The 51,560-nt window shown below is 35.4% G+C and carries 52 protein-coding genes and 1 pseudogene (1 of these 53 only partly in view); 14 read left to right on the top strand and 39 right to left on the bottom strand.

The genetic code is table 11. The annotated features are described in order from the left end of the window. Positions 1-230 precede the first annotated feature (230 nt). The 7 genes from parC to FH036_RS23000 form a co-directional block, all read right to left on the bottom strand. Positions 231-2,654: a DNA topoisomerase IV subunit A gene (gene parC / locus FH036_RS23030; protein ID WP_044793397.1), complete on the bottom strand. Its 2,424-nt coding sequence runs from the start codon at positions 2,652-2,654 to the stop codon at positions 231-233. 1 nt (position 2,655) lies between these two features. Next, positions 2,656-4,620, bottom strand: coding sequence for a DNA topoisomerase IV subunit B (gene parE, locus FH036_RS23025; RefSeq protein ID WP_001062205.1), 1,965 nt, complete (start codon positions 4,618-4,620; stop codon positions 2,656-2,658). 375 nt (positions 4,621-4,995) lie between these two features. After that, the gene (locus tag FH036_RS23020; RefSeq protein WP_000151382.1) at positions 4,996-5,409 is read right to left on the bottom strand and encodes a CoA-binding protein; all 414 of its coding nucleotides are present in this window, start codon (positions 5,407-5,409) and stop codon (positions 4,996-4,998) included. Between the two features lie 79 nt (positions 5,410-5,488). Continuing rightward, positions 5,489-6,730 (bottom strand): S1C family serine protease, encoded by a 1,242-nt coding sequence (locus FH036_RS23015; protein ID WP_044793400.1) that lies wholly within the window; start codon positions 6,728-6,730, stop codon positions 5,489-5,491. Between the two features lie 202 nt (positions 6,731-6,932). After that, positions 6,933-7,610: a response regulator transcription factor gene (locus FH036_RS23010; RefSeq protein WP_001044683.1), complete on the bottom strand. Its 678-nt coding sequence runs from the start codon at positions 7,608-7,610 to the stop codon at positions 6,933-6,935. Positions 7,611-7,629: 19 nt separating this feature from the next. Next, entirely contained in the window at positions 7,630-8,082 is a 453-nt protein-coding gene (gene nrdG, locus FH036_RS23005) for an anaerobic ribonucleoside-triphosphate reductase activating protein (RefSeq protein WP_000867063.1), read from the bottom strand. Continuing rightward, positions 8,079-9,935: an anaerobic ribonucleoside triphosphate reductase gene (locus FH036_RS23000; protein WP_139896257.1), complete on the bottom strand. Its 1,857-nt coding sequence runs from the start codon at positions 9,933-9,935 to the stop codon at positions 8,079-8,081. The genes nrdG and FH036_RS23000 overlap by 4 nt, the downstream gene beginning before the upstream one ends. A gap of 225 nt (positions 9,936-10,160) precedes the next feature. On the opposite strand from FH036_RS23000, the gene plsY reads away from it, so the two are divergent. Further along, a complete protein-coding gene (gene plsY, locus FH036_RS22995; RefSeq protein ID WP_139896256.1) occupies positions 10,161-10,757 on the top strand; it encodes a glycerol-3-phosphate 1-O-acyltransferase PlsY in 597 nt (198 codons plus the stop codon). A 108-nt stretch (positions 10,758-10,865) separates the two neighbouring features. Further along, complete coding sequence (locus FH036_RS22990) at positions 10,866-11,156, top strand: HesB/YadR/YfhF family protein (protein WP_001054442.1); 291 nt, start codon at positions 10,866-10,868, stop codon at positions 11,154-11,156. A gap of 26 nt (positions 11,157-11,182) precedes the next feature. On the opposite strand, the gene FH036_RS22985 is transcribed toward FH036_RS22990, so the two are convergent. After that, entirely contained in the window at positions 11,183-11,602 is a 420-nt protein-coding gene (locus FH036_RS22985) for an acyl-CoA thioesterase (protein ID WP_000495810.1), read from the bottom strand. Between the two features lie 108 nt (positions 11,603-11,710). Between FH036_RS22985 and FH036_RS22980 the strand changes: the two genes are divergently transcribed. Beyond that, complete coding sequence (locus tag FH036_RS22980; RefSeq protein ID WP_000614837.1) at positions 11,711-13,003, top strand: glycoside hydrolase family 18 protein; 1,293 nt, start codon at positions 11,711-11,713, stop codon at positions 13,001-13,003. A 57-nt stretch (positions 13,004-13,060) separates the two neighbouring features. Here FH036_RS22980 and sspN read toward each other — a convergent pair whose 3' ends face one another. From sspN to FH036_RS22955, 4 genes are all read right to left on the bottom strand, one after another. Further along, positions 13,061-13,195, bottom strand: coding sequence for an acid-soluble spore protein SspN (gene sspN, locus FH036_RS22975; RefSeq protein ID WP_000527989.1), 135 nt, complete (start codon positions 13,193-13,195; stop codon positions 13,061-13,063). A gap of 43 nt (positions 13,196-13,238) precedes the next feature. Continuing rightward, positions 13,239-13,382, bottom strand: coding sequence for an FbpB family small basic protein (locus FH036_RS22970; protein ID WP_001254697.1), 144 nt, complete (start codon positions 13,380-13,382; stop codon positions 13,239-13,241). A gap of 141 nt (positions 13,383-13,523) precedes the next feature. Then, positions 13,524-14,471, bottom strand: a complete 948-nt coding sequence (locus tag FH036_RS22965; RefSeq protein WP_000526916.1) for a 3'-5' exonuclease — start codon at positions 14,469-14,471, stop codon at positions 13,524-13,526. 117 nt (positions 14,472-14,588) lie between these two features. Then, positions 14,589-15,164 carry a TlpA family protein disulfide reductase gene (locus FH036_RS22955; RefSeq protein WP_000269071.1) on the bottom strand — a complete coding sequence of 192 codons (576 nt, stop codon included), beginning with the start codon at positions 15,162-15,164 and terminating at the stop codon, positions 14,589-14,591. 251 nt (positions 15,165-15,415) lie between these two features. Between FH036_RS22955 and FH036_RS22950 the strand changes: the two genes are divergently transcribed. Then, positions 15,416-15,673: a hypothetical protein gene (locus FH036_RS22950; protein ID WP_044793406.1), complete on the top strand. Its 258-nt coding sequence runs from the start codon at positions 15,416-15,418 to the stop codon at positions 15,671-15,673. Between the two features lie 17 nt (positions 15,674-15,690). Here FH036_RS22950 and FH036_RS22945 read toward each other — a convergent pair whose 3' ends face one another. Both FH036_RS22945 and acnA read right to left on the bottom strand, forming a co-directional pair. Continuing rightward, positions 15,691-17,412: an ABC transporter ATP-binding protein gene (locus tag FH036_RS22945; protein ID WP_139896255.1), complete on the bottom strand. Its 1,722-nt coding sequence runs from the start codon at positions 17,410-17,412 to the stop codon at positions 15,691-15,693. Between the two features lie 51 nt (positions 17,413-17,463). After that, complete coding sequence (gene acnA / locus FH036_RS22940) at positions 17,464-20,187, bottom strand: aconitate hydratase AcnA (RefSeq protein WP_044793409.1); 2,724 nt, start codon at positions 20,185-20,187, stop codon at positions 17,464-17,466. Between the two features lie 290 nt (positions 20,188-20,477). Here acnA and sspO point away from each other — a divergent pair, with 290 nt between their 5' ends. Then, positions 20,478-20,627, top strand: a complete 150-nt coding sequence (gene sspO, locus FH036_RS22935; protein WP_000518051.1) for an acid-soluble spore protein SspO — start codon at positions 20,478-20,480, stop codon at positions 20,625-20,627. Between the two features lie 41 nt (positions 20,628-20,668). Here the strand turns inward: sspO and pdaB are convergent, their stop codons facing one another. Together pdaB and FH036_RS22925 are read right to left on the bottom strand one after the other, a co-directional pair. Then, entirely contained in the window at positions 20,669-21,394 is a 726-nt protein-coding gene (gene pdaB / locus FH036_RS22930) for a polysaccharide deacetylase family sporulation protein PdaB (RefSeq protein WP_002022108.1), read from the bottom strand. A gap of 45 nt (positions 21,395-21,439) precedes the next feature. Beyond that, positions 21,440-21,703, bottom strand: coding sequence for a hypothetical protein (locus tag FH036_RS22925; protein WP_001146294.1), 264 nt, complete (start codon positions 21,701-21,703; stop codon positions 21,440-21,442). Between the two features lie 121 nt (positions 21,704-21,824). On the opposite strand from FH036_RS22925, the gene FH036_RS22920 reads away from it, so the two are divergent. Together FH036_RS22920 and FH036_RS22915 are read left to right on the top strand one after the other, a co-directional pair. After that, positions 21,825-21,947, top strand: coding sequence for a small acid-soluble spore protein P (locus FH036_RS22920; RefSeq protein ID WP_000517649.1), 123 nt, complete (start codon positions 21,825-21,827; stop codon positions 21,945-21,947). A 124-nt stretch (positions 21,948-22,071) separates the two neighbouring features. Further along, the gene (locus FH036_RS22915; protein ID WP_000516732.1) at positions 22,072-22,458 is read left to right on the top strand and encodes an Hsp20/alpha crystallin family protein; all 387 of its coding nucleotides are present in this window, start codon (positions 22,072-22,074) and stop codon (positions 22,456-22,458) included. Between the two features lie 93 nt (positions 22,459-22,551). Here FH036_RS22915 and FH036_RS22910 read toward each other — a convergent pair whose 3' ends face one another. Both FH036_RS22910 and FH036_RS22905 read right to left on the bottom strand, forming a co-directional pair. Continuing rightward, entirely contained in the window at positions 22,552-23,790 is a 1,239-nt protein-coding gene (locus tag FH036_RS22910; protein WP_139896254.1) for an MDR family MFS transporter, read from the bottom strand. A gap of 68 nt (positions 23,791-23,858) precedes the next feature. Continuing rightward, positions 23,859-24,266: a hypothetical protein gene (locus FH036_RS22905; protein ID WP_000965137.1), complete on the bottom strand. Its 408-nt coding sequence runs from the start codon at positions 24,264-24,266 to the stop codon at positions 23,859-23,861. 137 nt (positions 24,267-24,403) lie between these two features. Between FH036_RS22905 and FH036_RS22900 the strand changes: the two genes are divergently transcribed. Further along, entirely contained in the window at positions 24,404-25,606 is a 1,203-nt protein-coding gene (locus tag FH036_RS22900) for an alanyl-tRNA editing protein (protein WP_180358394.1), read from the top strand. A 44-nt stretch (positions 25,607-25,650) separates the two neighbouring features. On the opposite strand, the gene FH036_RS22895 is transcribed toward FH036_RS22900, so the two are convergent. Then, the gene (locus FH036_RS22895; protein WP_139896252.1) at positions 25,651-26,094 is read right to left on the bottom strand and encodes an NUDIX hydrolase; all 444 of its coding nucleotides are present in this window, start codon (positions 26,092-26,094) and stop codon (positions 25,651-25,653) included. Positions 26,095-26,198: 104 nt separating this feature from the next. On the opposite strand from FH036_RS22895, the pseudogene FH036_RS22890 reads away from it, so the two are divergent. Further along, positions 26,199-26,780: pseudogene (locus tag FH036_RS22890) on the top strand (DUF6434 domain-containing protein). A 7-nt stretch (positions 26,781-26,787) separates the two neighbouring features. On the opposite strand, the gene FH036_RS22885 reads toward FH036_RS22890, so the two are convergent. The 8 genes from FH036_RS22885 to FH036_RS22845 form a co-directional block, all read right to left on the bottom strand. Further along, positions 26,788-27,879, bottom strand: coding sequence for an acetyl-CoA C-acyltransferase (locus FH036_RS22885; protein ID WP_139896251.1), 1,092 nt, complete (start codon positions 27,877-27,879; stop codon positions 26,788-26,790). Next, complete coding sequence (locus FH036_RS22880) at positions 27,872-29,335, bottom strand: acyl-CoA synthetase (RefSeq protein ID WP_139896250.1); 1,464 nt, start codon at positions 29,333-29,335, stop codon at positions 27,872-27,874. The genes FH036_RS22885 and FH036_RS22880 overlap by 8 nt, the downstream gene beginning before the upstream one ends. Positions 29,336-29,400: 65 nt before the next feature. After that, positions 29,401-29,976 carry a biotin transporter BioY gene (locus FH036_RS22875; protein ID WP_001093328.1) on the bottom strand — a complete coding sequence of 192 codons (576 nt, stop codon included), beginning with the start codon at positions 29,974-29,976 and terminating at the stop codon, positions 29,401-29,403. A 123-nt stretch (positions 29,977-30,099) separates the two neighbouring features. Further along, the gene (locus FH036_RS22870; protein WP_138321329.1) at positions 30,100-31,713 is read right to left on the bottom strand and encodes a long-chain fatty acid--CoA ligase; all 1,614 of its coding nucleotides are present in this window, start codon (positions 31,711-31,713) and stop codon (positions 30,100-30,102) included. Positions 31,714-31,849: 136 nt separating this feature from the next. Beyond that, on the bottom strand, positions 31,850-32,500 hold the full coding sequence (locus tag FH036_RS22865) for an ABC-2 transporter permease (protein WP_139896249.1): 651 nt from the start codon (positions 32,498-32,500) through the stop codon (positions 31,850-31,852). Further along, complete coding sequence (locus FH036_RS22860; protein ID WP_139896248.1) at positions 32,501-33,352, bottom strand: ABC transporter ATP-binding protein; 852 nt, start codon at positions 33,350-33,352, stop codon at positions 32,501-32,503. Positions 33,353-33,398: 46 nt separating this feature from the next. Beyond that, positions 33,399-34,187 (bottom strand): helix-turn-helix domain-containing protein, encoded by a 789-nt coding sequence (locus FH036_RS22855; protein WP_000505633.1) that lies wholly within the window; start codon positions 34,185-34,187, stop codon positions 33,399-33,401. A gap of 452 nt (positions 34,188-34,639) precedes the next feature. Next, on the bottom strand, positions 34,640-34,843 hold the full coding sequence (locus tag FH036_RS22845) for a hypothetical protein (RefSeq protein ID WP_000810212.1): 204 nt from the start codon (positions 34,841-34,843) through the stop codon (positions 34,640-34,642). Between the two features lie 152 nt (positions 34,844-34,995). On the opposite strand from FH036_RS22845, the gene FH036_RS22840 reads away from it, so the two are divergent. Then, positions 34,996-35,808 carry a GNAT family N-acetyltransferase gene (locus tag FH036_RS22840; protein ID WP_139896247.1) on the top strand — a complete coding sequence of 271 codons (813 nt, stop codon included), beginning with the start codon at positions 34,996-34,998 and terminating at the stop codon, positions 35,806-35,808. Between the two features lie 171 nt (positions 35,809-35,979). Continuing rightward, positions 35,980-36,192 (top strand): CsbD family protein, encoded by a 213-nt coding sequence (locus FH036_RS22835; protein WP_000160409.1) that lies wholly within the window; start codon positions 35,980-35,982, stop codon positions 36,190-36,192. 204 nt (positions 36,193-36,396) lie between these two features. On the opposite strand, the gene FH036_RS22830 is transcribed toward FH036_RS22835, so the two are convergent. Then, entirely contained in the window at positions 36,397-37,875 is a 1,479-nt protein-coding gene (locus FH036_RS22830; protein ID WP_044793424.1) for a DUF4822 domain-containing protein, read from the bottom strand. A gap of 395 nt (positions 37,876-38,270) precedes the next feature. On the opposite strand from FH036_RS22830, the gene FH036_RS22825 reads away from it, so the two are divergent. Then, positions 38,271-38,699: a cytidine deaminase gene (locus FH036_RS22825; protein WP_001019674.1), complete on the top strand. Its 429-nt coding sequence runs from the start codon at positions 38,271-38,273 to the stop codon at positions 38,697-38,699. Between the two features lie 112 nt (positions 38,700-38,811). Here the strand turns inward: FH036_RS22825 and FH036_RS22820 are convergent, their stop codons facing one another. From FH036_RS22820 to FH036_RS22810, 3 genes are read right to left on the bottom strand one after another with little or no spacing between them, the layout of a single operon-like run. Continuing rightward, positions 38,812-39,063 (bottom strand): DUF2164 domain-containing protein, encoded by a 252-nt coding sequence (locus tag FH036_RS22820; RefSeq protein WP_001983516.1) that lies wholly within the window; start codon positions 39,061-39,063, stop codon positions 38,812-38,814. Positions 39,064-39,080: 17 nt separating this feature from the next. Beyond that, positions 39,081-39,533, bottom strand: a complete 453-nt coding sequence (locus FH036_RS22815; RefSeq protein WP_044793425.1) for a peptidoglycan recognition protein family protein — start codon at positions 39,531-39,533, stop codon at positions 39,081-39,083. Between the two features lie 14 nt (positions 39,534-39,547). Further along, entirely contained in the window at positions 39,548-40,351 is an 804-nt protein-coding gene (locus FH036_RS22810) for a protein phosphatase 2C domain-containing protein (RefSeq protein WP_044793427.1), read from the bottom strand. Between the two features lie 144 nt (positions 40,352-40,495). Between FH036_RS22810 and FH036_RS22805 the strand changes: the two genes are divergently transcribed. After that, entirely contained in the window at positions 40,496-41,305 is an 810-nt protein-coding gene (locus tag FH036_RS22805; RefSeq protein ID WP_000251333.1) for a YitT family protein, read from the top strand. 20 nt (positions 41,306-41,325) lie between these two features. Here the strand turns inward: FH036_RS22805 and FH036_RS22800 are convergent, their stop codons facing one another. Next, the gene (locus FH036_RS22800) at positions 41,326-41,697 is read right to left on the bottom strand and encodes a VOC family protein (protein ID WP_001246942.1); all 372 of its coding nucleotides are present in this window, start codon (positions 41,695-41,697) and stop codon (positions 41,326-41,328) included. 235 nt (positions 41,698-41,932) lie between these two features. Here FH036_RS22800 and FH036_RS22790 point away from each other — a divergent pair, with 235 nt between their 5' ends. Continuing rightward, on the top strand, positions 41,933-43,465 hold the full coding sequence (locus tag FH036_RS22790) for a BA3702 family sensor histidine kinase (protein WP_139896246.1): 1,533 nt from the start codon (positions 41,933-41,935) through the stop codon (positions 43,463-43,465). A 55-nt stretch (positions 43,466-43,520) separates the two neighbouring features. Here FH036_RS22790 and FH036_RS22785 read toward each other — a convergent pair whose 3' ends face one another. The 7 genes from FH036_RS22785 to hutG all read right to left on the bottom strand — a co-directional run. After that, positions 43,521-44,132, bottom strand: a complete 612-nt coding sequence (locus FH036_RS22785; RefSeq protein ID WP_000975439.1) for an alpha/beta hydrolase — start codon at positions 44,130-44,132, stop codon at positions 43,521-43,523. A gap of 24 nt (positions 44,133-44,156) precedes the next feature. Continuing rightward, positions 44,157-45,095, bottom strand: a complete 939-nt coding sequence (locus FH036_RS22780; RefSeq protein ID WP_138321321.1) for a ring-cleaving dioxygenase — start codon at positions 45,093-45,095, stop codon at positions 44,157-44,159. A 382-nt stretch (positions 45,096-45,477) separates the two neighbouring features. Then, a complete protein-coding gene (gene putP / locus FH036_RS22775) occupies positions 45,478-46,956 on the bottom strand; it encodes a sodium/proline symporter PutP (RefSeq protein WP_000687613.1) in 1,479 nt (492 codons plus the stop codon). Positions 46,957-47,246: 290 nt separating this feature from the next. Then, positions 47,247-48,815: an FMN-binding glutamate synthase family protein gene (locus tag FH036_RS22770; protein WP_000005198.1), complete on the bottom strand. Its 1,569-nt coding sequence runs from the start codon at positions 48,813-48,815 to the stop codon at positions 47,247-47,249. Between the two features lie 67 nt (positions 48,816-48,882). Then, complete coding sequence (locus FH036_RS22765) at positions 48,883-50,010, bottom strand: alkene reductase (RefSeq protein WP_044793432.1); 1,128 nt, start codon at positions 50,008-50,010, stop codon at positions 48,883-48,885. A 565-nt stretch (positions 50,011-50,575) separates the two neighbouring features. Beyond that, entirely contained in the window at positions 50,576-51,037 is a 462-nt protein-coding gene (locus FH036_RS22760; protein ID WP_172801695.1) for a CarD family transcriptional regulator, read from the bottom strand. Between the two features lie 260 nt (positions 51,038-51,297). Continuing rightward, on the bottom strand, positions 51,298-51,560 hold the 3' end of the coding sequence (gene hutG, locus FH036_RS22755; protein ID WP_044793433.1) for a formimidoylglutamase. Its footprint extends 709 nt past the window's final position; the window shows 263 of its 972 coding nt (coding positions 710-972); its start codon lies off the right edge, out of view; it ends in the stop codon at positions 51,298-51,300.

Raw genomic sequence — 51,560 nt, 5'->3', positions numbered from 1 at the left:
AGGTTGAATTCTGTAAAATATAAAACCTGTAATTGTAAATTTTTATAGTTTTTTATAGATTCTTATTTACTGTTATTACCTCCATTTGTCCCGCTATTTGTGGGCAACAAGACCCCCACTGATTAAACTTTCACTATATGAGAACGATTTCATTCAGTTATTATAACAAGATTCATACTAAATTGCCTAGAAAAAAGCATCTTGCCATTATTCATGGCAAGATGCTTTTTTTATTCCGGTCTTTTTTTCGTCCACGTTTCAATAACTTCACCAGTATCGTTAACATCTAGCACTAAACTACCGTTACTATACCGGTCTTTATTTCGATACGCTTTCGGATCAATTTCTTCTACGATATGTTTCTCTGTCTTCATATAAACTAGTTCATCGTCTCGAACGATTTCAATACCGACAATGCGGTATGGATTACGTTTTAATTCTTTGAAAATAACAAGACCTCGCTTCGCCCTCGTTGATTTCTCAATTTCTGATGCTTTTAGACGTTTTACAGCACCGCGCTGCGTTACGAGAATAAGTTGATCTTTATCAGCATTTAATGGTTTACCAGAAGCGACATAGTCATCTTCTTTTAAATTAATTGCTTTCACACCAGCGGCTCTTACACCGACTGGACTTACTTCATCTTCATGGAAAATAAGTGCATATGCACCGTGTGTAGCAAGAACGATATCACTCGTTCCATCTGTCGCAAATATATCAACAACTTCATCATCTTTTTTCAAGTTTACAGCAACGAATGCTCTAGAGTAACGCTGTACTTTATATTGGTTTAATTCTGTCTTCTTAATCATACCGTTCTTTGTTACAAATATGATAAATCGCTTTTCTTCCTCAAAGTTCGGTACGACAGTTGCCCAAATAATCGTTTCATCCCGATCAAGTGAAACGATATTAGCAACGTGCTGTCCCAAATCTTTCCAACGAATATCTGGCATTTCGTATACTGGCAGATATATATAGTTTCCTTTATTCGTAAATAAGAGGACTGTCTCTGTCGTATTCGTATCGAATCGTTCAAGTAAGATGTCACCCTCTTTCATACCGAAGTCTTTGCCATTTGAGGCATTATGTGAGCGCCATCCAGTACGTTTCACATATCCTTCTTTCGTTACAGTAACGATGACATCTTCTTGTGGGATCATCACTTCTACATCGATTTTAATTTCCTCGATTTGATCTTCAATAATCGCGCGTCGATCATCACTATATGTTTTCTTAACTCTCTTTAAATCTGTTTTAATTACTTGAAGTAATCTTTTTTCACTTTGTAAAATTGCCTGTAGCTCAATAATTTTCTTATTAAGCTCATCTGCCTCTTGTTGTAGCGCTGTAATATCTGTATTCGTTAAACGATATAATTGCAAGGATACAATTGCTTCCGCTTGCGCTTCTGTAAAACCAAATTTCGCACTTAAATTATCTTTTGCATTACGCTTATCTTTTGAAGCACGAATCGTTTCAATAACTTGGTCTAAAATCGATAATGCTTTCTTTAAACCTTCTACAATATGTTGACGATTTTCTGCCTTTCGTAATTCATATTGTGAACGTCTCGTAACAACTTCTTTTTGATGGCCAATATATGCATCTAAAATTTTCGGTAATGTCATAAGCGTTGGACGACGATTATTAATCGCTACCATATTAAAGTTATATGGAATTTGTAAATCTGTATTTTTATATAAATAATTTAAAATACCTTCAGAATTTGCTTCTTTTTTTAACTCTACGACAATGCGAAGACCTGTACGATCTGTCTCATCACGTACTTCAGCAATGCCATCTAATTTTTTATCTAGACGTAACTCATCCATTTTCTTAACAAGGTTTGCTTTATTTACTTCGTATGGAATTTCAGTAATTACGATTTGCTGTTTCCCGCCACGAACCGTTTCAACCTCTGCTTTTCCGCGAATAATAATTTTACCTTTACCTGTTTCATACGCCTTTTTAATACCATCAATCCCCTGAATAATACCGCCTGTTGGGAAATCTGGTCCTTTCATAACTGTTAATAAATCGTCAACAGTACTATTTGGCTTATCGATACGCATCATTGTAGCATCAATAACTTCTCCAAGATGATGCGGTGGAATTTCTGTTGCATAACCAGCGGAAATCCCTGTAGATCCGTTCACTAATAAGTTCGGAAACGCTGCTGGTAAAACAACTGGTTCTTCACTCGTATCATCAAAGTTTGATACGAATTCTACTGTTTCTTTATCAAGATCACGTAATAACTCAGATGCAATTGGTGATAATCGGGCTTCCGTATAACGCATTGCTGCTGCTGGATCCCCGTCAACACTACCATTATTACCATGCATCTCAACTAAAACATTACGTACTTTCCAAGTTTGGCTTAAACGTACCATCGCCTCATATACAGAGGAATCACCATGCGGATGATAATTACCAATAACGTTACCGACTGTTTTAGCTGACTTACGGAACGCTTTATCGTGTACGTTTCCTTCTACATACATAGAATATAAAATACGTCTTTGTACTGGTTTTAAGCCGTCACGCGCATCTGGAAGCGCGCGATCTTGAATAATATATTTACTATAACGTGCAAAGCGATCACCTAACACGTCTTCAAGCGGGAGGTCATGAAACTTCTCTGCTTGCATGTTATTCCACCTCCGTCTCCATAATCATTTCATTTTCTAAAATATTTCCTTCTTCTTGCATACCAAACTGTACATTACGCTCAATCCATTTACGGCGCGGTTCTACTTTATCACCCATTAATGTTGTAACGCGGCGCTCTGCTCTTGCTGCATCATCAATTTTCACGCGAATTAATGTACGTGTTTCAGGATTCATCGTTGTTTCCCATAATTGATCCGCATTCATTTCGCCAAGTCCTTTATAACGCTGTAACATGTAACCTTTTCCAACTTTTTTCGTTACTTCATCTAATTCATCATCTGACCATGCGTATTCAATTACTTCACTTTTTCCTTTTCCTTTACTTACTTTGTATAAAGGAGGAAGTGCGATAAACACTTTACCAGCTTCGATAAGTGGTTTCATATATCTGTAGAAGAATGTTAATAACAAGACTTGAATATGCGCCCCGTCTGTATCTGCATCGGTCATGATTACAACTTTATCGTAGTTAATGTCTTCCACATCGAATTCATTGCCTACACCGCCGCCAATCGCATAAATAATTGTATTAATCTCTTCATTTTTAAAGATATCAGCAAGCTTTGCTTTTTCTGTATTAATTACTTTACCACGTAACGGTAATACCGCTTGGAAGCGTCGATCTCGCCCTTGTTTGGCAGAACCACCGGCAGAGTCACCCTCTACTAGGTATAGTTCATTTTTCTGCGGGTTACGTGATTGTGCAGGTGTTAACTTACCACTTAATGTACCTTCTGATTTCTTTTTCTTTTTACCAGTACGCGCTTCCTCTCTCGCTTTACGAGCGGCTTCACGTGCTTGCGCTGCTTTAATTGCTTTTCTCACAAGAAGTGTGGCTACGTCCGGGTTTTCTTCTAAAAAGTAAGCTAAATGCTCTGATACAATGGCATCAATTGAAGAACGAGCTTCACTTGTACCTAGTTTCCCTTTTGTTTGTCCTTCAAACTGAAGTACTTCTTCTGGTACACGTACAGAAACGATAGCCGCTACACCTTCACGAATATCTGTACCTTCTAAGTTTTTATCTTTTTCTTTTAATAGTGAAACTTTGCGAGCATACTCATTGAACACACGCGTCATCGCTGTCTTAAATCCAGCTTCATGTGTTCCACCATCTTTTGTACGTACATTATTTACAAACGAAAGAATATTTTCTGAGTAGCCATCGTTAAATTGAAATGCTAGTTCTGCTTCAATCCCATTTTGTTCACCAGTGAAGTATACAACTGGGTGAATTGAATCTTTTTCTTCGTTTAAATAGGAAACGAAGGCTTCAATTCCTGTTTCATAATGAAAGACATCTTCTAAATCATTTCTTTCATCTTTTATTGAGATTTTCATCCCTTTTAATAAGAATGCAGATTCACGTAATCTCTCACATAATGTTTCATAATTGTAATTTGTTGTGCTGAAAATCGTTGTATCTGGTTTGAAATGCATTGTCGTACCAGATTCTTTCGTCTTTCCGATTTTCTCAAGCGTCGTTACAGGAACACCGCCATTTTCAAAGCGTTGTTCATAAATATTTCCGTCACGCTTAATCGTTACGACTAACCATTCAGATAAGGCGTTTACAACTGATGCCCCAACACCGTGTAAACCACCACTCGTTTTGTAACCACCTTGACCAAACTTACCACCGGCATGAAGTACAGTTAAAATAACTTCTGGTGTAGGTTTTCCAAGCTTATGCATTCCCGTAGGCATTCCTCGCCCTTTATCTATAACGCTAATACTATTATCTTTATGTATTACGACAGAAATTTCGTCGCCAAATCCCGCTAACGCTTCATCAACGGAGTTATCTACTATTTCGTATACTAAATGATGCAATCCACGGCTGTCCGTGCTCCCGATATACATACCCGGGCGTTTTCGAACGGCTTCAAGTCCTTCTAACACTTGAATCGCATCTTCATTATATTGGAACTGATGCTTCGCCAAACTCCTTGCCCCTTTCCTAATCCAAAATCAGAACATATGTTTCTATTATAGAATAACGCCTCGACTATAGTTTTGGCAAGTTATCTTATCTCTTTTATATACCATTTTCAATAGAAAAATCCTTGTTTTTTCACAAGGATTCCTCTAGGCTACTATTTCAGAAAAATAATCGTTTGTCAACGAGAAATGGATATGTATTCCAAGATTACACATTCCAAACCTTTATTATGATCCAAATGATCAAGATCCAAAACGGGATTACAAGTAACAATCCCCAAAAACAGCCTTTAAAAAATCTCATGATGAACACCTCGTTCATCGGCCCCACTTATTATCATGAGGGCTGAAGCAATCTTCCTACCTTTACAATCTATACTATTTTGTCATCGCATGTTCTACTTTTATACAACGATCCATTATTACAGTATAGTCTTTTTCTTTTAAAAGTTTGTATGTATCTTCATCTTGTACTCCTAATTGTGCCCAAAAAACATCTGCATCAATCTCTACAAATTCTTTTGCAACATCCATTAAAAACTCTGAGCGACGAAATACATTTACAATGTCAACGTGTTCCTTAATATCCTTTAGTGAAGCAACTGCCTTTTCTCCAAGCACCTCATCTACTGTTGGGTTAACTGGAATAATGCGGTATCCAGCATCTTGCATTGCTTTTGAAACCATATACGATGTACGTTCTGGCTTATCCGATAAACCAACAACTGCAATCGTTTTGCTTTTCTTTAATACTTCACCAATTTCCGTACGAGTTGGGTTTTCAATTGTCATAAATTATCCCTCCTATTCCTTTAGTATAGCCGATAAAGAAAGTCTCTTTCAATATGAAAGAGACTTTCTTTTATTCCGATTATTGATTCTTTGTAGCTGAGTTATCTGCTAAAGTAGCTGTTTTCGTCATTTTTTGACCGTTACGATAGAATGTAACTTCTACTTTCTCGCCTACTTTTTTCTTTTCATATAAATATTTACGGAATTGAAGTGAATTTTCTACTTTTTGATTATCTAATGCTACTACAATATCATATTGTTCTAAACCAGCTTTTTCAGCAGGTGATATTGGGTAAATTTTACCTAATACAACGCCGTTTGTTACGTCTTTCGGTACTTTCAATTGATTTACTGCATAAGCTTGCACATCTTCTAATGAAACAACACCTACTCCAAGCGCTGGACGTTTTACTACTCCGTCTTTTTCAAGTGACTCAATAACTGGCTTTGCGATGTTAATTGGAATAGCAAATCCAATTCCTTCAACTTCTTGTTGTGCAATTTTACTTGAATTAATTCCAATTATTTCACCGTTTTGATTAAATAACGCTCCACCACTATTACCAGGGTTAATCGCTGCATCTGTTTGAATAACTTGAGCATTCCAATCTGCACGCTTATCACCATCGATATCTACTGGAATTTCACGTTCTTTACTACTAATAATACCTTCCGTTACACTTCCATCAAATCCTAGTGGGTTACCGATTGCAATTGCTTTTTCACCCGCACGGATTTTACTAGAATCACCTAAAGTGGCAACTTTATTTACATTAGCACCATCAATTTCAACAACAGCTAAATCTAGCCAAGGGTCTTTCCCTACAAGCTTCGCATCTACCTTCTTGCCATCACTCAGTTTTACAGCAAGTTTATTTGCACCATCTACTACATGATTGTTCGTTACAATATATGCTTTATTTCCTGCCTTTTTATAAATAACACCTGATCCTGAACCAGCTTGTTGTTCTTGACCCGTCGGTTGCATTGCAAATGGATCAATACTTTGTTGCATATTAATAACACCTACAACAACATCTTTCGCGCCTTCAATCATACCAGGTAAGTCCGTTTCATTTTTTGCTTTATTGACAACAGGAACTACAGTACCTTCTACTTTTGAATCCGAGCTGAATGATGATACTGGCGCTCCATTATTTTGAGCCCATGGCATATACGGTGCTGCAAAACTAATTGAAACAGCCCCAACTACAGCTCCGACTAAACCTGTGAAAAAATAACCTTTTTTACTGCTTGATTTTCTCACTTCTCTCGTTTCACTATGCTCTTCATTTAAATTTGGTCCGTCGTAATATCCCATGTTTACTTCCCCTCTCTGGTGAATTCGTATTTTTAGTATAGTCACGTTTTGTGTCCTTCTTGTGAACTCATCGTGAAATCCAATTAAAAAAATACACTTATCTAACATTGTAGACAAAAAAAGTATTTTTTGTACATTCTACCTGCAAAAGAGGATATAAAATTGTTATTTTCCTAGAGTGAAGCACACAATACGTTCCGAGTTATTCTTCAAATTTATAACCAACACGAATAACAGTACCGATATGCTTCGCCTTATCTCCTAGCTTATTCCGTAGTTTTTTAATATGAGTATCAACCGTTCGGTCATCGCCGTAATAGTCATATCCCCATAACTGATCTAATAAATGTTGACGTGACAACACAATTCCTTTGTTCTCCATTAAATAAACGAGAAGTTCAAATTCTTTATGTGTTAATATAATTTCTTCTCCATCTACTAAAACAGTTCTAGATAGACGATTCACTTCTATTCCAGCTAAAGACATAGCATTTTCTTCAGCTACTCCTACCACGCCATCCGCACGTTTCAGTAACGTCTTCGCGCGAGCTACTAACACTTTCGGGCTGAAAGGTTTCGTTACATATTCATCTGCACCTAATTCAAATCCTAGTAATGTATCATCCTCATCCGAACGTGCTGTTAGCATAATAATTGGTACTGCTGATTCTTTTCTAATTCGTCTACAAACAGACCATCCATCTATTTCTGGTAACATAATATCTAACATAATTAAATCAATTTCATGCTCTGCAAATAATTCTAACGCTTTTTTTCCGTCTTCTGCTTCGATTACTTCAAAGCCTTCATTGCGAAAATAATCGCTAACAATTTCACGTAATCTTCTTTCATCTTCAACAAGCAATACTGTTTTATTCATAATAATCTATCCCGCCTTTTTACTCTTTCAATCGAATAATACGTTGATTGGAGCTTCCGCGAAATGGAAGTGTTAAATCTTTTTTCTCGATTTCAAATCTTCCATCGACTAAAACATCCCCATAATGTAACAACTCTATCATATCATTATTTTGAGAACTCTGTATCTCTTCTAACGTATAACCTGTATACATCCATAGATTTTTTTTCAAATCTTTCACGATTTTTGCTACTTTTTTCACTTCAGCAGCTTGGAAAAATGGATCTCCACCTGAAAATGTTACATCAGTTAATGGATTACTTGCAATCTCTTTCACAATTTCTTCTACTGTCATTTCAGTTCCATTACAAATATTCCACGATTTCGGATTATGGCAACCGAAACAACGATGCGGACAGCCCGCAAAAAACACGACTGTCCGCAACCCTTCTCCATCTACTACACTATCATGAATAATGTTCATCACTTTCATTTATGTTTCACCCGATCCATCTCTTCACTACGTTTCGCACTATTCCACTTCGACATATCTCCTACAAGATAACCTGTTATACGGCGAATTCTTTCTATATTAGCCTCATCTTCATTTCCGCAGCTCGGACATTCATTTCCAATAACCCCGTGATAACTACAGCACTTACAACGGTCAACAGGATGATTAATAGAACCGTATCCAACGCCATGTTCTGCCATCGCTTGCACTATTTGTTTTAATGCCAGTTTATTATGCATTGCTGCTCCGTCTAGTTCAATATACGTAATATGTCCCCCGTTACATAGAGCGTGGAAAGGTCCTTCTAAACGAATTTTATTTATCGCTTGCATGTTATAATAAACTGGGATATGGAATGAATTCGTATAATAATTATGGTTTGTTATACCGCTAATCACGCCAAATTCTTCCCTATCTTTTTTCACAAACTTTCCTGATAACCCTTCTGCAGGAGTTGCAATGACTGAGAAATTCAGTTCATGTTCTTCTGTCGCTTTATCCATTCTATCTCTCATAAAGGAAATAATTTCATACCCGAGTTTCCATGATTCTTCATCTTCTCCGTGATGCTTTCCTGTTAAAGCTACTAAACACTCCGCAAGACCGATAAAACCAAGACTTAATGTCCCTTGCTTTAAAATGGCTGCTACAGAATCTTCAGGCTGTAACTTTTCTCCACCGCGCCATACACCTTGTGAATATAAAAATCGGAAATCTCTTGCTCGCTTCGTACATTGATACTCAAATCGCTCTAATAATTGCTGGATTCCTACATCTAAATAATAATTTAACGCTTCAAAAAACGCTTCTTTTGAACCACTAATTAACGCTAATTTCACTAAATTAATAGATGTAAATGATAAATTCCCTCTTCCAATCGCCGTTTCTTCTCCATGTATGTTCGACATAACACGAGTACGACATCCCATGTAACATACTTCACTTTCCGGTCTTCCATCATAATGCACAGCATTAAATGGCGCATCTAAAAATGAAAAGTTAGGGAATAATCGTTCAGCCGTTGTCTCTAACGCTAATTCAAATAAATCATAGTTCGGATCACTTTCTTCAAAGTTCACACCTTTTTTCATTTTAAAAATTTGAATAGGAAAAATTGGTGTTTCTCCTTTACCAAGACCAGCTTGTGTCGCTTTTAAAAGCTTTCTAACTAATAACCGTCCTTCTTTTGATGTGTCTGTTCCATAATTAATAGAAATAAACGGGACTTGCCCGCCGCCCCTACTATGCATACTATTTGAATTATGAATGAAAGCCTCACAAGCCTGATACGTATCATTTTCTGTTTCTTTCCACGCAAATTCTTCTATTTGTTCTTTCGTAAGCGGATATGACTGTAATCGTTTCTTATGTCTCTCTACTGTTTTTCTCACATATGGAGCTAAATCAACATCAAAGAGTGCAAACGATTGACCACCGTGCTGCATATTTTGATTCGCTTGAAAAATAATAGATGAAAGAGCTAATGCACTTTTAATGTCTTGCGGTTGTCTCATATGTCCATGTCCGGTATGAAAACCGTTCGCAAGCATTTGCGCTAACGGAATTTGTGAACAAGTCGTCGTTCCTGTCGCATAAAAATCTAAATCATGTGGATATAATATATTTTCATTTATCGCTTTTTTCACTTGATCTGACAATAAATTTTCAACAGCATAATATTTTGCACTCTCAGATGCGAACGTTCCCATTACTCCCATCGGAGAGCGGCCGTCTACATTTGCATTTTCTTGCATTAAATCTTGTTCATTGCCGTGGACTATTGTCTCAAATATTCTCATTAATTCTTCTCCACGTGTATTTTTTTGTAACATTTATAACCCTCCACCAATATGTTGTTGTCTTTTGATTAAAATGTTACTACATATAGTCTTATTGTTTCTGTGAGAAATGTAACATTCCTGTGAAATTTTTTGCACGAAATAATGAATTTTTCATTTACAAAAAAGAAATGTGCTCTTTACAAATGTATGGTACAATATACGGGAAAAACTCTTTTTACCCTTTATCAACACATTTGAATAAAGGAGACTGAACTTATGGTTACTACATATCTTTTATTTATCGTTGCCTACTTACTTGGCTCGATTCCATTTGCACTAGTCGTTGGAAAGATTGGTTATGGAATTGACATTCGTGAGCACGGAAGCGGTAATTTAGGCGGAACAAATACATTCCGCACACTAGGGAAAAAAGCAGGTTTTATCGTTACAATTGCTGACATTTTAAAAGGTACATTAGCAACAAGTCTACCGATGATTTTCGGGTTAGATGTTCATCCACTATGGTTCGGATTAGCAGCTGTTCTTGGACATGTATATCCGATTTTCGCGAAATTCCGTGGTGGTAAAGCCGTTGCAACTTCTGCTGGCGTGCTATTATGCTACTCACCAGTTGTTTTTGCAATATTAGCTGTTGTCTTTTTCAGCCTTTTATTCACAACAAGATACGTATCACTTTCTTCTATGATAACAGCTGTCGTTGCTGTTATCGCATCAATTGTTAACGGGGATAAAATCTTCATTATTGCGATGTGTTTATTAGCAGGTATCGTTATTTATAAACACCGTGCAAATATTGGACGAATTATAAATAAAACTGAGCCGAAAGCAAACTTTTCAAAAAAGCAAAAATAAGATCGTAACCCACATAACGCAAAAAGAAAACGTGAAGCATATTAATAGCGTCTTTTTGCGTTATTTTTTATACTAAAGAAAAAGCAACATAATTTGGAGGAACTATACATGAATCTTTCCGTAACAAAAGAAGCAGCACAATGGTATAAAAACGAATTAAACTTACAATCAGGTGAAACACTACGCTTTTTCGTACAATACGGTGGTTGCAGTACTGTGCAAAAAGGACTTTCTTTAGGTATTCGTAAAGATGATCCTGCACATCCTGCTGTGCAAATTCAAGAAGAAGATATTAACTTCTTTATTGAAAGCGATGATGAGTGGTTCTTCGATGGACATAATTTAGTTGTTACATTTAACGACGGTGATGATTTCCCGCAATTTAATTATGAAAAATAAAAAAACGTGGCTTCCGCCACGTTTTTTTATTTTTTCTTAATTTCCTCATATTTCGCATACCACTCAGGATAGAACTTTTTAAATGATACAGGCCTGAACCCTTCTTTTTTCGCACAAATATTTGTCGTACTTGCAGTAATACAAAGTTCGCCATCACCATTATAAATTTCATATCCATATACAACGCGAAGCGGGCTCACTGTATCAACCCACGTTTTTACAATTGCTTTTTCCCCGTAGCGCATCGCTTTACGATAAGAAATTTGCAAATCTAAAACAGGAGAAATAATTCCTTCCTTCTCCATTTCAACATATGAAAACCCTAAATCTTGTATAAGTTTCGTGCGACCTAATTCAAGCCACACCAAATAGTTTGAATGGTAAACAACACCCATTTGATCTGTTTCCGCATAACGGATTTCAACTTCATGTTCTGCTACAAACATATGTATTCCCTTCTTTCACTTCTGCTGCCTTGCATACATTTAATCATAATACAGCGGAAGCAAAAATAAAATAAAAACAGTGAATCTTTTACCGAAAGGAGCAAGCATATGATTCAAATTGTAACGGTTCGTAGCGGGGATAGCGTATATAGCTTGGCATCAAAATACGGATCCACACCTGACGAAATAGTAAAGGACAATGGACTAAATCCAGCTGAAACACTCGTTGTTGGTCAGGCACTAATTGTGAATACGAAAGGAAATAATTATTATGTACAGCCTGGCGATAGCTTATATCGAATCTCTCAAACATATAACGTTCCTCTCGCTAGTTTAGCTAAAGTGAATAATTTATCTTTAAAATCCATTCTCCATGTTGGCCAGCAATTATATATTCCAAAAGGGACGAAACGAGCAGTAGAATCCATCGCTTATTTACAACCTTCAACTATCCCCATTAAAGAAAGTTTAGTTAATGCTACACGTGCTATTAATCCATTTTTAACATACTTAGCCTACTTCAGTTTCGAGGCAAAAAGAGATGGTACGTTAAAAGAACCAACTGAAACAGCTAAAATTGCTAATATTGCAACGCAAGGAAACACCATTCCTATGCTCGTTATTACAAATATTGAAAATGGAAACTTTAGTGCCGATCTAACATCCGTTATTTTACGTGATGCAACGATTCAAAATAAATTTATTACAAACATTTTGCAAACTGCTGAGAAGTACGGTATGCGAGACATTCATTTTGATTTCGAGAGTGTAGCTCCTGAAGACCGAGAGGCGTATAATCGCTTTTTACGTAATGTGAAAACCCGTTTACCTAACGGATACACATTGAGTACAACGCTAGTACCGAAAACAAGTTCAAACCAAAAAGGAAAATTTTTTGAAGCTCACGATTATAAAGCACAAGGACAAATTGTTGATTTCGTCGTTATTATGACATACGACTGGGGTTGGCAAGGCGGACCACCGATGGCAATTTCTCCTATCGGTCCTGTAAAAGAAGTACTTCAATACGCAAAATCTCAAATGCCGCCACAAAAAATTATGATGGGACAAAATTTATACGGATTCGATTGGAAACTTCCGTTCAAACAAGGAAATCCACCTGCAAAAGCAGTTAGTTCTGTCGCAGCTGTTGCATTAGCTCGTAAATACAATGTTCCTATCCGCTATGATTTCACAGCTCAAGCTCCTCATTTCAATTACTTTGACGAAAACGGCGTACAACACGAAGTTTGGTTTGAAGATGCGAGATCTATTCAAAGTAAATTCAACTTAATGAAAGAACAAGGCATTGGCGGTATTAGTTATTGGAAGATCGGTTTACCATTCCCACAAAATTGGCGTTTACTCGTTGAAAATTTTACGATTACGAAAAAGGGCTGACATAAGTCAGCCCTTTTTTACTCATCACAAAAAGAAGAATGATAACATTCTCCCTTTTTAACCGTTATCAACAATCGGTTGTTTACCCGTTTGGTCTTGCATTTGCTTCCCTTTATTGCCACCAGCTTTTTTTGATTGTGTTCCAATATGATTCGGTACAAAGTCTTTTGAATTCTTTTTCGGATTACCCATTACTATCGCCTCCTTAACAGTAGTATCGTACTAGTGTTAAGAATTATTCAGCTTGCTTAAAAAGTTTCATTTCATAACGTTTTTCAATACGCTCTTCAATGCGATCGATTGCATCGCGATCGCTTAATAATTGTTGTTTATTTTCTTTCACAAGCTCGTCAAATGATTTGCGACGACTTCTTCTCATGCTGTTCACCCTCTCTCCTTCTCATTCTTACTATACATAGTATGAGCAAAGGAAAAACTCTTTAATCAGATTTGCAAGAAAATTTTATGTTTTAATACTCCTAAAAAAACTCCGTGTACAATAAAACGTACACGGAGTTTTTCATACCATAATATTTAAATACTCTTTTAACTTTTCATCTGCATTCATTTCACTTTGTTTATAATCATGCAGCGCTTGCAGTACGAAATCATACTGTTCTAAAATATAACTTTCTAATTTCAGGACGTCCTCTAAGCTATTCAGCATAATTCTCGTATTACCAACTTCACTTTTTAACGCCGGTTCACAGGCTAAACTCGTACATATTTCTTTCACATCATCTTCTAATATGTCTGTTAATACGTATTTCTTTCGCCCTTTTACCTTTAATCTCATAACTGGATAAAAAGCTTTTATATCTAAATAGCTTCCTACATTCATGCAACGAATCCATTCAATATCACGTTTATTTCGTACAAGTATCTCTTTTACCGCTTCATATACTGCTGTTTCATCAAGTACTTCTGTATTCGATTTCCTTTTCGCCTCTTCTTCAATAGAGGCACATTTTTGATAAACTGCTGCACAAGTAATACAATCATCAAATGCATTATGAGAACTTAAACGAATTCCAAGCATTCGCTTTAACGTTTCAAGTTTATGATTAGGAGCGTGTTTCATATATTTCTTCGCTAAAAATACAGTATCAATCACTTTATTTTTCGGTTCCGGTAAACCAAGCATATTCACATTACTTTTCAAAAAGCGCATATCAAAAGATGCATTATGAGCGACAATTACATTTGTATGTAAAAATGCTAAAAATAAAGGTAACACTTCTTCAATCGTCGGTGCATCCGAAACACGATAATTTGTAATACCTGTTAAACTCGTTATTCGGTCCGGAATTGAACGCTCTGGATTCACATAGGAAACAAATTGATCTACTAGTTCATGATTACGATATTTCACTGCTGCGACTTGAATAATTTTATCATTATAAGGGTTAAATCCTGTTGTTTCAAAGTCAATTACAACATAATCTAACGGTAAGGATATATTCCCCACTCCAAATACACTCCTTTATCTCTCAACGTTTATATTTCTTTTATCATATCATGAAGCTTTCACTACGTGAAAAAGAAAAGGCAGAAATGATTATATTCCATCTCTACCTTTTCACTGTTATTTTAATTTAGCAATCCGTTTCTCCATTTCTTTTTGTGTCATCGGTCCAATAAACTTATCTTGAATGACACCTTTTGTATCTATAAAATACGAAGTTGGGATCGTAATGACTTTATACGCTGTTGTTACATCAATGTTCTTGTCCAATAAAATAGGAAAAGTAATTCCTTTTTCCTTTGCAAAATTACTTACCTTTTCTATCCCCCCACCTTTTTCTGAAGGCGTATAATTTATTGCTAAAATTTCTACATTTTCTTTATGCTCTTTATAGAAAGCCTCCATATCTGGCATTTCTTGCTGGCAAGGCCCACACCAAGTTGCCCAAAAGTTTAAAATCACTTTCTTTCCTTTTAAATCCGATAACTTTACATTCGTTCCATCTAACTTCGTTAATTCAAAGTCCGGCGCACTCTTCCCTATTTCAATACCATTACTTGCAATCATCTCTTTCATAGCAGCTTCACTTTTTGTGCGCTCCCCTTGGACCACTTGATCGTTTTTACCAAACTGTTCATAAGCTGCATATCCCGCTAAACAAAGTAACACTACAATAATCGTAAGCTTCCGCCACATTTTATATCACCCTAACGTATTTATCTTCTTTTAACATATTTATCAAAATACTATATACCTTATTTTAGCTTATACGGACAAGCTTGGAAATATTCACAGTCGAAATAATTAGAATATTCTTATTTAAAGTGCGTTTTTTTCCTTTTTATCATATAATTAGAAAAACAGATAAAGTGTTGCTTATCTTCTTATGGACCCATTCACCTTTTTCCTCTCATAGTTATAACCCTACAACAAAAGGGGGATTGTTTATGAATTCATTCGAAAAAACAACATTATATATTCTTAGTTTTCTTTTATACCCAGTCGGTATTATTACATGGATCATTTCACTCTTTAGTAAAGATCTTGAAAAAAAGAAAGTAGGACGCATTTGTCTCTACGTCTCTCTAGTCTCATTCGTCCTTTTCTTAATTCTTGGAATTGCCACTTTCCTTGTGACTGCTACCTTTAACGTTGATCTGAATCATTCAGAATCTATTGAGTATCAAATTAATGATGCTGAATAAGGATAAGAGCAGTGCCCTTATCCTTGTTCACATTTCTTAAAAAATGAATGACTATATATTAATTTTTCAGGACTTCCACATGCAACAATACTACCTTCTTTCATTATGACAACACGATCTGCTAGTATTACTTTCTCTACATCATGTGTCGCCACAATTCTCGTGACCTCACCTCCCAGCCCTTCTATCATATCCCAAACAATTTCTTGATTGCTCGGATCTAATCCAGCAGTCGGTTCATCTAAAATAATAAAATTCGGATTTGAACCTATTGCTCGCAATAATGCAAGCCGTTTTCTTTCTCCTCCCGAAAACTCTTCTCCACTTTTATGTAGTACAGTTTGAATCCCCTTAGGTAAATCTCTAATTATCGGCTTCACATTTATAAGTTCAATATTTTTTTCTAAATCATTTTCTAAATACTCCTCCCCGAAATACATATTCTCTTTTACTGTCGTCCGAAAAAAATGAGGTTCTTGCCACACTGTAGTCATACGAGCCTTCTGACCATAATAAACAATGCTACCGTTAGATGGTTTATACAAACCTGTCATTAATTTTAAAAGCGTCGTTTTTCCTGCACCACTTTCTCCTAAAATCATAACGAGTTCACCTGGAGTAATTTGCAAATCAATATTATGAATTCTGTATTTCTCTTCATCATTCTCCTGAAATGAAACATTTGTTACCGTTATCCCCATCGCTCTTTCTCGATTACCATTTGTCACTCGTCTATCTAAAAAAGAAAAAATTCTATTTGCCGAAGCGACTGCAACTTGTGTCATCATTAACAAATCGCCCACATAATGGACAGGGAAAAAGAGCATTTCAATTGTCGCTAACACGGCAACAAGTGAACCAACTTCCATTTCCCCTTTCATTATTTTTTGCGCACCTATAATGAGAACAACGATATATGCTCCTGTTTCCATCACCGTTCCAACTACTCCAATGCAATGTTGCATCATCGTCTTCTTTACTTCCGATTTATAAGATTGTGCCGTTACTCCTTTAAATAAGCGAATGGCCCATTTTTCTTTTTGTAAACTACGTAAATCTTGTGCTCCTTTTACAAATTGTGACATCATCTCTACAACAGTTGATTGATTTTTTTGAGCAATACTGGCAATATTTCTTACCTTTTTCCCTAAAAGCATCGGAACCATTGCACTTAAAAATAAAAATGGAGTTACCCACAATATAAACTGTATATCTATATGTTGTAGTGCTATGATCGCACCGATAAATTGCGCAATGGCGTGTATATATTCTATTAATATAGAACCATATAACCTGACCCAGTTCGGAATATCAGATACGACTAACGTTTCTAGCTCTCCTTGTTTGATTTTCTCACTCTCTTCAAACGGTAATAGGAAAAAATGGCGCAATACATCTATACGCTTCTCTCGTAATATTCGCTGGCTCGCTTTTGAGCTTACATAATCAAATGAAAGATTGTTCACCCACATCAATAAGCGGGTAACTGTAAACAAAGTAATGTAAAAATACGCTCCCTTCAGCTCTCGTTGAATTAGGTTATCTACAATTAGTCCCATGAATAGTGGACGGGATAGATTTAAAATAGCTGCAAAAATCCCACTGCATACAGCTGCTATTACTAATATTTTTTCTTTCTGTAACGGTAACAAAATTCTTTTAAATTCTTTCATGACATTCCCTCCATTTTTTATAGCAAAAAGAAAGGGATGAAACCATTTGGTTTCATCCCTTTCCATAAAATAAGGAAGCTAACAGTTGTTAGCTTCCTTATCATTCATTTCAATTGTTTAGTTCGACACTTTAGACTCCTCAATTTTCTCACGAAGAACCATTTGTAAGATACCACCGTGACGGTAGTAGTCAATTTCCACTTCACTATCGAAACGAGCTACTACTTCAAATTGTTTTTCGTTGCCATCTGCATCAGTTGCAACTACTTTTACAAGATCGCGTGGTCTAACTGTTTTGTCGATTTGAATTTCATACGACTCGTTACCAACAAGACCTAATGTTTCAGCGCTTTCGCCATCTTTAAATTGAAGTGGTAATACACCCATTAATACTAAGTTACTGCGGTGGATACGTTCGAAGCTTTCTGCAATTACTGCTTTAATACCTAATAAGTTTGTACCTTTTGCAGCCCAGTCACGAGAACTTCCCATACCGTAATCTTTACCAGCAACAACTAGAAGGCCTGTGCCATCTTCTTTATATTTCATAGCAGCATCATAGATAGATGTTACTTCACCAGTTGGCCAGTATGTTGTATATCCGCCTTCTGTTCCTGGTGCGATTTGGTTTTTAATACGGATATTCGCGAATGTACCACGCATCATAACTTCATGGTTACCACGACGAGAACCGTAAGAGTTGAAGTCAACTGGTTGTACGCCGTTTTCTAATAAATAGCGTCCAGCTGGTGTGTGCTTACCGATTGAACCTGCTGGTGAAATGTGGTCTGTCGTTACAGAGTCACCAAATTTACCAACTACGCGTAAGCCTGATAACGTTTCAACTTCACCTGGCTCTTTAGATAAACCTTCAAAGAATGGTGGGTTTTGAATGTATGTTGAATCATTATCCCAAGTATATAAAGCTTCGTTTGAAGTTTGGATTTCATTCCAACGCTCATTGCTATTAAATACTTGTGCATATTCTTTCTTGAACAGTTCAGATGTAACAACACTTTGGACTACATCTTCAATTTCTTTAGCTGATGGCCAAATATCGTTGAAGTAAACAGCATTACCATTTGCATCTTTACCGATTTCATCATTTTTCAGGTCAATATCAACAGTACCTGCAAGTGCATATGCCACAACAAGTGGTGGTGATGCTAAATAGTTTGCTTTTACAAGTGGGTGAATACGACCTTCAAAGTTACGGTTACCAGATAAAACAGATGTTACTAGTAAGTCGTTTGCTGCGATTGCTTCTTCTAATTCTGGCGCTAATGGACCAGAGTTACCGATACAAGTCGTACAGCCGTAACCAACTGTTTGGAAACCTAATTGGTCTAAATACGTTGTTAAACCTGATTTATCTAAGTATTCAGTAACAACTTTAGATCCTGGTGCTAATGATGTTTTTACGTACTCAGGTACTTTAAGTCCTTTTTCAATTGCTTTCTTCGCAACTAAACCTGCCCCAATTAATACGTATGGGTTTGATGTATTTGTACAGCTTGTAATTGCAGCGATTGCGATTGCACCTGTTTTCATCGTTACTTCTTTATCTTCTAATGTAACCTTCACTTCTTTATCGAACTCTTGCTCATTAAATCCAAGTCCTTGTGTTCCAACTGGTGCTACAACAGCTTTGTGGAACGCATCTTTCATATCTGAAAGTGGAATTAAATCTTGTGGGCGTTTCGGTCCAGAAAGGTTAGATTCAATTGTATTTAAATCAATTTCAACAAGATCAGTGTAAATCGGATCTTTGCTGTCTGCTGTATAGAATAAGCCGTTTGCTTTACAGTATTCTTCAACAACGCGAATTTGCTCTTCATCTCTACCTGTTAAACGTAAGTATTCTAATGAAATTTCGTCGATTGGGAAGAATCCACAAGTTGCGCCGTATTCTGGTGCCATATTTGAAATTGTTGCACGGTCAGCTAAAGGCATGCTCTTTAGTCCATTACCGAAGAACTCAACGAATTTACCAACTACACCTTTTTGACGTAATACTTGTGTTACTTTTAATGCAACGTCTGTTGCTGTAGTACCACTTGGAAGTGTACCAGTTAATTTCACACCGATTACTTCAGGTACTGGGAAGTATGAAGGCTGTCCAAGCATTCCTGCTTCTGCTTCAATACCACCAACGCCCCATCCAAGAACGCCGATACCGTTAATCATTGTTGTATGTGAGTCTGTTCCAACTAATGAATCTGGGTATGCAACTAAGTCACCTTCAGCATTTTTTACCGCGTGAACGACTGGTGCTAAATATTCAAGGTTTACTTGGTGTACAATACCTGTAGCTGGCGGAACTGCACGGTAGTTATCAAATGATTTTTGTGCCCAGCTTAAAAATTTATAACGTTCTTCATTACGTTTAAACTCTAAGTCCATGTTGAATGCAAGCGCGTCTGCCGTACCCGCTCTATCAACCTGTACAGAGTGGTCAATTACAAGGTCTACAGTAATTTCTGGATTGATTTTATCAGGATCCCCACCCATGTCTGCCATTGCTTTACGAAGCGAAGCCAAATCTACAACAGCTGGAACACCAGTGAAATCTTGTAAAATTACACGAGATGGTTTAAATGGAACATCGATATCTTGCACATCTTTCGTTCCCCATTTCGCTAAATTTGTAACATGCTCTTCTGTAATTACACGTCCGTCTACTTGACGAAGTACTGATTCAAGTAAAACTTTCACGGAATATGGTAATTGAGATACGTTGCCAACCCCTGCATTTTCAAGCGCTTTCAAATCATAATAATGATACGTTTTTCCATCTACTTCAAAAGTTGCACGTGATTGAAATGGATTATGTTTGACCATTATGTTTCCCCCCTGTTAAACGTGACTAAGTTGTCTGAATATAAAATGTAGACAAACTTTTCAATACCTTACGATAATATCTTATTACAACTTTCTAAATAAGTAAATAATAAGAAACTTATAGATTATCATAAGTTTTCTTTATGTTTCTAAATTTGAATAGTGTTCATGTTCCTTATGAATACTATTACCATAAAGTAAAGTGCTCTATTAGCGCTTTCTTTACAGTTCATACATACTATGAACTGCTCATCATGCAACTTACAAAAAAGTTATAGAGGTGAAATAAAATGGGTAAAAGAAAAGCAAATCATACTATTTCAGGAATGAATGCAGCATCTGCACAAGGACAAGGTGCTGGTTATAACGAAGAGTTTGCAAATGAAAACTTAACTGCTGCAGAACGACAAAATAATAAGAAACGCAAAAAGAACCAGTAACGAAAAATCCCAAAAGGAGCATTCACCTTTTGGGATTTTTTCTAATGTTTATAACGTAACAATTCCGAAACCGTTACAAATCGATAGCCCTGCTTTTTCAGTTCAGGTAATATTTTTGCTAGCGCTGCTACTGTTTGACTACGATTATTTCCTCCATCATGTAGCAATACTATATCACCACTTTTAGCATGTTTCACTACATGATTTACAATGGATTCAACCCCTGGATTTGCCCAATCACGTGGATCTTGATGCCACGACCATAGAACAGTTTGATAACCAGCTTCTTTCGCTGTTTTAAATACAGCATCGTTAATATATCCACCAGGTGGACGGAAGAGTAAAGGTTCTTTCACCCATTTTTCGAAAAATTTCTTTCCATCTAAAATATCATTTTCTAATTTTTCATCTGATGAATTACTCGCATACAAATGGTTCATCGTATGATTTCCAATTTCATGCCCCTCTTTTAACACTTGTTTCACTAAATATGGATTACGCTGAACTCGAAATCCAATCATAAAAAATGTCGCTTCTGCTTTATATTGGCGCAATAAATTTAAAATTTGTGGTGTATAAGTTGGATCCGGCCCATCATCAAATGTAATAGCAATAATCTTTTCATTATTAGGTACTTCCCATGTTACATAGCCAGTTGGTTCTAGCTCTTTTCTGAGCAACATTTTCGCTTCCACTTTTTCAACTTGAAATATATGTACTGCGCATAATAAAGAAAAAACGAGTAGAAAAATTTTCTGTTTTCGCATAATATTCGTTAAAGTAAGAGGTTGTCGAATACACAACAACATCATTTACTTTTCTAATTGATCTACATGCTGCATAATATTTTGAAGATTATTTTCGTATTGCTCAAGTTGTGGGCGTTGTGTTTCCGAAGCTACTTCTAGTGCATTTTGAATCTGTTCATAGGCTTCCTGAACCTCTTGGCGTAATTCTTTTAAATCATGACCGTAGTTTGGATCATTTTTTACAATGTTGTTAAATGCATTTTCTGCTTGTGTAACTCCTTGCTGCGCTGCTTGAAAAGCTTGCTGCTTATCTTTATGATATGGCATTATATAATCCCCTTTCCATAATAGTTAGTCCCAATTATCTTTACCTTTTTTTCTAAAAACATTCTCGTATAAATTTGCAAACTTCTCTCATTCTAAAGAGAAAGAGGAGGTGTCACATACAATGGGCAAAAACAATCGTGAAGCGAAAGAAAAAAAAGGACAACCCGAACCATTAAGCGGATCTCATAAAGTAAAAAACCGTAACCATTCACGTCAAAAACATCATGCACATCATGATATGTAAAACAAAAAATGCACACTAGCTACCTTTTCCACATACAATGTTTATATTTTTCCATTTATTCTTCACCCCTACTTCATTCATGCATAACATAGTATGAATTGAGATTTTACGGAGGGTGTCTTACATGGGCAAGAAAAAGAAGGATTGTCTTTTTCATGTTGATGGTTTCGAAGAATGGATGGATCAGTTTTGTTCTGATTCTTGTAGCAACTTTAGTTTCCCAAATCAAATTCATATTGACCTTTGTGAAACGGAACAAGAATACATTTTGGAAACAGATGTACCAAATGTAAAAGAACAAAATGTAGTCATTAAAAAGATGAAGACAGGCCTAAACATTTGCATACTTCATAAAAATATTTCTTTGCAGAGAATCATTCCTTTACCCGATAATATTATTTATAAGAAGATGCTAGCCTGCTTAGAGAATGGATATTTAGCCATTCATATTTCCAAAAACGAAGTTGCTCATAAACATGAAGAAAAAGTTCTTTTTCAAATTGAGAATTAAAATAAAGTAAAACTTTAATCAACAGGAGTTTTACTACCCGTTAATAACGGGATAAATACAAAAATAAGCCCCAGCAGATGACTGGGGCTTATTTTATTTCGCATGTAATTCTAAATTACAATTTGCACCATGCCTTTTTTTCAATAAACCTTTCGTAATTAAAAGTACAGGAAATGCTACAGTTGAAAATATAGCTAACGCTGAAAATACTACAAATCCATTTTGGTACCCGTAATAATCGAGAAGTACTCCCCCAAACCATGGACCTATTACTGCTCCAATTCCTGAAAAGCCCATTGCTCCAAAGTACGTTCCTTTTAGATGCGCAACAGCTATATCATCAATAAATACATCCGTCATCGAAAACATTAAGACTTCTCCAATTGTAAAAATAATTGTGCAAATAGCAGCACCTAGCATAGATTCTACTATTCCAAATCCAAATAATCCCCCGCTCACAAATAAAGTTCCAACCATAATGGATGCTAATGGTGTATACTTTTTACACATTTGAATAACAGGATATTGAATTACGACTACAACAATCGCATTTAATGCTAACATATATGAAAATAATTTCACTCCATCCTGGAATATATGTGCATTTGCAAAATATTGTGATACTGTCGTCGTTAAGTGAGAAAAACCACAATTACTCAAAATAATACCAACTAACGCAACTAAAAATACAACATCCTTTCGCAAAATGCGAATTGCATTTAACATTGTTACAGGCTTTTCTATATTTACTTTCTTTTTTTCAATTGGATACTTCTTAAATTGGAATGCTAATATAGCTGTATATAGAATATATACTCCCGCTGCTACTAAAAAAGGAATTGTTGATTTTGCGCTTCCGATTTGTAATCCGACAAGTGGCCCAATCGCTACTCCAACATTGATTGCACCGTAACGCAAATTATATACGAGTAAACGATACTCTGGTTTCGTTAAATCTGATAATAATGCTCTTGACGTCGGTTCAAAAAAGGACCTACATAATCCATTCAAAGCATTTAATAAAAAGAAACTTAAAACATGATCTGCAAGTGAAAATCCTATGAATACAAACACCCAAACAATCATGGACCATATTAGAATCATATTTCGACCAAATCGATCAGATAAATTCCCTCCGATAAAACTAGCAAACACTCCAACAAGTGCACTCGTTCCAATAATAGCACCCGTCATTCCAGCTGATACACCTTTAACAGTCGTTAAATAAATTGCTAAAAAAGGAATACTCATTGACGTGGCAAACCTCGCAAATAAAGTCCCTATTATAATTGTCATTCCTAACGGATGAATATTTTGTAACTTCCCCTTCATCTTAAAAACCTACTCTCCCTGTTATCACATAAAAAAAGAAAGCAAAGGATTTGCTTTCTTTTCCCTTTTTATACTTGAGCTGTTGATACTCGAGCTGTTCTCGTTATATCCATATCTATGCCATATGTAAACTGTAATTCTTTACAAACATCTTTAATTAAAATTGCGACATTATACTTTTCATTAAATTGTAAAACGATGTTTTCTACTTCTTCATATGTATACTTATATTCCCCTGTAATGACACTTTTTAGATCAAAGCATTCATTTATACAAAGTTGTACAAGCAGCTCGTCATATTTCTCTATTACATCTTCTTTCTTCCACAGTACCTCTTTTACATATAACCGATCAAACTTCACACTTTCACGGTTACAATCCGTTAAAATCCGGGTCATTTCGTTTAATTCTCGATACAATTCAGAAATATTTTTGCTTAAACTAAGCAGTTTATCTACGCCGTTTTCATATAACATATTCATTCCACCCCCGCATTTTCTTTTTCTTATTATAGCAAGAAAATTCCAAAAAAAGTTTCTTTCTTCTGAAATATTAGGAAACTAATTTCAATTGTTTTACAATGAAACTAGTGAACATGAAAGGGGAAAGAAAATTGGTACAAAAATTATATTACACTGACGCTTATAAAAAGGACTTTACTACTAAAATTATAAAGCAAGATTATGATAAAGACGGGCACTTATACGTTGTTTTAAACGAAACGGCATTTTATCCGACAGGTGGCGGACAACCGTATGATACTGGCACATTAAATGACATCGATGTAATCAATGTAGAAGAGATAGATGGAGAAATTCGCCACTTCATTGTAGAACAATTACATACAGAAGAAGTAGAAGGTAAAATCAATTGGGAGCGCCGTTTTGATCATATGCAACAACATGCGGCTCAGCATATTTTATCTGCTTCCTTTTGGGATTATTTTAACATACCTACGATTGGATTCCATCTTGGTAGAGAAACGGTAACAATCGATTTAGAAACAGAAAATCTGCATACAGAAACAGTTGAAAAAGCAGTACAAATTGCAAACAATATAGTTTTTGAAAACCATCCAATCCGTATAGAGTGGATGGACTTAGAAGAAGCGAAAACATTACCTCTTCGTAAAGAACCGAATATGACAGAAAATATACGCATTGTTATGATCGAAAACTTTGATTATAACGGCTGTGGCGGAACACACCCGAAACGTACTGGTGAAGTAGGTCCTATTCAAGTTCTTAGCTGGGAACGCAATAAAGGTGGCATACGACTAACGTTTATCGCTGGCTGGCGCACACTTAAAGTAATAGGGCAACAACAACAAATTATGAAGGATGTTTCCAAACAATTAAACAGTAGCGAGAGTGATATTCCAGCAAAAGTAGCACAACTGCTTACTTCTCAAAAAGAAAACGAAAAAACAATACAAACAATGAATGAAAAATTATTATATACAGAGGCAAATGAACTACTTCAACAGCCTGTCAAAATACATGCTAGCATACTTATTTCTAAAGTGTTTACAAATCGTTCTATGCAAGAAATCGCAAAACTATCCGCTATTATTACAGAACAACAAGAACATGCCATTACATATTTTGTTATTGAAAACGAGGACAAATTACAATGTATTCTTGCTTGCGGAAAAACAGTCACGTTTGATATGAATGCTCTTTTAAAAGATGCACTTCCTGCAATTGAAGGAAAAGGTGGCGGAAATAAAAAAAGTGCTCGTGGCGGCGGGAAAGCGGTTATGACCGGAGAAGAGTTTTTAAATCAACTTGTTTCTTCTTTACAGTCAGCAGTGTAAAAGATTTTTGCGAAGGATAGCTACTAGCTATCCTTCCTCTATATTTACAAGCCAATATTTCGTTTCAATCCTTGGTAACTCCCTGCATTCACAAAACCTTTATTTACCAGTTTTATAAAAGTTTCCGAAAAACCATAATGACTTAATTCGTTAATCGGTACCATTTGCACATCATGAATCGGATTATGATCGAACTCGTTAGAAGGTAGCGTAATTTCACCTTCAATCCTTTCAAGCAAAAACGTTATATGTAATAAAGACGGGCGTTCATCTGGTTTATCACAAACATAGAGTAGCTTCTGAATGTTAACTTCTAACCCTGTCTCTTCTCTCATTTCTCGAATCATTGCTTCCTCTAACGTTTCGCCATTCTCTGCTCTTCCTCCAGGTAAAGACCAATTCCGATTAGCAACTTTTTGCTTTACTAGCAATACCTTTTCATCTTCAATTAAAATTCCGGTAACACGAACTTGCATTACATTTTCCATATGTAATCTCCTCTTCCTGTTATATTTACAAATTAATCCTTCCACAAAAAGAACATATGTTTTATAATTAAAGAAAATTATGGAAGAAAGAAGTTGTTACATTCATGCGTCCACCTTTAACAAAGTCTATATCACTTGAAGATTTCCAAAACTATTATTGGTTAAAAGCAGAACTGCAAACATTTTGTCGTGAGCATGGGTTACCAGCTAGTGGCTCTAAGATTGAAATAACCGAGCGTATCTCACATTATTTATATACTGGTAAAATATTAAAAAACAGCTCTGGTCAAAAGATGAGTAAAACTTCCCTCTCTTATAAAGAACTTTCTCTTCAAACGATTATTACTAACAATCACCGCTGTAGCGAAGATGTTCGTGCTTTTTTCAAAGAAAAAATTGGAGCAAACTTCCGCTTTACAGTAGCTCTTCAAAAGTTTTTTAAAGAGAATGTTGGAAAAACATATGAAGACGCGATAACATTTTGGTATGAAGAAAACGAACGTAAAAAAGACCCTACATATAAAACAACGATCAGCGCGTAGTTTGAATACAATCGTTTTACTCGTGACTTTTTCGAAGATCCACATAATAAAGGAAAATCAAAAGCTGATGCTATCGCTGCTTGGAATGAAATAAAAGCAAAACGTGGTAGCAATGCTTATGTTCCTCAAAAAGTAGAAAACTAGTTCCTTTCTAGTCTTCTACTTTCTCAAATAATAGTGCAAGACCTATCCCGCCCCCTATTCCTAACGTCGCGATTCCGTATTTCATACGCTCTCGTTTCGCCTGATAAAACAAGCGCGTTACAAGCATAGCCCCAGATGCACCGTACGGATGACCGAGCGCAATTGCACCACCATTTACATTTAATTTTTCATACGGAATTTGTAACTCCTTTGCACAAGCTACAACTTTTGAAGCAAATGCTTCATTTATTTCAAAATAATCGATGTCCTCTACTTTCATATTCATTTCGTTTAGTAATTTGTTCACCGCAAATATTGGACCAGTCCCCGGAAGGTTGGGATCCACTCCAACTACAGCACTGCGAACAAAACGAAGAATAGGCTTGTATCCTAATTTTCGAGCTTGCCGCTCTTCCATTACAAGAACTGCACACGCCCCGTCGTTTACACCACACGAATTCCCTGCCGTTACTGTACCATTTTGTAGAAATGCGGGTTTAGTTCTTTTAATCATTCGTTCATAATTCATTTCTGGCTTTATAGACTCATCTAACAATCCATTAAAAGACAATATTTCATCATGTATATATCCTTTTTCTAATGCTTGCAGTGTTCGTTTGTAGCTGAGGCAAGCATACTCGTCTTGCATTTCTCTCGTGATGTTATAACGTTCTGCAACATATTCAGCCGCTACTCCCATATCAGGATCGCCTATTGTTTCTGGTGAAAATCGTGCTCTATTTTGAAAAGGTGACGTACTTGTACTCTCTACTCCTCCTGCAATATAACAATTACCTGCTCCACCTTGAATAAAATGACATGCGGTGCGAATCGCTTCCAATCCGGCACCACATTGCCGGTCAATCGTTACACCCGGAATATGATGACTAAGCCCTGCTTCTAAAGCAGATAATCTCGCAACATTCCCTCCTGGCCCAACAACATTCCCTAATATGACATCGTCTATTGCTCTCTCCATTCCTTTACTTAAAAATGTAAGAAGCGGCGCTGCTAATTGCTGAACTTCATAGTCTTTTAACATCCCATTCTTCTTACCAATAGGTGTCCTTTTCGCTTCTACAACAACTGCTCTATTCATATATTTCCTCCTGATTTTCAATGATACTTTTTGCTTCCATACGAGCGATTTTCCCGCTATTTGTATACGGTATTTCATTAACGAAATACCATTCTTTCGGTATTTTAAAAGAGGATAATCGTTGTAAGCAAAAACTCTTTAATTGTTGCCTCGTAGCACTTCCTTTTACAATCGCGACAGGTTTTTCACCCCAGTAACTATCTTCCACACCAATTACAACTATTTCATCAACAGCTGGATGTTCGTGTAATACGCTTTCTATTTCTTCTGGGAAAATATTAATTCCCCCAAATAAAATCATATTCTTCTCTCTACCGACAATATAAATAAATCCTTCTTCATCTTCATAACCTACATCTCGCACTGTCATCCAGCCATCTGCAGTCAACTCTGGAATTAAAATCCCATCTAATATGTATCCCATAAAAAACTGATCACTTTTCACATAAACAGTTCCTATCTCACCTTTCTGTACTTCTTCTCCTGCTTCATTACATATTCGCACTTGCACATTGTGGCAAGATTTCCCTACTGAATTTGGTCTTCTATTACTCTCTTCATCAACTAGCGCTGTTACAAAGCTTAACTCCGATGCACCGTAAAATTCATATCTTTTCGCATAAGGAAATATACTCTTTATTTTTTCTTTCGCTTCAGCTTCCCACTTCGCTCCTGACGAAATTATTTTCATTTTATTTTCTATTACTCTATTTTCTTTATATAAAGATTCAAGCATTGTCGGAACTGTATACATAACTGATATATTTTCAGTTTCTAACTTATCTAGTACTTGATTTGGAATAAACTTTCTCATAATGTGAACCGTTTGTCCTACATATAATGCGCTTATTGCCCCGTATAAGAAAAGAGAATGAACGAGCGTCCCAGCTATTAAAATCGAATCCTCTCTTTTCATATGAAAGTCATGTACATTACAATCAAAACTATGAAGCCACGATTGTTGCGCACGTAAAAACGCTTTTGCTTTTCCAGTTGATCCTGATGTGAATCCCATATAAAAAGGAGCATTTTGTACATTTTTTACGGACTGATATGCAGGAAGATAATGCTCTATCATTCTTTTCCACTCATCAATTTCTATTACTCTTCCTTCTTCACCAGGTAGATCATTTACCTTATATCGCTCTGTCACAATCACATCCGGATTACTGATTGCAATCCTTTCTTTAAGCTCATCCTGTTTCCACCTTATATCTAATGGTACACAAATCCATCCGGCCATAGCAGCACCAGCGAATAGTTGTAAAAACTCTATACGATTTTCTAATACGATTGCTATCGTTTTATTCTTTGACTTTTTTTCATCCAACCAGTTTACTACTTTACACACTGACTCAAACCACTCTTTATATGTTAAAACTCGATCATTTTCCTTTATTGCTATTTTATTCGGTTGTACAGAGGCATGCTTTTTATATTCTTTTGTAATCCCCATATGAGACGTCCTTTCTTGACAAAATAATAAAAAGAAACACGTAATGAACGTGTTTCTTCTCTTTCTTATCCCGCTTTTGTATATTTCCCACTCTTTAAAGCAGGCGTAATAATATGTTTCAATGAACGATGTAATTTCGTTACAAGAATTGCTGCTATAATTGCTTTTATGCAATCCCCTGGTAAAAATGCGACACTTACTTTCATCGTCTGCCATATAGAAATATCCATTACGAAAGCTTGTACAATAATACCAAATACATAAACTACGAAAATACCACCAATTATATTAATGCATAATACTTTTATAATAGAAACTTCACGTAAACGCTCAATTAAGTAACCAATGACAAATGCTCCAACGATATAACCAAGTAAATATCCTGCACTTGGCCCAACAAATACGCCAAAGCCACCACGTCCACCAGCAAGTAATGGCGCTCCAACTCCTACAATAAGTAAGAAAATAAGCTGGCTTAATGCACCAAGACGTGATCCTAACAATCCACCAGCAAGCATAACACCAAGTGATTGTAATGTAATTGGAACTGGTGTAATAGAAAGAGCAATTGGAGGTATTAACCCTAACACTCCCATAATAGAACTAAATAAAGCGACGAAAACTAAGTTTTTTGTATTCATATTTGCTTCTCCTATTTGTAAACTCGAAATGATTTTTAGATAACATATTATAGGAGTTATATTATCTTTCTATCTAGCGTTTGTCAACTTATTTTTAATTTAGGTTTACAAATATAAATTCCATTATTTCTCTTTATGCAAATGCTCAAGTTCTTTCCGAAGCGCCTGTTTTAAAAACTTCCCAACAGATGTTTTCGGTATTTCTTCCATAAATACAATATCGTCTGGTAACCACCACTTTGCAAACTGTGGTTTTAAAAACTCATATATTTCTTCTTTTGTTACTGTACTATTTTTCTTTTGAACGACACAGGCAACTGGTCGCTCTTGCCACTGCGGATGAGGAACGGCAACGACAGCCGCTTCAAATATAGCATCATGTGCCATTAACGCATTTTCAAGGTCAACAGAGGAAATCCACTCGCCTCCGCTTTTAATCACATCTTTCGTGCGGTCGACAATTTTTATGCAACCTTCCTCATCGACTGTGACAACATCTCCTGTATATAACCATCCATCGCGAAAGCCTTCAACAGTACGATCATCGTTATAATAGCTTTCAGCGATCCACGGTGCTCGTAAACATAGTTCTCCCATCTCCGTACTATCCCACTTCACTTCACCATTTGTACCGACTACTTTCATCTCTACACCAGGGACAAGATATCCTTGTTTTGAGCGGATTTCTAATTGCTCTTCATATGATAATTCTGTTTCATAACTTTTTAAACGTGCAAGTGTTACGAGTGGGCTTGTTTCGGTCATACCATATGCATGGATGAACGGAACATTATGTTTCTGTTCAAATGCTTTAATAACACTCTTCGGTGCAGCTGCACCACCGCATAGTATTCTCGTCATACTAGATAAATCGTAACTATTATTTTCTAACTCTTGTAATACACCAAGCCAAATTGTCGGCACACCAGCAGCTAACGTCACTTTTTCAGTTTGAATCATTTCTAATAAAATTTTCGGCGTAAACATCGGTCCTGGAAGAACTTGTTTTGATCCAAACCAAGTAGCTGCGAAAGGTAGTCCCCAAGCATTCACATGGAACATCGGTACAATAGCCATTGCCGCATCACTTTCCGATAAAGCAGCTGTATCTGCTAAACCGAGTGCCATACAATGCAGTACAGTACTACGATGCGTATATACAACACCTTTTGGATTTCCTGTAGTCGCTGACGTATAACACATACCAGCAGGTGTATTTTCATCAATATCTTTTACAAATTGGAAATTTGGATCGCCTTCTTCTAATAGCTTTTCATAATGATATACAGGTTCTAGCGTAGTATTTGGAAGTTCATCTTTATCAGTCATAATAATGTAGGCTTGTACAGTTGATAATTCAGATTGAATTTTTTCAACAAGTGGTACAAGATCTTCATCAATAAGTAGAATTCGATCTTCTGCGTGCTGAATAATGTATGAAATATGTTGAGGAGATAAACGAATATTAATTGTGTGTAAAACGGAAGCAATACCAGGAATAGCAAAATACGCTTCCACATGTCGATGATGATTCCACGCTAACGTTCCTATACGCTCGCCTTCTTTAATTCCTAATTTTTTCAACGCACTGGAAAGCCTTCTCGTTCTTTCACCTAACTGCTTATACGTTAATGTCATAACTGTGTCATGTGTCCGTGAAACAATTTCTTTCTTCGAAAACAGTTTTTCTGCTCTTTCCATCATAGAACTAATTGTTAGCGGTACATTCATCATCATATTGGTTACATCCCCCTTTAAAGCGTTTTCATTTTTTGTTTATTATAACAGACTTCTACAAATAATCACGACATTTTTCTGTATTTTCTGAATTATTTCTTTGGAAATAATTCAGAAAATACTAAGAGAAAACACATTAAAACTCCTTCTTACGATATATAAATACCGAAATAACAAAAGAAAAGATATATATGATAACGCCAAATATCGTATATAAAATGGAAACGTATAAAGATGAATTTAAATTTAATATTGGAAATTGTTCTATTAGATAGCCAATTACACTTTGTAATCCAAAATAAGTTACAAGTCCCCCGCATGCGCCCCCAATTGTAATAGCATCAGATTTTTCTGCTCCAAAAACATAGAGAAGTGGGTAGGCTATTGCTCCGGCATTAAGGATGATGAATGTCCCTAAAGAAACACTCTTAAATATCTCATCATCAATTGGCGTATCTGAAACGAAACTATGTACATAAAATATGCCATATGATAATACAGTACCAATAATTACAACTAAAAAATAGAAAAAGTAGTGACTTTGCACAATATTACTTCTAGTAACCGGTAAAGTAAGTACATATTTTTCATAACCTGACTTACTCTCATATTTAATAACTTCAAGTGCAGGAATTGCAGCAAATAAGATAATGAATGTAGCAATTAAACGGTACATTGAAGCATTACCAAAATAAAAAACAAATCCCGATCCTAATATCGCTATTCCCATAAACGTAAAGAAAGTTCGATACACTAGATAATAGTTTGTCAATAATAAACCTATCATTTATTTTTCACTCCTCGTCAATAAAACACTTATTTCTTCTATCGAAATGGTTCTATGAGCAATCCCACTTGGTAATTTATGCACATCTGATACAAGTACATTGAAATAAGAACCATTATTCCTTTTCACCACAACTATATCTTTGTTGATTAAAGTTAGTTGTTCCTCATCAACATCTACAATGGCATAATTGTTCAAAACCTTATTCTTTTCTTCATTCAATAAAATTTCTCCATCTTTTATAATGATAAGATGGCTAGCTATTTTTTCTACATCACTCATAATATGAGAAGAAAGTAGTATACCACCATTACTTTTTCTCACAAAACTTTTTAATTCCTCTAACACCTCCTCCCTAGATGAAGGATCGAGACCTCCCGTCGCTTCATCTAGGATTAATAATTTTGCATTATGTGACAGCGCAACAGCTATAGTTAGTTTCATTGACATTCCACGCGAGAATTTACCTACTTTCTCATTAGTAGGTAAAGAGAAAGAATGAACTAATCGGTAAAAATTTTCTCTATCCCAAGATTCAAACATCTTTTCAAAAACTTTATTTAGTTGTTTTATTGTAAGATGAGCCGGGAGATTCATAGCATCAAATACGACTCCTATCTTTTCCTTAATCTTGGCATCTTTATTTATATTTTCTTTACCAAATATTTTTACTGTACCATTATCTTTAGAAATTAATTGTAATACTGTTTTAAAGGTTGTTGATTTCCCAGCTCCATTGTTACCAATGAATCCAACAATTGATCCAGACGGCACATTGAAAGAAACATCTCTTAAAACAACTTTGTTTCCAAATGATTTACTTAAATTTTCAATTTCTAGAAGATTTGACATCATTACACTCCTATCTTAACTTTTCATAAAAATATGTTTTCTCCTATTAAAAATTATCCACTTTTTCTCTCACTTTCTTTTTCAGTTTAAAAATAAGACGATTACTATATTCTTTATTTTCTACTAAAATTCGATACGCCTCTAATACTCCTAACACACGAACAAAAAGATAAACTCCAATAGCAATAAGTACAACACAATAAGGGTGATACTGGACTAATTCTCCTGAAGTGATATGCTTTTTCTCAAATAAAAAAGGTAGCGCTCCTGCTGCTATAAAACAAAATCCAACGATTATTACTACAGCATACTTTTTCTTAATAATTGCATATCTTTTTGTCAATTCTTTTAGAAAGTTTTGATCAAATAATAATTCTTCCTTTTTTAATACATTGTATCGACTCTCTTCTATCATTACAGGTACCATCATTGCTCCAATACCAAGGACAGCAATAATGATGACAAGGAACATAGACATTGTTACATTTTCTTTAAATAATAAATACGGTATTGTAGATAAAATGAGCAAACTAAACCCTAGCGCTATATATTTAGAAATTTTTTGTCCGTACACTATATACCCTTCTGCCATTTCCTGACTTACGTAATAGCCATCCATATTTTCATTACTTTTCTCTGCAGTTTCTTTTAATAAATAGTCGAGTGATACTTCAAAAACATTTCCAATCATTATTAACTTTTCAGTTTCAGGAAAACCTTGACCGTTTTCCCATTTACTAACCGCTTGCCTTGTCGTGTTTAATTTTTCAGCTAATGCTTCTTGAGAAAGGCCCTTTCCCTTTCTTAATTTAAAAAGCTTTTCACCAAATCCCATATGTGTGTGTCCCCCTTTGTTTTCTTACCTAAATTGTATGTAAACATTGCCCTTGTCTCTATCTTCCTGCGGTTGCACTTTGTCAACTTACGGTTGCGAATGTGTTATATAGCGGTTTTCTATATAATTTAGCTAGTTTTCTTTTATGATTATGGTGTGAATAAAAACCTCCCATCTCAATAACCAATTATAACAATTAAAGGTAATTATTGTTACCCAAAAATAAAAACTCCTTTATTTATTTAAAGGAGTTTTCGATATGAAATATTTCCAGAATGGCTAATTTTCTATCTCAATTAATTCACAATTTCTTCTATACATTTTTGTACGTTGTGCAACGATTAATAAGCATCCCACACAGTATATGTTGTTATCTCTTTATATAAGGCATATTCATATATATGTAAAGTATTTCTCCTATTAACTTCCCTAATAAAAACACTTTTTAATAATCATAACGGCTTCTGCTTAAACTTTTCATAATGTCGTACTTTTAATAAAAGGACATTCCCGCAATCTGTACAAATATAAGCATCTACTGGTGAAGATGTGAACATCGTCTCCTTTTTCCGTATTTGTGCATAACCGACAAACTCACCTTCTCCTATATTTTGAGAACCACAATTAGAGCATGTCTGCACGTCTTTCTGTTTCATGAGAGCACCACCTTTAATCTGTTTCTACTCCCTTCGACAGTTCACTTCCATTTCCCTTCCAAAAAACCCCTTATTCTCTTACATTTCAACAGGAATCTCAGAACAAACATCGTATATGTACTATGAAATATATTTATTGACGGGGGAATCTCATGAGTACAATTATGACAATCAATACCGCACAAGAAATTGAAAACGCAGAAATACATATGCTTTCTTCTAGATTAGCACTACTACAAGCAATGGACGGAAATCCAATGCAGGTACAAGTGAAAAAGTTCAGTAGTGCCACTGCCTTTTCATCAAAAGTAATTGCTGGTCCTGCTTTTAACACAGTAAAAGGCGTTACATTTATAAATACAGATGAGATAGATGCGATTATCTCTTATTATCACTCACTACAAATCCCTTGTCGTTTTGAAATTACGCCAGCGCAAGGTACAGCTGAATTATTTCAATACTTATCTGAAAAAGGTTTTTATCAATCTAGCTTCCATACCGCTTTATATAGTACACCGCGAGAAGATCCGTCCCTTGTTCCTTCTAACATTTCAGTACGCAAATTAAAAGAAAATGAGTTTGATGTTTTTGCAGACATATATGTACGTGGATTTAACATGCCATCCTTTACAAAAGATGGTGTGCGCCAAAATAACGAAATTCTCTACGATAAACCAGGATGGCATTTTTTCATAGCTGAAGTTCAAAACATTCCTGCGGGCATTGGTGTCCTGTATATAAATAAGGGTGTCGCATCATTAGCTGCTTCTGCTACTTTGCCAGAATTTCAGCGTAAAGGCTGTCATACTGCCTTAATTCAAAAGCGAATTGAGACAGCTATTGAATCCAATTGTCATTTAATAGTCGGACAAGCAAGATTCGGTAGCAGCAGTCAAAATAATATGGAACGTGCCCATATGAAGATCGCTTATACAAAATCAATCTGGACCGCCAAAAACATATAATTAACATTCTTTCTCTTCTCATTACAACTTTATACACTTTATGACAATTCCTTTTCAACTCTATTAATCATTTGAATATTCAAACTAAATCTGTTACGCTATTGCTAGATACATCATTCAACTTGCAATATGAAAAGAGAATTCTAATCAAACTACAAGGAGGAGAAATGTATGACTAAACATGATCATGGTTTAAAAGAAAAAGTAGAAGGTGCTATTGATAAAGTAAAAGGCGAAGTAAAAGAAGTTGTCGGGAAAGTAACTGACAATAAGAAATTACAAGCTGAAGGAAAATGGGATAAGGTAAAAGGCACTGCTAAAGATACTGTCGGTAATGTAAAAGAAAAAGTTCATGAATATAAAGAACATAAAGAGAATAAATAAAAGAACGAAAATGTATGGTTGTGCAAGTAGTAAGTGACTAGGTCTGAAAAAAGAGAATTTGCCCCATAAAATCATTTTAAAACGACAAATAGATGCCTCAAGGCATCTATTTGTCTATAAACAACTATTTTAATTATATAATCACTCTGATCTTTCCTTACTAACCTTTTCTAACATAATGCCTTTGCTACATACAGTAAAGGCTTACTTTGTGAAATTTGGTTTTAGGTCACCTGTATACGGTTCATGCTCAACAAAGATTTTTATATCTTTTCCATTCGCATCTTTCCCCATTCTTGTATACGTAAATTTCTCTTTATTTAATTCTGTAAGTTCAAGAACTGCACCGTATTTATTATTTCCTAACGAAACGTGGGCTCTTATTTTATTATCATGTACAACATCAAAGAAACCATAGTCTCCACGACTTTCTCCTGTATTCACATTAAAAAACTCATATTTATTTGTATTTTTATCATATTTTGCTAGACTGATTAAGTTTGAATTGTATTTTGTTACATTATTACCTTGTTCATCTAATACCACCGTTCCATTCCATAGTGTACTAGATAATATTTTATCTCCATCAACATCCGTAACTATTTTACCCGTCGAGCTCTCTAAATTTTTATCAGGTCGCGTGAAAGATAGCTCTTTTTCTTGATAAGGAATATGTTCAACAAATACTTCTACATCGTTCCCTTTTGCATCTTTCCCCATTCTTTTATATGTAAATTTCTCTTTATCTAATTGCGTTAATTCAACAACTGCTTGGTAATTTTGCGTCTCAGAAATTAGTACTCTTTTCTTTCCATCATTCGTTATAAAAAAGGTACCGCTATCATTACGACTCTCTCCTGTACTTGCATTAAAAAATTCATACCTTGCCGTTTTAGCATCATACTTTGCAAGCCCGATGAAATTCTGATTTTCTTTCGTTACATCATTATGATCTTTGTCATAGACTTTTGTCCCTTGCCAATTTGTTTCACCAAGTATGCTAGCTAATAGTTGCCCTTTCGTTTCTTGAGTTTTCTCAGTTTCTTGTATTGCATTGTATAAAAATTGTGCATACTGTTCACGCGTCACATCCATATTTGGAGCAAAATTCCCTCCGCCTACTCCTTTTGCAATATTATTTGTTTGAACAGCACTAATGGCATTGCTTGCCCATGAGTTCGTTGAAACGTCATTAAAAGTATGATTACTCTTTGCCTTTAAATGAAAAGCATTTGTAAGAACTTGTGCCATTTCTGCACGTGTTAAGGATGCCTTCGGTCTAAAGTTCCCGTGCTCGTCACCCTTAAAAACGCCCATTTCTGTTAAAGACAAGATTTCCTTTATATAGCTTGTCGACTCTTCACTTACGTCCCCATATGGATTCTCATAATTTTTCTCTTCTGCCAAATTAAAATAACGATATAGTAAAGCTGCAACTTGTTCACGTGTCACGTTATCTCCAAAACCAAATCTCCCATCATCATAGCCGAAAATGATTTTCTCGCCTGTTAATTGCTGAATCGCCTCATATGCCCAGTGCCCCTTTGGAACATCTTTGAATACCCCAGTATGATTCGTGTTTGGTGTAACTACTTCTGCTTTCACCTCTCCAGTCGTTTCACTTAATAGACTTCCACCTAAAACTGCTGATATGATACATGTTTTTAAAATTGTTTTATTCATAGCTTCCCAATCCCTTCCTTCATTTAACAAATAATTACACAACTTTTCTTTCAAAAGAAGATTCTATGTGCGCAATTTATGTTATAAATTTTGATTACAGCTAATGGAATACAAAGTGTTACACATCCAAATTTCTTATTTGTAGTATCAATAGCTGCTATATATAGGAATTATAAATAACAACTATAAATTGCCCATAAACAAATTATTAAAAAAAGATAAAATTAAGATTATATATTTTTAATCTCAATCTTTTTATAAAAAAACGTTCCTTTTGGCAAAAAGATGGCTTGAAATTAAATGTTCATTCCATTTTTTTGTTTATGCTATTATGATAAAAGAAAGAATATTTCGAAATAACAAACCTGAATTTGGGCAGAAATGAGGAAAAGAAATTGAATATTGAGCAACAATTATATGATGTGGTGAAACAGTTAATTGAACAAAGATATCCAAACGATTGGGGTGGAGCCGCAGCGATTCGTGTAGAAGATGGAACAATTTATACAAGTGTTGCTCCAGGCGTAATAAATGCTTCAACAGAACTTTGTATGGAAACAGGTGCAATTTTAGAAGCTCATAAATTTCAAAAGAAAGTTACACATTCTATTTGTCTTGCGAGAGAAAATGAGCATTCTGAATTAAAGGTACTCTCGCCTTGTGGTGTATGCCAAGAACGTTTATTTTATTGGGGACCAGAAGTACAGTGTGCGATTACAAATGCTAAACAAGATATTATTTTTAAACCTTTAAAAGAGTTGCAACCATATCATTGGACAGAAGCATATCATGATGAAATGGCAAAAGAATGGAGTACGAGATAGAGGAATAAGTTTCATTATTTTCCTGATGACAATAAAAAAATGTCACGGCCTTTTCCAAATAAAACATCGAAAAAGGCCGTGACATAACACTTATTTTATAATTGACGGAAGTTTACTTCCCTTCACTTTTTTCTAACACATACAAATCTTCTTCAATATTAGATAATTTCTCTGTTACAAGCTTTCTAGCATCTCCAATCGCTTGATTGTATGCAAATGGTCCTACTAATTTAATCATTTCTTCTATTAAACGCTCTGCTTGGAAGCGTCCAATTTCATCTAAATCTTCCTCAACGAAAAATTGCTGAATTTGTGCTACTAGCTCTTCTTTTTTATCATTTGGTATTTTTATATTCATCATCATTTATTACTCCTCTATATTTAGGATAGTACGTTTCTTAACTCTACCATAGAAAAACGCTTTCCAGGGCAAGTTTTTGTAACTCCTTCTAGCTCTCTATGACCGAGTATATTTTCTTTCTTTATAGCAAACTGCTTCATAAACATTTTACATAAAGAATATAATGCATTCATTTGTGCGGTAGTTGGATCATATTTATCAAAATTACCCGTCATACATATTCCAATTGTATCTCTATTATTATCTTTCGCATGCGCTCCAATATGTAAACCACGTCCTTCGACTACAGTTCCATCTGCTTCGATAAAATAATTATAACCAATCCCGCTCCACCCTCTTACTTTTTGATGAAATTCATGTGTTTTATACACATCCCATCCATCTTCGGATGTGTGGTGGATAATCAGTTTATTTACTTTTTCTAAAGGAACTAATTCATCTTGAAATGTTAAATTAACACATTTAATTTCCATTTGAACATCCTCCCTTACAATTCAATAATCATAATTGTTTTATCATCTGGTCTTATTCTCTTTTCCCCTTCTAGTTCTTCAATAATTGCTACATATTCATTTATACTATTCTTTCTTATATATGCAACAGTTTGTTCGAGTGACCAATCTGGGTGGAATAATCCGTCTGAACAAATAAAAACCCCGCTTACTTCATCTATATGTAATTCCCCATGCTGTAAATAATGAATCGCTTCTTTCATTCCGTTTGCAACGGAATACCCCCCCTGCATATTTGCAAGATAACGATTATATTTTAACTGTTCTCGCACATCTTGAAAAACATGTTCTTCTGGTACAGATACCCCTTCTTTACGATCTTCTTCTCTTTTCTTTTTTGCTCGTTTACTAATTCCTTCGACCGTGTCTTTCGTTAATACTTGCATCGTTCCATTTTGAAGTATTGCAACAATCATACAGTCCCCTAATTGTGCATATTCAATTTTCTCACCAACTATTTGGACTGCCGCGATACATGTGCACCACAAATGCTCTTTCTTTCTCGTATCTACTCCATATGCTAACATTTTTCTTTGCAATGCTTCATTTGCTTTTGCAACAGCAACTTGTAAACTATGATTTTCGCGAAATGAATTAAAATAACTTGCAAATAAATGTGAAGCGATGTATGCTCCATTATGTCCCTTTTCATCACGAAACGGGACAAGTGGTGTTGCGCCGTCACATACACCATAAATCTTTTTTTCTTCATTACAAAAATAAGAATCCTCACATTCTTGCTTCAACGGGCTTTTCTGTTGATATGTTTTTATCTTCATAACTGTATCCCCTTCCAAATGATAAAATACTCAAATTCTTTTGATTAATCTAATTTTCCGAAATAAACTGTTTTTACCCAAAACTTTCAATATCATATATAATCTTGAAATAATATGAATTTTTCAGTGAAGGACGGGAAAGAGATGGTCAGATTTCTTGGTGTTATTATTGGTTCTATTATTATTGCGATTGCCTTTAATCTTTTCCTTATCCCCCACAAAATTTTAAGTAGTGGAATTGGCGGAATTGCTATTATTTTAGGGATTGTAACTCCTGTAAACACAGGTATTATTAACTTTGTATTAAACTTACCTATCCTTATTTTAGGATACATAGGTCTTGGAAAAAAAGTCATTTTTAACACGATTATCTCTGTGATTGTATTATCTGTTGCATTATACTATGTTCCAGTGAAAGTCGTAGCAACAGATCCACTTTTATCATCTATCTTTGGTGGTGTTATTGCCGGAGCTGGTATCGGTCTTGTTTTTAACTGTAATGGATCAACTGGTGGATTTGATATTATCGGTATGTTGTTGTCTCGCAAAAGAGATATTAAACTTGGCGGATTCCTTATTGTTTTAAATGCAGTCGTTGTAATCATTGCAGGATTCTTCTTCACTTGGGATGTTGCTCTTACAAGCTTACTTTCGATTTATGTAACTGGTAAAGTTATTGATGCTATTCATACGAAACATCGGAAGGTTACACTTATGATTGTAACAAATGAAGCAGAAAAAATGAAAAAACAACTTCTTTCAACTGTTGTACGTGGCATTACATTACTTGATGGCGAAGGTGCTTATTCTAGCGAAAAGAAACGTGTACTTATGACAGTCGTTTCTCGTGAAGAATTAGCAAGTATGAAATTAACAATTTCTGAAATTGACCCTCATGCATTCGTTAACATTACAGAAACGGTTGAAGTATTAGGATTGTTTAGAAAAGGTTAAAAAACTAGGTGGATTTCCACCTAGTTTTTATTTTCCATAAATTCAATTCGATTTCCGAACGGATCTGACACATAAAATCGAATTACATCTGGTCGTGCATGATCATCTATTACTTCAATGCCTTGCTGTATTAACGCTTGTTTAAATTCATCTATTTTTAAAACATAAAAAGCCGGATGTGCCTTTTTAGCTGGGGTAAAGTTTTGCTCAACTCCGATATGAATCTCTTGATTTCCACACTTAAACCAGCACCCACCGCGCTTCTTTAATTCCTCTGGCTTTGGGATTTCCTCCATACCAATTTTATTACTATAAAACTCTCGCGCTTCTTCTTCACACCCTACAGGCGCAGCTACTTGTACATGATCGATACCTTGAATATAATTTCTCATTTTCTCTCCCCCTCTTCTACCCTAATGTTATAAGGAAAACCTACTCCTGTAACTTACAAATGATTTATAAAACAATATAAGCTCCCCTTATTACCACCCTATACGCACTTTTCCAAAATAAAGAAAACAAAATTTATTATATAACTTCCATTTTTTATAGAAATACACATTACATCTATATTATAGTTATGAATAGACAAATCTTTTTAGATGCTATTTGTACGGAGGAACTATTATGAGTCGTAAAAAATATTCATCAACTCAAAGAAAACGTCATCCGAACATTTCTAGACGTTTACGGAACCATATACAAGATCGTTCATTAACAGAAATGTATGCATCTCTGTTCGAACACAATCCTGATAGTATTATTTCATTAAATTTAGAAGGAATTATTATACACACTAATCCTTCTGCCGAAAGAACACTAGGTTACACTTCTTCAGAATTAGAACGAAAAAGCATTACCTCTATTTTAGAAGCTCATATTTCTGAGCAAGTATTACAAAATATAAAGAACACTAAAGCTGATAATCAGCACGAGTATATATTATCTATTTATCATAAAAATGGATTTTTATTAGACGTCGTGACAAAACTAGTTCCTATTTTTGTCCAAAATCGTCTAACTGGCGTATATGCCATTATGAAGCCTCTTGAAAAATCAGAAAGAATTGAGAAAAAGCTTAAAGAAAGTGAGAAGAGGTTGCGTACATTAGTAAACTCCATGCCTGCATTTGTTATATTTAAAGATCATGAAGGGCGCTGGCTTGAGGCAAATGACTACGCACTTTCTTGCTTCAATTTCCATCATGTACCTTACCACGGAAAAAAAGATAGTGAACTCATTCAATATAATGAAGCGTACCGAGAAGCTTTTTTACATTGTGAAGAAGTCGATGAATTAGCATGGCAACAAAGACAAATTCTTCATGGTGAAGAATTTATTATTCATAGAGATGATTTCGACCTAATCTTAAGTATATCGAAGGTTCCTCTCTATCACCCTGACGGCTCCCGTAAAGGTCTTATCGTAATGGGAAGAGATATTACTGAGCTAAAGGAAACGGAAAAGTTATTACGAAAATCTGAAAAGCTCGCCGTAGTCGGACAACTGACAGCTGGAATTGCTCATGAAATTCGAAATCCACTCACTTCTCTAAAAGGTTTTCTAACATTGCTACTCCCTGAAATAAATGAGGAGCAGAAGTGGTATATCGATGTTATGTTAAGTGAAATTTCACAGATGGAATCTATCACGAGTCAATTTATGGCGATGTCTAAACCACAAGTATTAGCAATCCAAACTTGTAACATACAAACTTTAATTGAAGAGGTAGTTACATTTATTTTACCGACTGCTATTATGCACAGCGTTCATATCATTATGGACCATTTTGATTACGTATATGATATTCAATGTGACGGTAACCAATTAAAACAAGTTTTTATAAATATATTAAAAAATGCGATTGAAGCAATGCCAAATGGCGGAAATATTTTCATCCAAACAAAACCATTAGAGGGTAATTTCATCTTAATACGGATCATCGATGAAGGTTGCGGTATCCCAGAAGATCGTATCTCCCGTTTAGGCGAACCGTTTTATAGTTTAAAAGAAAAAGGCACAGGGCTAGGATTAATGATGTGTTACAAAATAATTGAAGAACATCATGGTAAATTACACATTTCAAGTGAATTAAATAAAGGTACGGTCGTTGATATTCACCTACCACTTTCTTCACCTCACCTTGCAATCCAGTCTTAAATAATAAAAGAAGCATCTGCTAATCGTTAGCAGATGCTTCTTTTATTATTTATACTTATAGAACTGTTTTTCCATACCATTCTTTTGCTTTTTCTACTTCACCCATCGTTAATTGATGTCCTCTATTTTCCCAATGCATTGTTACATTAGCGTTTGCATTTTCTAATAGTAGCTTCAATTCCTCTGACTCAGAAGATGAACAAATTGAATCATTTGTCCCAGCAGCAATAAACACGGATTTCCCAGCTAAATTAGGCAATTGTGTTCCTCTTCTAGGCACCATTGGGTGATGAAGCACAGCACCTTTTAACGCATTTTCGTAATGGAATAATAAGCTTGCCGCAATGTTTGCTCCATTTGAATACCCGATAGCTACAATGTTATTTCTATCAAATTCATATGCTTTTGAAGCTTCATCTAAAAACTCATTTAATTCCTTCGTACGGAAAATCAAATCTTCTTCATCAAAAATGCCTTCTGCCAATCTACGGAAGAAACGTGGCATGCCATTTTCTAATACATTTCCTCTAACACTTAATACAGATGCTTCCGGATCAATTATTTCTGCAAGTGGTAATAAATCTAATTCATTACCTCCTGTACCATGAAGTAATAGCAATACTGGTTTTGACGTATCTTTTCCTTTTTGAAAAATATGTTTCATCATAATCCTTTTCCCCTTTCAATCACTTTAATCTAAATGTCTCACTTCAAATGGTAAAAGCGTTTGTTCAATCTGTTTTCTATGTTTTTCATATTGTTCCGGTAACTTTAATTCCTCACCCATCGTCTCTAACGATTCATCATGAGCGAAACCAGGGGGATCTGTTGCAATTTCAAATAAAATTTCACCGTGTTCTCTAAAATAAATTGCGTTAAAATAATTTCGATCTTGTACAGGAGTTACGTGGTATCCAAAACGGGACACATGCTCTTTCCAGTCTAGCTGATCAGCATCGTCACTCGCTCTCCAAGCAATATGATGCACTGTACCAACGCCCATTTGGCCACGACCAATTGTCGATAATCTCAAATCAATAATATTTCCAATATTAGCAGAAGAACGGAATCGAACAAATTCGCCCTCTTCCCCAATTTTCTCAAGACCCATAACGTGCTCTAACAGTTCGGCTGTTTTTTGAGGCTGCGTTGATAAAAGAACTGCACCACCAAATCCTTTAATTGCTACTTCTGGCGTAACTTCTCCAAAAGTCCAATTATTTAATTCACCCTCTTCTCTTTCTACTAATTCTATATGCAAACCATGTGGATCATCAAATTCTAAATACTGCTCTCCAAATCGAGTCATTTTTGTATACGAAACATCGAATTTTTCTAATCTATTTTCCCAAAACTGCATTGCCCCTTTTGGTACAACATAAGAAGTGATTCCTACTTGACCGTCACCAATAACTCCTTGACGAGCACCTGCCCATGGGAAAAACGTAATAATTGTTCCCGGTTTTCCTCCTTCATTACCAAAATAAAGATGGTACGTACCTGGATCATCAAAATTCACTGTTTGTTTTACTAAACGTAAACCTAACACACCAGCGTAAAAATCTACATTTTCTTGTGGATGTCCTACGATTGCTGTAATGTGATGAATTCCCATTGTTTTCTTTTCCATTTCGTCCACTCCTTTTTATTCTATTATAAAAATTGCTTTACATTAAAATTCATTATTCATTTTGTCCATACTGCCTAGTAAAATCCGTCATGATAATTTTATCTCGAATTCGAGATATTAATTATAAAATTACACATTAACGTTTAACTTATCGAAATTATCTCGATTTCAAGATAGTTTCCGAAAAATTTACTCACTTTAATACCATAATCAGTGGGGGGCTTACCGCCCATTAAAGTGGGATAAAACGTGATTTAGAATATCATTTACCTCGAACTTAACACTTATTATAAGTTACTTACTTTTCTTTGTCAACAAGTTACTTATTTCATTTAAAATGAAAAGGGAGTAAACACTATTCACCGTTTACTCCCTTTTCAAATCATTTCGTTTCTTCTTCCAGCACTGCTTCCATCTCATTAAATTCACGATGAATTGCTTTAACTGGTTCTTTCGTTACTAAACTTACGACAATCACAGCTAATAAGCTACAGAAGAATCCAGGTACCATTTCATACATAGTCGCTTTTAAACTTGGAATTTGTACCCAAGTAATTACAACTACTGCACCAACAATCATCCCAGCAAGAACGCCCCATTTGTTCGTTCTTTTCCAATATAAACTTAATAAAATGGCAGGTCCGAATGCTGAACCAAATCCTGCCCAAGCATAACCGACGAGTGTTAAAATTGTATCACTTGGATGATACGCTAAAACAACTGCGATCATAGCTACTACTAAAACTGACAGTCTACCGATAAATACAAGTTCTTTATCACTTGCGTTACGACGGAAAAATGTTTTATAGAAATCTTCCGTTACTGCACTTGAAATAACAAGTAATTGCGAGGAAATACTACTCATTATAGAAGCTAATATAGCTGACAATAAAAACCCAGTAATGTACGGATGGAATAAAATGTTTGAGAATGTTACAAAGACCATTTCTGGGTCTTGTAATGTCCCATTATTTTTAGCATAGTAGGCGATACCAACCAAGCCAGTAAGCATTGCACCTATAATGGAAATCGCCATCCAACCGATACCGATTCTACGAGAAGTTTTCAAATCTTTAATAGAGGTAATTGCCATAAAGCGGACAATAATATGTGGTTGACCAAAATACCCAAGGCCCCATGCTAAAAAGGAAATAATACCAAGAATTGTGGTCCCTTTAAACATGTCTAAATGCGATGCATCAACTTGCTTAATCGTATTGTATGTCTCTGTTACACCACCGACATCTGTAAAAGCAACAATTGGTACTAATACGAGAGCAATAAACATAATACACCCTTGCACAAAGTCGGTCCAACTTACTGCTAAAAAACCACCGAATAGTGTATAAGCAACTACGACACCGACAGTTACAAATAAACCAATTTTATAATCAAGGTTGAAAGAATTTTCAAACAAACGTCCACCTGATACTAAACCAGCCGACGCATAAAATGTGAAAAATACTAAAATGACGATAGCGGAGACAAAACGAAGTATTTTCGTACGATCTTTAAATCGATTCTCTAAAAAGTCTGGAATCGTAATTGAATCATTAGCCACTTCTGTATACGTTCGCAAACGCGGGGCAAGAATTAAATAGTTTGCATAAGCACCTATTAATAAACCTATCGCAATCCATACACTTGATAACCCTGTCGCATACATCGCACCAGGTAATCCCATTAGCATCCAACCACTCATGTCAGAAGCACCAGCTGATAAAGCTGTAACTGCTGGACCGAGTCCCCTTCCGCCTAACATATAATCTGATAAATCGGATGTCTTCTTATAAGACCAATAACCGATATACAACATACCTGCCATATAAATAGCAAGCGAAACCATAATCTCAATCTTCACCAAATCTCTCCCTTAGTTACATAAGCCATTCAAAATTTCGAAAAATGACTTTTTCTATTTTCTTGTTTTCGCTTATGGTTCCCTACCTTAACAAACATTTTTTGTTCTTTCAAGTGAACAGGTGTTTTTTACTGCATGTGAAAACCTTCATAAACGCCTTTATCCCAGTGGATTACCCGGTTTTTAAAAAGAATTAAAGTAAAAATATTCAGAAAATAAAACACCTATTTTTTTAATAAAAATAAGCCATACAAATGTATGACTTTTAATCTATTAAACATAGCTTACTTCTATTTACTAGTAGGAAACAATTCTGAGAGAGGAACTATCCGCCCCATCTCATCTTTAAATACAATATGATCTCTCTTTAAATGACGTGGACTCTTTACTCCCGCTGCTGCTGCTAACGAAAACAAACTATATCTCATACTAATAATATAATTCATAACTCGCCACTTCTTCTCATACGGATCTAACGCTTTTTGATAGTGCGGATTCGTCGTGGCAACACCAGATGGACATTGGCCAGAATTACATTGAAGCGCCATAATACAACCGCTTGCCATCATAAAACCACGTGCCGAGTTTACAGCATCTGCACCAATCGCTAAAGCAATTGCCACTTTATCTGGTGTAATTAATTTCCCCGAGGCAAACACTTTGAATTTATCACGAACACCATACTGATTCGCTGTATCAATACATGTCAGTAACGCTGGAATAAGCGGCATCCCCATACTATCTGCCATCGATTTATATGTTGCTCCTGATCCACCTTCTGAACCGTCAATTGTAATAAAATCCGGATAGATATTTAACTCTTTCATCGTTTTAAATAAATCTTCCAACGGCTGCTGCTGTCCAATTACAATTTTCATACCGATTGGTTTCCCGCCAGTTTCTTGCAAACGCTGAATAAAATAAAGTGTATCTGCCGCATTGTTCAAAAATGAAAATCGATTCGGAGAATTAATCGTCTCTCCTACTCGTACATTCCGAACAGAAGCAATTTTCTCATTTACTTTTTGCCCCTCTAAATGACCACCACGTATTTTCGCACCTTGCCCAAATTTCAATTCAAATGCTTTAATATTACTTTCTTTCACTTTCTCCATAAATTTCTCCATTGAAAAATTCCCGTCCTCATCACGGTATCCAAATAGTCCTGGACCAATTTGCGCAACGATATTCGCCCCTGTATGTAAATGTTCTGGAATAACGCCACCTTCACCAGTATTAATCCACGATCCGCCTGCCATTTTCGCTCCAAAGCCGCTCGCTAAAATATAATTTTCGCCAATCGCACCGTAAGAAGTTGCTGATGCCCCAAACATGCCATACAGTTTCCACGGATATTTACAATTTTCGCCGACGATAATTGCATCGTCTTCTTCGTATAACCAAAGATTCGTTGTATCCGCTGTCAATTTTTCTCTCCGTGAAAATAATCCTTCTTTATGAATCACATACTTTTTCCCTTCACGTTCTTGCGTTACGTTCACACTTAATTCTTCTGTTAATACCGGAAACAACGTATTAGCAATATAATAACCAGATGCTTCAAAATCTCGTTTCGACCCAAAACCAAGTATTTCAGAGCGATACTTCGCTAAAAACATAACACTTTGAAAATCGTAGCGTGAAAAAGGTTTTCCATCTGTATCGTGATCAAACCAATATTGTCGGAATTCCGGCCCTATCTTTTCCAGTAAGTAACGCATTCTTCCTAAGTATGGATGTAATTTTAAAATAGAATGATGCGTCCGTTTTTTTATAAAAAATGTGATAATAAAAAAGACGATTAAAAGCAACATTAATAATAGTAATATACTAATAATAACGAGTAGCGTTTCACTCATCTCGCTTCCCCCTATGAAATTCCATAATAAAAGGAGAACACTCCATGTGTTCTCCTTTTATCTTTATTCAAATTAATGTAGCAAGATGCTCTTTCGCGTCATATTCAACTAAACTTTCAGCATGTTTAATTCGATGAACAAAATCTGGATTAGCAATTAACGGTCTTCCGAATGCAGCTACGTCAATTGTTCCTTCTTGCAGTGCTTCTTCTGCCTCTTTCGGATTTAAATTACCAACTCCAACAATCGTACCATCCCAATATTTTCTTACTAATTGATGAAAATTCTTTCCGTCAGCAATCACTTGCGTATAATTCATCGTTGAAGGGTGAATCATCGTTAATCCAACTTCTTTAAACATATTTACGAATGTTTCAATTGCCAGCTCAGGGTTTTCCCACATATAAGTAGGATTATCCCCTTTAAAAGCAGAGAAACGAAGAAGTGTTTTATCAGCTCCAACTGCTTCTATTACAGCCTCAGTTACTTCTTTCATAAACGTTAACCTTTGCTTTAAGTCACCGCCATATTTATCAGTACGCTTATTAGCAAACTCATAAGTAAATTGATCAATTAAATATCCGTGTGCACCGTGAATTTCTACCCCATCAAACCCAGCTTCGATCGCGTTTTTCGCAGCTTGTGCGTATTGACTGATAACTTCTTGTATTTCTTGTATCGTCATTGCTTCTGGTGTATCAAATGGTTTACGAAAACGCGGAACATTCCCTTCTGCAGCGATTGCAGAAGGCGCTTGCGGCATTTGCCCACCAATTATTTCGTGATGACTCATACGTCCAACATGCCATATTTGAGCAATAATCGTCCCGTCTTCTTTATGTACTGCCTCTGTAACAGGTTTCCAAGAGTCGATTTGTTCTTGCGTATAAATCCCTGGTACTCCTGGATTCCCTTTCGCTCTCGGACTAATGACAATTCCTTCTGTAATAATTAATCCAACTCCGTCAGCAGCACGCTTTCTATAGTACTCCACTACATCAGCACCAACTACTCCAGTTTCATTGTCTGCAAAGCATCTCGTCATCGGTGCCATTGCTATGCGATTACGAAGAGACCAAGCTCCGACTTGAATCTGATCAAACAACTTCGTTTCTTCAATATTTTCAAAAGATCCCCAAGCGTTTACATTTGTTCCTTCATAAATACTTGCCGCTTTCTTATTTGAATTTGTCATTTTTCTTCCCCCTAAAAATATTCTCACTATAATCGCATCATACTTACTTTTAGATAGTAACGTCAATTTATACGCTCTAACCACAAAACATTCGAATATCAAACAAATAGAATGCTATAAATAAAATTAAAAAGGTTTCCTTAGTAGGAAACCTTTTTTAGTTGATCATATATGGCTGTCAATTTCTTTATCTCTTTAATATAAAGAATCCCTTATCAATAGAAGTGAAAATAGTTCAGTATTCTTCTAAAAATAATAACTTATAAACCTAAAACAATGAAAGCCCTACCTCTCTTTCATCCTTACGGCTCCTTGTCCGTGCCAGTGTGAATCAGGATTGCAAAAATCAAGTAACTATTCTATCGAATTATTTCATTAAACTTCGAACATTCGTAAAGAATTAAAAAATAAAAATGGATTTGATTGTAGTAATAACAAAAGAGGTTAATGCTCTAAAAGTGGTTTGAAAGAGTTGAATGTCTTTGAAAGGATTAATTTTCTATAATTATGCTCCCAAAAAACTCAAAATCTTTTTTGGGACATAATACATTATTTGTAATAAATCTTAACAAAAGCTTTTTATTTGATTTTCTGTGATACCTTCAATTAATCCTAGTTCACTAATCAAAAATTCATGTGCATTATCTAACATTTTCTTTTCGCTTGCATTAAGTGCTTTTTCTTTCTGTATACGCATTAAATCGCGCACAACTTCAGCGCCTTCTTGCATTTTACCCGTTTTTATTTTATCAGTGTTCAATTTATACCTTTGTTTCCACGTAAGTAATCTATCTGATTCTCCATGTTGAAAAATATCCATTATGTGTATTAATGCCGTGATATCCGTTACTGGTCGTATATTTGAATTCAATATTTTACCTTCAGGAATCATTATTTCCATATTACTAGCCGACATTTTTATAACATAATATTGTTGTTTTTTCCCTGCGATTTCCTTCTCTTCTATGGCTTTAATTATACCTGCTCCGTGCATTGGATAAACAATGTTATCGCCAATTTGAAACAAATAATCCACCTCCATATATGGTAACCTTCTCAATCTTAACACACATTCTATTTTTTAGCAAAATTTTTATTTTATCATAAAATTATTTTACACGTCAACACTTCAAAAGCAAGAAATTTAATTCACACAATACACTATAAAAAGCGCAATTTTATTAACATTTCCACACACATTCATTCTCTTTTAACATAAAAACACATTACTACATTTGAGTAGTAATGTGTTTTTGATAAGGCATAAATAAAAATCTACTTTTCCGTCTATACACTAACCTGCTTACGGACTGTTTCTCTCGCTAAAAGAAAACTCATAATTACTTGCGCAGCTACTCGGCTCGTCATATCCCTAAAATCAAGGGTTGGATCAATCTCTACTATATCCATCCCTTGCACAAGCGGTTCTTTACCAAGCAATTCAATCGCATCAAGTAAAGTCGTACTGTCCATTCCACCAGGACCAATCGCTGGACAACCTGGTGCGAATGCTTGATCTAGTACATCCATATCAAGAGAAATGTAAATAG

The organism is Bacillus sp. CD3-5, assembly GCF_006349665.1.
Taxonomy (GTDB): Bacteria; Bacillota; Bacilli; order Bacillales; family Bacillaceae_G; genus Bacillus_A; species Bacillus_A paranthracis.
This window is presented reverse-complemented; position numbering and strand designations above follow the sequence as displayed.

Excerpts from the sequence above, each read along its gene's own strand:
- parC (WP_044793397.1), bottom strand. The coding sequence starts at position 2,654 with ATGCAAGCAGAGAAGTTTCATGACCTCCCGCTTGAAGACGTGTTAGGT.
- FH036_RS23020 (WP_000151382.1), bottom strand. The coding sequence starts at position 5,409 with ATGACAATTGAAAACCCAACTCGTACGGAAATTGGTGAAGTATTAAAG.
- FH036_RS23015 (WP_044793400.1), bottom strand. The coding sequence starts at position 6,730 with ATGGGATATTACGACGGACCAAATTTAAATGAAGAGCATAGTGAAACG.
- FH036_RS23010 (WP_001044683.1), bottom strand. The coding sequence starts at position 7,610 with ATGAATAAAACAGTATTGCTTGTTGAAGATGAAAGAAGATTACGTGAA.
- nrdG (WP_000867063.1), bottom strand. The coding sequence starts at position 8,082 with ATGAAAGTGATGAACATTATTCATGATAGTGTAGTAGATGGAGAAGGG.
- FH036_RS23000 (WP_139896257.1), bottom strand. The coding sequence starts at position 9,935 with ATGTTACAAAAAAATACACGTGGAGAAGAATTAATGAGAATATTTGAG.
- plsY (WP_139896256.1), top strand. The coding sequence starts at position 10,161 with ATGGTTACTACATATCTTTTATTTATCGTTGCCTACTTACTTGGCTCG.
- FH036_RS22990 (WP_001054442.1), top strand. The coding sequence starts at position 10,866 with ATGAATCTTTCCGTAACAAAAGAAGCAGCACAATGGTATAAAAACGAA.
- FH036_RS22985 (WP_000495810.1), bottom strand. The coding sequence starts at position 11,602 with ATGTTTGTAGCAGAACATGAAGTTGAAATCCGTTATGCGGAAACAGAT.
- FH036_RS22980 (WP_000614837.1), top strand. The coding sequence starts at position 11,711 with ATGATTCAAATTGTAACGGTTCGTAGCGGGGATAGCGTATATAGCTTG.
- sspN (WP_000527989.1), bottom strand. The coding sequence starts at position 13,195 with ATGGGTAATCCGAAAAAGAATTCAAAAGACTTTGTACCGAATCATATT.
- FH036_RS22970 (WP_001254697.1), bottom strand. The coding sequence starts at position 13,382 with ATGAGAAGAAGTCGTCGCAAATCATTTGACGAGCTTGTGAAAGAAAAT.
- FH036_RS22955 (WP_000269071.1), bottom strand. The coding sequence starts at position 15,164 with ATGTGGCGGAAGCTTACGATTATTGTAGTGTTACTTTGTTTAGCGGGA.
- FH036_RS22950 (WP_044793406.1), top strand. The coding sequence starts at position 15,416 with ATGAATTCATTCGAAAAAACAACATTATATATTCTTAGTTTTCTTTTA.
- FH036_RS22945 (WP_139896255.1), bottom strand. The coding sequence starts at position 17,412 with ATGGAAAGGGATGAAACCAAATGGTTTCATCCCTTTCTTTTTGCTATA.
- acnA (WP_044793409.1), bottom strand. The coding sequence starts at position 20,187 with ATGGTCAAACATAATCCATTTCAATCACGTGCAACTTTTGAAGTAGAT.
- sspO (WP_000518051.1), top strand. The coding sequence starts at position 20,478 with ATGGGTAAAAGAAAAGCAAATCATACTATTTCAGGAATGAATGCAGCA.
- pdaB (WP_002022108.1), bottom strand. The coding sequence starts at position 21,394 with ATGCGAAAACAGAAAATTTTTCTACTCGTTTTTTCTTTATTATGCGCA.
- FH036_RS22925 (WP_001146294.1), bottom strand. The coding sequence starts at position 21,703 with ATGCCATATCATAAAGATAAGCAGCAAGCTTTTCAAGCAGCGCAGCAA.
- FH036_RS22920 (WP_000517649.1), top strand. The coding sequence starts at position 21,825 with ATGGGCAAAAACAATCGTGAAGCGAAAGAAAAAAAAGGACAACCCGAA.
- FH036_RS22915 (WP_000516732.1), top strand. The coding sequence starts at position 22,072 with ATGGGCAAGAAAAAGAAGGATTGTCTTTTTCATGTTGATGGTTTCGAA.
- FH036_RS22910 (WP_139896254.1), bottom strand. The coding sequence starts at position 23,790 with ATGAAGGGGAAGTTACAAAATATTCATCCGTTAGGAATGACAATTATA.
- FH036_RS22905 (WP_000965137.1), bottom strand. The coding sequence starts at position 24,266 with ATGTTATATGAAAACGGCGTAGATAAACTGCTTAGTTTAAGCAAAAAT.
- FH036_RS22895 (WP_139896252.1), bottom strand. The coding sequence starts at position 26,094 with ATGGAAAATGTAATGCAAGTTCGTGTTACCGGAATTTTAATTGAAGAT.
- FH036_RS22885 (WP_139896251.1), bottom strand. The coding sequence starts at position 27,879 with ATGAATAGAGCAGTTGTTGTAGAAGCGAAAAGGACACCTATTGGTAAG.
- FH036_RS22880 (WP_139896250.1), bottom strand. The coding sequence starts at position 29,335 with ATGGGGATTACAAAAGAATATAAAAAGCATGCCTCTGTACAACCGAAT.
- FH036_RS22875 (WP_001093328.1), bottom strand. The coding sequence starts at position 29,976 with ATGAATACAAAAAACTTAGTTTTCGTCGCTTTATTTAGTTCTATTATG.
- FH036_RS22870 (WP_138321329.1), bottom strand. The coding sequence starts at position 31,713 with ATGATGATGAATGTACCGCTAACAATTAGTTCTATGATGGAAAGAGCA.
- FH036_RS22865 (WP_139896249.1), bottom strand. The coding sequence starts at position 32,500 with ATGATAGGTTTATTATTGACAAACTATTATCTAGTGTATCGAACTTTC.
- FH036_RS22860 (WP_139896248.1), bottom strand. The coding sequence starts at position 33,352 with ATGTCAAATCTTCTAGAAATTGAAAATTTAAGTAAATCATTTGGAAAC.
- FH036_RS22855 (WP_000505633.1), bottom strand. The coding sequence starts at position 34,187 with ATGGGATTTGGTGAAAAGCTTTTTAAATTAAGAAAGGGAAAGGGCCTT.
- FH036_RS22845 (WP_000810212.1), bottom strand. The coding sequence starts at position 34,843 with ATGAAACAGAAAGACGTGCAGACATGCTCTAATTGTGGTTCTCAAAAT.
- FH036_RS22840 (WP_139896247.1), top strand. The coding sequence starts at position 34,996 with ATGAGTACAATTATGACAATCAATACCGCACAAGAAATTGAAAACGCA.
- FH036_RS22835 (WP_000160409.1), top strand. The coding sequence starts at position 35,980 with ATGACTAAACATGATCATGGTTTAAAAGAAAAAGTAGAAGGTGCTATT.
- FH036_RS22830 (WP_044793424.1), bottom strand. The coding sequence starts at position 37,875 with ATGAATAAAACAATTTTAAAAACATGTATCATATCAGCAGTTTTAGGT.
- FH036_RS22820 (WP_001983516.1), bottom strand. The coding sequence starts at position 39,063 with ATGATGATGAATATAAAAATACCAAATGATAAAAAAGAAGAGCTAGTA.
- FH036_RS22815 (WP_044793425.1), bottom strand. The coding sequence starts at position 39,533 with ATGGAAATTAAATGTGTTAATTTAACATTTCAAGATGAATTAGTTCCT.
- FH036_RS22810 (WP_044793427.1), bottom strand. The coding sequence starts at position 40,351 with ATGAAGATAAAAACATATCAACAGAAAAGCCCGTTGAAGCAAGAATGT.
- FH036_RS22805 (WP_000251333.1), top strand. The coding sequence starts at position 40,496 with ATGGTCAGATTTCTTGGTGTTATTATTGGTTCTATTATTATTGCGATT.
- FH036_RS22800 (WP_001246942.1), bottom strand. The coding sequence starts at position 41,697 with ATGAGAAATTATATTCAAGGTATCGATCATGTACAAGTAGCTGCGCCT.
- FH036_RS22790 (WP_139896246.1), top strand. The coding sequence starts at position 41,933 with ATGAGTCGTAAAAAATATTCATCAACTCAAAGAAAACGTCATCCGAAC.
- FH036_RS22785 (WP_000975439.1), bottom strand. The coding sequence starts at position 44,132 with ATGATGAAACATATTTTTCAAAAAGGAAAAGATACGTCAAAACCAGTA.
- FH036_RS22780 (WP_138321321.1), bottom strand. The coding sequence starts at position 45,095 with ATGGAAAAGAAAACAATGGGAATTCATCACATTACAGCAATCGTAGGA.
- FH036_RS22770 (WP_000005198.1), bottom strand. The coding sequence starts at position 48,815 with ATGAGTGAAACGCTACTCGTTATTATTAGTATATTACTATTATTAATG.
- FH036_RS22765 (WP_044793432.1), bottom strand. The coding sequence starts at position 50,010 with ATGACAAATTCAAATAAGAAAGCGGCAAGTATTTATGAAGGAACAAAT.